Here is a 55,770-nt window from a genome sequence, read left to right as displayed (position 1 = left end):
ACGATCGCCGGGTCGGCGCCTCGCATCGCCGGTGAATCGGGGGCCGCGTGCCGCTCGTAGTACGCCAGGTACTCCTCGCGGTAGTCGGCGTGCAGCTCCGCCAGCCGCTCCTTCATCCGCTCCAGCGGTGCGCCGGCCAGCAGATCGAGGACCAGGGGCCGGACCTTGGTGCGCAGGAAGTGGTCGGGACAGGAGGTGCCCAGGGCCGCCAGCCGCGGGTGTCCGGCGCGGGAGAGGAAGTCGAGGACGGGACCGGCGTCGGTGTAGTGGCCGACCTGCCGCCGGTCGGTGGAGGCGAGACCGCGGATCAGCGGGGCGAGCGCCGCGGCCCTGGCCCGCCGCTCGCCCTCGGGCAGCGGCTCGTACCCGGGAAGGACCGGACCGAAGGGCTCCGCCCTGCCCCGCTCGGTCAGGAAGGCCTCTGCGGTACGGATGATGTGCAGGGAATTACGCTCGCACTCCTGCGAGGTGGCGCCCCAGGCGGTGATGCCGTGGCCGCCGAGCACACAGCCGATGGCCCGCGGATTGGCTTCCTTGACCGCGGCGATGTCCAGGCCGAGCTGGAAGCCGGGCCGGCGCCAGGGCACCCAGACCACGGTGTCGCCGAAGCACTCGGCGGTCAGCTTCTCCCCGTCGGCCGCGCAGGCCAGCGCGATACCCGAGTCCGGGTGGAGATGGTCCACATGAGGGGCGTCGACCAGTCCGTGCATGGCGGTGTCGATGGACGGGGCAGCGCCGCCCTTGCCGTGCAGGCAGTAGTCGAACGCGGCGACCATCTCGTCCTCGCGCGCCACCCCCGGATAGACCCCCGTCAGCGCACGCAGCCGGTCGACCCGCAGCGCCGCCAGCCCGCCGGCGGTGAGGGTGCCGAGATCGCCGCCGGACCCCTTGACCCACATCAGTTCGACATCGTCGCCGGTCACGGGGTCCGGAGCGGAGCCCTTCGCGGAGGTGTTGCCGCCGGCGTAGTTGGTGTTGCGCGGATCGGCGCCGAGCCGGTGCGAGCGGTCGAGCAACTGCGCTGCCACCGGATGGACGTGGGGCTGGTCGGTCATCATGTCCCTCTGGGATGTGGTGCCTTGGGCGAGGCGGGCGAGCGGGGGCCGCGAACGGTCGGTGGGCGGTCGGTGGACGGCTCAGGCTCCCCAGCCCGCCGGGGTGCCGCCGACCCGATCGGCGATGATCTTCTTGCCGTAGCCGGAGGCGTGGTACGCGGCCACGGGGTCCGCGTCCGCGCCGAGTTCGGTACGGACCTCCGCCACCAGCGGGCGTACGTCGGTGCTGAACGCGTCCATCAGCACCGCGTTGGCCGCCAGCACATCGCCGCTCCGCTGCGCCGCGTCGAGCGCGTCCGCGTCCACCAGCAGCGCCTTGGCCGTGGCCTCCTGCACATTCATCACCGACCGGATGATCGCGGGGATCTTCTCCTCGATGTTGTGGCACTGGTCGAGCATGAAGGCCGTCTCCGCCGTGAACCCGCCGCCCCTGATCACCTCGTACATGATCCGGAACAGCTGGAAGGGGTCCGCGGCCCCGGCCATCAGGTCGTCGTCCGCGTAGAAGCGGGAGTTGAAGTCGAATCCGCCGAGCTTCTTCTCGCGCAGCAGTACCGCGACGATGAACTCGATGTTGGTGCCGGGCGCGTGGTGTCCGGTGTCGACGACGACCCGCGCCTTCGGCCCCAGCCGCAGACAGTGCGCGTACGCCGTCCCCCAGTCCGGCACATCCGTGGCGTAGAAGGCGGGCTCGAACAGCTTGTACTCCAGCAGCATCCGCTGCCCCTCGCCGAGCCGCTCGTACACCGAGGACAGGGCCTCGGCGAGCCGGCCCTGACGCGCCGAGATGTCGTCCTGCCCCGGGTAGTTGATCCCGTCCGAGAACCACAGCTTCAGATCGCGCGAGCCCGTGGCGTCCATGACGTCCACGCACTCCAGCAGATGTCCCAGCGCCTTGCGGCGCACCGCGGCGTCCGGGTGGGTGACGGACCCCAGCTTGTAGTCGTCGTCCTGGAACACGTTCGAGTTGATCGCCCCGACGCGCAGCCCCAGCTCGCGCGCGTCGGCGGCGAGCGCGCCGTAGTCGTCCACCCGGTCCCACGGGATGTGCAGCGCCACCGTCGGAGCGACGCCCGTGTGCGCGTGCACCCGCGCCGCGTCCGCCAGCTTCTCCCGCGGTGTCCGCGGCACCCCCGGCTGCGCGAACACCTTGAAGCGCGTGCCCGAATTCCCGAACGCCCACGACGGCGTCTCGACGGACTGTGACTTCAGCGCCGCCTTCACAGCGGACACGGCGGATCGACCCGTCATCTCTCAGCGCTCCCGTGGTGCGGACCCGCGGTGCGAGTCAGTGATGCAATCCTTTGTGAATCGTTTCATCGCGGTGAAGCTATGGGAGTCGTGAAGACGTGTCAACCCTCCGTGCAGCACCTGTGGTTGCCGGATCCGCGCCCTGCGGATTCACCGGAAAATGTGGCGCGCGGGCCATTGACGCCGTCGGCAATCGCCGTTTAGCTTCCGAGCAACCTCATTGAAACCTTTCACGGCGGGTGGTGTCACCAGTTCACCGCTGCTGAGGAGCCCTCATGAACCAGCCCGCCACGGGCCCCGCCCCGGACAGCACGGGGCCCGCCCCGGTCCTTGCCCTGAAGGATGTGAGCAAGTCCTTCGGCGCCGTACGGGCGTTGCGTGACGTCTCCCTGCACCTGTTCCCCGGTGAGGCGCACGCCCTCGCCGGGGAGAACGGCGCGGGCAAGTCCACCCTGATCAAGACGCTCGCCGGGGTGCACAGGCCCGACACGGGCGAGGTGCTGCTCGACGGCAGGACCGTCGTCTTCCACGGCCCGGCCGACGCCCGGGACGCGGGCATCGCCGTCATCTACCAGGAGCCGACGCTCTTCCCCGATCTGTCGATCGCCGAGAACATCTTCATGGGACGTCAGCCGAGGCGCTCCCTGGGCCGGATCGACCGGAAGGCCGTACGGGAGACGACCGCCGCGCTCATGAGACGGCTCGGCGTGGAGCTCGACCAGGACCGGCCCGCCCGTGGCCTCTCCATTGCCGACCAGCAGATCGTCGAGATCGCCAAGGCGCTCTCGTTCGACGCGCGCGTCCTCATCATGGACGAGCCCACGGCGGCCCTGACGGGCAGTGAGACCGCCCGGCTGTTCTCCGTCGTACGGACCCTGCGCGCCGAGGGCGCCGCCGTCCTGTTCATCTCCCACCGGCTGGAGGAGATCTTCTCGCTCTGCCAGCGGGTCACCATCCTGCGCGACGGCCGCTGGATCTCCTCGCAGCCGCTGACCGGACTCACCGAGGACGACCTGGTCCGCGGAATGGTCGGCCGCGACCTCGGCGAGCTGTATCCCAAACAGCGGGCAGCCGTGGGAGAGACGGCCCTGTCGGTGCGCCGGCTGACCCGCGAGGGCGTGTTCCGGGACATCTCGTTCGACGTACGGCGGGGCGAGATCGTCGCCCTGGCCGGGCTCGTCGGCGCGGGACGCAGCGAGGTGGCGCAGGCCGTCTTCGGCGTCGACCGGGCCGACGCCGGCGAGGTCGAGGTCAACGGGCGCAAGCTGCCCGCCGGTTCACCGACCGCGGCCATGGACGCCGGACTCGCGCTCGTCCCCGAGGACCGCAGGCAGCGCGGTCTGGTGATGGAGATGTCCATCGAGCGGAACATCGCCCTCACCGGCCTCGACCGGCTCGGCAGGGGCGGCCTGGTGCGCCGGGCCCTGGAGCGCGGCCGGGCCGCAGACTGGGCCGTACGCCTCCAGCTCAAGTACAACCGCCTCGCCGACCCCGTCGGGGTGCTCTCCGGCGGCAATCAGCAGAAGGTCGTCCTCGCCAAGTGGCTGGCCACCGAACCGGCCGTGCTCATCGTGGACGAACCCACCCGCGGCATCGACGTCGGCACCAAGGCGGAGGTGCACCGTCTGCTGTCCTCCCTGGCCGCCGAGGGACTCGCCGTCCTGATGATCTCCTCCGACCTCCCCGAGGTGCTGGGCATGGCCGACCGCGTACTCGTCATGCACGAGGGCCGGCTGACGGCCGAGATCCCCCGCGCCGAGGCCACCGAGGAATCGGTGATGGCGGCCGCCACCGGACGCGGCGAAAGGGCGGCGGCATGACCAGCCTGCTGGACAAGCCCACCACGACCACGAAGGACGAAGGATCGGCCCGCTCGCTCGTCGACGCCGTGTTCCGGGCCAGGGAGATCAGCATCGCCGGAGCGCTGGCGCTGCTCATCCTCGGCACCTGGATCTCCAACCCGCGCTTCCTCGACGACCAGGGCGTCAAGGACCTCCTCCTCAACGCCTCCATCCTGGTCCTGCTCGCCGTTGGCCAGTCCGTGGTCGTCATCACCCGCAACATCGACCTCTCGGTCGGCTCCGTCGTCGGGCTCTCCGCCTTCGCCTGCGGCAAGTTCGTCGCGGGGACCGACCACGGAGTCCTCACCGTCATGCTGCTGGGCATCGCCCTCGGCGTGCTCTGCGGGCTGGTCAGCGGCGCCCTTGTCAGCTTCGGCAGGGTACCGGCGCTCGTGGTGACCCTCGGCATGCTCTACATCATCCAGGGCCTGGACTACTGGTGGGCGCAGGGCGACCAGATCGGCGCCGCCGACGTCCCCGACCCGATCCTCGACCTGGGCAGCGGCAGTCTCCTCGGCATCCCCTATCTCCCGCTCATCGCCGTGGTCCTGCTCGCCGCCACCGCCTACTACCTGCGCGGCTACCGGTCGGGACGTGAGCTCTACGCCATCGGCTCCAACCCCGAGGCCGCCCGGCTCGCGGGCGTGCCGATCCGCCGTCGGATCCTCGGCGCCTACGCCTTCTCCGGCGCCGTGGCCGGGTTCGCCGGCGCGCTGTGGCTCGCCCGCTTCGGCACCGTCGTCGCGGACAACGCCCACGGCTGGGAACTCACCGTCGTCAGCGCGGTGGTCGTCGGCGGCGTCGCCATCACCGGCGGCACCGGCACGGTGTGGGGCGCGGCGCTCGGCGCGCTGCTGCTCACCACCATCGGCAGCGCGCTGGTCGTCCTGAAGGTCGACGCGTTCTGGCAGGGCGCCATCACCGGCGCGCTGCTCCTCGCGGCCATCAGCGTCGACCGGATCGTGACCCTGCGGATGACAGCCGCACTGAGGAAGAGGAGCGCCCGACATGGGAATGGCGCCTGACACACAGACCGCGCCGCGGCCCCAGGACAAGGCGCCGGCGCCCCGCGCGGCGACGGCCGGCGAACTCGTCAGGGCCGTGGGCCTGCGCTGGGACACGGCGGTCGGCGCCCTGCTGGTGGCGGTCTTCGTCGTCGGTCTGGGCAGCACCGACGGCTTCGCGTCCGGCGAGAACCTCGCCTTCGCCTTCAACGACATCGCCGAAGTCGCCCTGATCGCCCTGCCCATGACCCTGCTGGTGGTGGCCGGCCAGGTCGATCTGTCCGTCGCCTCCATGCTGGGCCTCGGCAGCGCCCTGACCGGGGCGCTGTGGGAGGCCGGCTGGGCCTTCGAGATGATCGTGCCCGTGGTGCTGCTGGCCGGCGTCGCCGGCGGGCTCCTCAACGGCTGGCTGGTCACCCGCGTGGGCCTGCCCTCGCTCGCCGTCACCATCGGCACCCTCGCCCTCTACCGGGGCCTCGCCTCGGTCGCCCTCGGCAGCGACGCCGTCACCGACTTCCCCCAGACGTACGCCGACTGGGCCGTGGACACCACCACCATCCCGGGCACGTTCGTCACCTACCCCATCGCCCTGTTCCTCGTGCTGGCCGTGGCCACGGCCGTACTGCTGCACTCCACCGCCTTCGGACGGTCGCTGTTCGCCATCGGCGCGCAGGAGGAGGCCGCCTACTTCGCCGGGATCAGGGTCAAGCGCTTCAAACAGATCCTCTTCGTGGTCACCGGGCTGTTCTCCGCCTTCGCCGGCATCGTCTTCACCCTCCGGTACGGCAGCGCACGCGCCGACAACGGCCTCGGCTTCGAAATGCTCGTCATCGCCTCCGTACTGCTCGGCGGCGTGGACTTCGACGGCGGCAAGGGCACGCTCTTCGGCGCGGTCGCCGGTGTGCTGCTCATCGGAGTCCTCAAGAACCTGCTCACGCTGAACGACGTGCCGAACGAGGTCCAGGTCATCGTGACCGGGCTGCTGCTCGTCGCCTCCGTCCTCACCCCGCGGGTCATCACCACCGTGGCCGAACGCCGCCACGGGCGCGCCGCGAACACGTCCCCGCCGTCCGACGCGTCCTGAGTTCCCCGAGCACCCGCTCCTGAGCACCCGCCCCCGAGCCTCGCGAAAGGTCCACCCCCCATGACGATCCTCAGCCCTGCCCGGCGCCGCGCGGCAGCCACCGCCGCCACCGCCTGCGCCCTCGCCGTCGCACTCACCGCCTGCTCCGGCACCACCAAGGACAGCGCGAAGAAGGACACCTCGAAGGCGGGCACCGCCGCCAAAGCAGACCCGGGCGCGCCCCTCAAGAAGGGCCTCAAGCTCGCCTTCCTGCCCAAGCAGATCAACAATCCGTACGAGAAGATCGTCGACGAGGCCGGCATCGCCGCCGCCAAGGAGTACGGCGGAACCGGCAAGGAGGTCGGCCCCTCCGACGCGAGCGCGTCCTCCCAGGTCTCGTACATCAACACCCTCATCCAGCAGCGCCAGGACGCGATCCTGATCGCGGCCAACGACCCGAACGCGGTGTGCGGCCCGCTCAAGCAAGCCATGAAGAAGGACATCAAGGTCGTCGCGTACGACTCCGACACCGCCAAGGACTGCCGGCAGCTGTTCATCAACCAGGCCAGCTCCGAGGAGATCGGCCGCAGCCTCGTCCAGCACCTGGGCGAACAGATCGGCTACCAGGGCAAGATCGCCATTCTCTCCGCCACCCAGAACGCCACGAACCAGAACACCTGGATCGAGTTCATGAAGGACGAGCTGAAGCAGCCCGCGTACAAGAACATGCAGCTCGTGAAGGTCGCGTACGGGGACGACGCCGACCAGAAGTCCTTCCAGCAGACCCAGGGCCTGCTGCAGGCGTACCCCGACCTCAAGGGCATCATCTCGCCCACCACCGTCGGTATCGCGGCTGCCGCCCGCTACCTCAGTGACTCCTCGTACCAGGGCAAGGTCGTCCTCAACGGCCTGGGCACCCCGAACCAGATGCGCAAGTACGTCAAGGACGGCACCGTCGAGCAGTTCTCCCTGTGGAACCCCGAGGAGCTGGGCTACCTGGGCTCGTACGCGGCCGCGGCCCTGGCCTCCGGCCAGATCACCGGCGCCGAGGGCGAGAAGTTCAAGGCGGGCAAGCTCGGTGAGTACACCGTCGGCAAGGACGGCGAGGTCATCCTCGGCGAGCCGACCGTCTTCGACAAGAAGAACATCGACACCTTCGACTTCTGAGCGGGGCCCCTGCGCAACGCGTCCGCCTCCCGTGGGCGCTGTCGGAGTCCGGCTCCCGTGCCGCCTCACCCCTTACGGAGCCGCCATGACCGCCCGTACCCCCGCTGTCGCCCGCAAGCCCAGGATCGGCCTCGTCGCCGGGGGACTGGGTGCCTACTGGCCCCAGTTCCCCGACCTCCTCCCACAGCTCAGGCGGTCCGCCGCCCGGGTCACCGAGCGCATGCGGGAGTTCGACGCCGAGGTGGTCGACGTCGGCTTCATCTCCGACGCCCAGGAGGGCGCCGAGGCCGCCGAGAGGCTGCGCGCCGCCGACTGCGATCTGATCGTCGGCTTCCTCACCACCTATATGACGGCCACGATGCTCGTGCCCGTCGCGCGGCGCAGCGGCGCCCCCGTGCTGCTGATCAACCTTCAGCCGACCCCGGCGATGGACCACGCGTCCTTCGACACCGGACAGTGGCTGGCGTACTGCGGCGCCTGTCCGCTGCCGGAGATGGCCAACGCCTTCGAACGCGTCGGCGTGCCCTTCCGCTCCGTCTCCGGACATCTGGAGGACGAGCGCGCCTGGGAGCGCATCGGCCGCTGGATCCGCGCCGCCGGGGTCCGCGCGGTGCTGCGCGGTGGCCGGCACGGCCTGATGGGGCATCTCTACCCCGGTATGTACGACGTCTCCACCGACCTCACCATGGTCCCCGGCAACCTCGGCGGCCATGTGGAGGTCCTCGAATTCGACGATCTCCGGGTACGGGTCGACCAGGTCGGGGAGAGCGAACTCACGGCGAAACTCGACGAGACACGCGAGGTCTTCGAACTCGCCGATTCCGTGGTCGAGGACGACCTCCGGTGGGCCGCGCGCGTCGCCGTCGGCCTCGACCGGCTCGTCTCCGACTTCGACCTCGACTCCCTCGCGTACTACCACCGCGGGCTGGACGGCGAGATCCATGAACGGCTCGGCGCGGGCATGATCCTCGGCTCCTCGCTGCTGACCGCCCGGGGGATCCCGGCCTGTGGTGAGTACGAACTCCGTACGTCACTGGCCATGCTCATCGCCGACCGTCTCGGCGCCGGCGGCTCGTTCACCGAACTGCAGGCACTGGACTTCACGGCCGGCGTCGTCGAGATGGGCCACGACGGCCCGGGCCACCTCGCCATCAGCGAACGCAAGCCCCTGCTGCGCGGACTCGGCGTCTACCACGGCAAGCGCGGCTGGGGGGTCTCCGTCGAGTTCGACGTACGGCACGGACCCGTCACCCTCGTCGGACTCGGGCAGAGCCGCGACGGCCGGTACCGTCTGGTCGCCGCCGAGGGCGAGGTCGTGGCAGGACCGCTGCTGAGGATCGGCAACACCACCTCCCGCGTCGACTTCGGCTGCGACCCGGGGGAGTGGACCGACGCCTGGAGCGCCAGCGGTGTCGGCCATCACTGGGCCCTGGCCACCGGCGCGCTGCTCCCGGAGCTGCGCGCCCTGGCCGGCCTCACCGGCCTGGATCTCGTGGAAGTCGCCGTCTGATGCGTCGCCCGGTGGGGATCAAGGACGTGGCGGGCGCGGCCGGTGTCTCGGTGGGCACCGTCTCGAATGTGATCAACCGCCCCGAGTCCGTCACCGAAGAGACCCGCCGGCGCGTCCTGTCCACCATCGAACGGCTCGGCTATGTGCGCAGCGAGTCCGCGCGTCAGCTGCGCGGGGGCCGCAGCCGCATTCTGGCCATGCTCGTCCTCGACATGGCCAACCCCTTCTTCGTGGACGTGGCCTCGGGCGCGGAACGCTCCGCGCGCGCCGCCGGGCTCGGCGTGATGCTGTGCAACAGCGCGGAGAGCCCGGCGGAGGAGGCCACGTACCTCACGATGTTCTCCGAGCAGCAGGTACGGGGCGTGCTCGTCACCCCGGCGGACATGAGCGGCCGCAATCTCGACGCGTTCCGGCGCCACGGCATCCCCTTTGTCTTCGTCGACCGCATCGTGCCCAGCGCGGACGGCTGTTCGGTCTCCGTCGACGATGTGGCGGGCGGCTCCCTGGCCGTGCGCCATCTGCTGCGGCGCGGGTGCCACGACATCGTGTACGTCAGCGGTCCGATGCATCTGGCGCAGTGCCAGGACCGCCGCGCGGGCGCGCTTCTCGCCCTCGCGGAAGCGGGCCTGCCGCCGCAGGCGTTGCGGCAGGTCGAGGCCGCGCGCCTCGATGTCGTCGCGGGCCGGGACGCCGGGGCACGGCTGCTCGGCATGGCGTCCCGGCCGAGCGCGGTGTTCTGCGCCAACGACCTGCTGGCTCTCGGTGTGCTGCAGACCCTCTACCACGCGGGGATACGGGTGCCCGAGGATGTCGCGCTCGTCGGCTACGACGACATCGAGTTCGCCTCCGCCGCCGCCGTACCCCTGACGTCGGTGCGCCAGCCCGCTTTCCAACTCGGCGCGGCCGCGGCCGATCTGCTCATCGAGGAGACCGGGGACGGAGCCGCCGGGCACGAGCACCGGCGGATCGTGCTGCAGCCCGAACTCGTGGTCCGCGCCTCCACGCTCTCGCGTCCGCACCACTGACGGCCGGAAGCACCCCGATTGATACCCGGAAGCACCCCGATGGCCGGTATGCCGTGGTCCGGGTGGACGCTCAACTCCGCCACTTGGTCTAGACCTTGACAGCTGTGCGGGATTCCGGTTTGGTTCCCTCACCCCCCATGTCGGCCAGCGGCTCTCCGCCGGCCGCGCGAAGGAGTGAGTCGTTTGAGACAGCGCGTCCTGGCACTGCTCACGGCGATGGTTTCGGCCCTCGCCCTCGCGATATTCCTGCCCGCCTCTTCCGCCTCCGCAGCCACCTGCGCCACCGGCTGGAACGCGTCCGCGGTCTACACCGGCGGCAACACCGCCTCGTACAACGGTCACAACTGGTCCGCGAAGTGGTGGACGCAAGGGGAGACCCCCGGCGCCACCGATGTCTGGGCCGACCAGGGAAGCTGTGGCGGCTCCACCCCCGGCGACGGCTCGGGCGCCTGTGACTACCCGGCCTGGGCCGCGGGCCGGTCGTATGTCGCCGGCGACATCGTCAAGTACACCGACGGCAAGTTCTACCAGGCCGAACACGACAACCCGGGTTATGACCCGGTCATCAGCACCTGGTACTGGGAGCCGTACACCTGCAGTGGCACGCCGCCGACCGACCCGCCGCCGCAGGGCGGATTCGTGGTCAGCGAGGGCCAGTTCAACCAGATGTTCCCCGGCCGGAACTCCTTCTACTCCTACAGCGGGCTGACCGCCGCCCTGAGCGCCTACCCGGGCTTCGCGAACACCGGCAGCGACACGGTCAAGCGCCAGGAGGCCGCCGCCTTCCTGGCCAACGTCAGCCATGAGACCGGCGGACTGGTCCACATCGTCGAGCAGAACACGGCCAACTACCCGCACTACTGCGACGCGTCGCAGTCGTACGGCTGCCCCGCGGGCCAGGCCGCGTACTACGGGCGCGGACCGATCCAGCTGAGCTGGAACTTCAACTACAAGGCGGCCGGCGACGCCCTGGGCATCGACCTGCTCCGCAACCCCAACCTCGTGCAGAACGACTCGGCCGTGGCCTGGAAGACGGCTCTCTGGTACTGGAACACCCAGACCGGCCCCGGCACGATGACCCCCCACAACGCCATGGTCAACAGCCGTGGCTTCGGGGAGACCATCCGGAGCATCAACGGCAGTATCGAATGCAACGGTGGCAACCCCGGACAGGTGCAGAGCCGGATCAACAGCTACCAGAGCTTCACGCAGATCCTCGGGACCACTCCCGGGTCCAATCTGAGCTGCTGACCGACCGAGGACGACGTGCCGGGTGCCCGTGCCCGGCACGCGCGGCCGGTCCGACGACCTGCGTGCCGTACGGCGCGGGTCGTCGGACCGGTCCGTACGTGGATCAGCCGGCGTGCCGGCCGGCGGACGCCGGGCGTGCCTGTGCGGCCGAGCGGCCCGCGGGCGGTGGCGGTACGGACACGCGGTCGCCGCTCCGGTCCGCCTTTCCCCTGGCGAGCTCGGCGTTGAACTGGGCCCCGGCCAGGAGCGAGAGGTTGGTGACCCAGAGCCAGACGAGGAACACGATGACACCGGCGAGCGAACCGTAGAGCCGGTTGTACGTGCCGGCGTGCGCCGTGTAGAGCGCGAAGCCGGCGGACGTGAGCAGCCAGAGCGCGACCGCCAGGATCCCACCGGGCAGGGAGCGCCGCAGCCGGCGTGTCCCGGGCGGACCCGTACGGAACACGATGAGCACCAGGACCGCGGCAAGCGCCAGCAGCAGCGGCCACTTCAGCCCGCTCCACACCAGTGTCACCGCGCTGCTCATCCCCAGCATCCGGCCCAGCGAGGCCGCTGCCTCGCCGGTCAGTACGAGAGTGAAGGCGCTGGTCACGAGCAGCGCGAGCAGGGCGCAGGCGGTGATCGCGATACGCGGCGCGGTACGCCACGGCGGCCGGTGGTCGACGGCGCCGTTCATGGTGTGCAGGGCCCGGCGGAACACGCCGAGATAGCTGGAGGCCGACCACAGTGCGCCGACGGCGCCGAACGACGCCAGCAGCCAGGCCGCCGAGCGCTGCTCCGCCATCTCCTGCAGTGCGCTGTGCACCAGGACCTGGGACTGCGCCGGGACGAGGGCCGTGACCTGGTTGGCGAGCTTGCCGCTGGCGTCGGGACCGGCGAGGCCGATGGAACACACCGTGACGAGCAGCGCCGGGAAGATCGCCAGGACCGCGTAGTAGGTGAGAGCGGCGGCCCGGTCCGTGGCGTCGTCCCGCCACAGCGCGATCGGCGTACGGCGCAGCGCGCCGGTCAGCCGCGCGCCCCGGCGCGGGCCGGCCTGCCCGCTCCGCCCCTCGGGGTTCCGTCCTTCGGGGTCCGCGCCGCGCTGCGGCGAGCCTGTGGGTCCGGGGTCCTCGGCGGACACGGTGCCTCCTGCGTTCTGTGTGGTCAGCGGTCTGTGCTCCGCCGGCCCGGCCCTACCTTGCCTCATCGCATCGGCGGACCCGACCCGCACCGCCGCGCTACAGACCCTGTACCCCGTCCTGGCGTCCGCAGGGCCCCGGAGCCCCACGAGCCGAAGCCCTAAGAGCCGGAGCCCTGCGCGAGAGAACCCGCGGTCACCTGCGCCTGCGCTCCTGCGGCCACAGATAGTCACGCAGCCTGCCGTGGTCGGCGAGCAGGCCCACGACAAAACCCACCGCGCCGAGCGCGGCCACCAGCAGGAACGCCCCGAACCCGCCGAACCAGCCCGCGAAGCCCAGCGCCATACCGGCGATCAGGCCCACCACAGCTGTGTTCATCACTCACCTCACATCGCCTCATATCGATCGGAGTCATTCGACGCGTCCCTCGCCACCGCTCGACTCGTCGTCGTCCTCCGGTACGTGTACGTCGTCGATGCTGACGTTCACCTCCACGACCTCCAGGCCCGTGGTCCGCTCGACCGCGGCGATGACGTTCTCCCGTACGTCACGGGACGCCTCGGTGATCGGTACGCCGTACTCCACCACCAGATCCAGGTCGATGGCGGTCTGGCGCTCGCCGACCTCGACCTTGACGCCGCGTCCGGCATTGGAGCGCCCGCCGGGCACCCGGTCCCGAACGGCGCCCATGGTGCGGGACAGCCCGCCGCCCATGTCGTACACACCGGGGATGTCCCGCGCCGCCATGCCCGCGATCTTCACGACCACGACATCCGCGATGGAGGTCCTGCCGCGCGTGGCGGCCGGTTCGTCGGCGCCGACGGATCCGGCGCCGAGGGTGGTGGAATGCGCGGCGGCGTCGCGCTGCCCGCTCCCGGCCTTCTTCGCGCCGGTACGCATCTCCTGGGTCGCTGTCATGGCACAGCCTCCTGACTTCTCCGTCCGGTCGCCCTGCTCTCGGGGGACTCTCACCTTCTTGGACCCGGTATCCAGTGATTTATCACGCGGAGTCCGGCACCTTTCTCCGCTCGCGCGCCGGAACGGGCACCGGAGGGTTCATACGTGACGATGGACCGTCCCGGGTGTCCAAGGGGCAGGGACGGCAGACGCAGCAAAGCGTGTCGGGGGTGTCACGGAGGGGGTGTCGAAAGGAGTCGGTGAGTGCCCGGCCACGGGAAACAGCTGTCAGCACCCCCACCGGACCGGGGCTTGAACCCGGACCGGGACCGGCGCGGCCATGACCTGTACCAGGACGTGGACCGGTACCAGGACTGGTCCGACGACGGGCTGCTGGCCGTACGCGCGGGCGAGGGCGACGAGGAAGCGTTCGAGACGCTGGTGCGCCGGCACGGCCCGGTCATGCTCCGGCTGGCGACGCGCCTGCTCGGCAGCCGTACCGAGGCCGAGGACGCGGTGCAGGAAGCCTTTGTGAAGGCCTGGCGCAAACTGCCCGAATTCCGTGGCGAATCCGCCTTCAGGACGTGGATGTACCGGATCGTCACCAACCGGTGCCTCAACCAGCTGCGCGCCCGCCACCCGGCGACCGATCTCGAATCGGTGCCGGAACCGGCCGCGCCCGACCCCGAGTCCTCACCCGCACGCGTGGCCGAGTCCCATGCGGCCGGCCGTGAGCTGGCCGCGGCGATGGGCGGACTCTCCCCCGAACAGCGTGTCTGCTGGGTCCTGCGGGAGCTGCACGGAATGTCGTACGAGAACATCGCGGAGACGGTCGGAATCAGCCTGCAGGCGGTCCGCGGCCGGGTTTTCCGAGCACGCCGCTACCTGACGGAGGCGATGAGCGCATGGCGCTGAACGCGCGGTCCGGCCGCCCCGGGCAGACGCCCGGGGCCGAAGTGACGGCCGACGAGGAACTGCTGCCCTGCGGCCGTGAACTGAGCGCCGTCTGGGAGGCAGGGGACACCGGACGGGCCGCCGACGACCCGCACATGTCCGACTGCCCGCACTGCACCGCCGCGCTGGCCGACCTGGCGGCCCTGGACGAGGCCGTACGCCAGGCGCGCGACGCCGCCGACCCCGATCCGGCCGGACTGACCGATCTGACCGGTCGCATCATGGACATCGTCCGCCTGGAGCTGCGCCCCGGCAGGACCCTGCCGCTCGGCGACCCGGACGAGGACGCGTGGATCGTGGAGGCGGCGGTGGCCCGTACCTTCCGCGCCGTAGCCGAGTCCCTGCCGGGGGTACGGGCGGGCAGCTGCCGGATCGGTCCGCCGGACCCGCCCGGTGGCCGGGACACGGCCATGACTCCGGCGGGGCCGGGAATCCGGGGCCCGGTCCACGTCCGGCTGGACGTCGCCGCCGCGCCCCACCGCTCACTCCCTGAGCTTGCCGAGACGGTCCGCGCCCGCGTGGCCGAGGCGGCGCGGAACGCCATCGGTATCGAGGTGGAATCCATCGATGTGACCGTCGTCGACCTACTCGACGAGGAGTACGCCGAGTACACCGTGTACGACGGGTACGCCGACGACGGCCACGACGGCCAGGACCGGAGGTACCGGTGAGAGGGAACGGAATCCAGGAAGAACTGGCCCTGGCGGCCGCCGACGCCGTCCAGCAGGTCCCGGGGGTGGCCTTCCTGCGGCCGGGACTCGCCGATCTGCTCCGCGCCTCCGCCGGCTCGCGCGCCGGACGCCTCCGTACCGGGTCCGCCACCCCGACCGCCCGCGCCGGCCACGGCAGCCGGCCCCCGGGCGTACACGTCTCACCGACGGCCGGCCCGGCGCGGTGGTACATCGACATCCAGCTGGTCGCGCGGACGGCCTACCGCAGCGTCGAGGTGACCCGGGCCGTCCGGGAGGCGGTCGAGGCCGCGGCCGCCGGCGTCCTGCCGGAACCGGACCACCCGGTACGGATCACGGTGACCGTCACCGGCATCGTCTGAATCGCCCATCAGGGCCTCGACTGTTCGCCTGTCGGAGAACTGTTTGGCCGGCGTCTCGTTGTCCCGGTCGGGGGCAGCGGCCGGTCTCTTGTGTCCTCATCGCACAGCCGGATCCCCTGCCCCGTCCAGCACCGACGAGCGGAGGTCCTTCATGCGAGGCGGAACCCCGGTGGAACCGAGACGCCATTTCCTGCGTGCGGTGTTCACCTTCGGTGTGGTCGCGGGCACCGCGACCACACTGGCCCCCATCCTCGGTGCCCGCCGGGCGGCGCCCGAGGCCGGGGGAGCGGTACCCGGCGCGGACGACAAGCCGGGCGGCGGCGCCGTCGACGAGATGTACCGCGGACGCCATATCCAGGTCGCGGGACCGGACACCGCCGCCGCGTCCCGTGCGGCCACCTCGTCCGCCCCGTCCGCCTCGGCCGTCCCCCCGCTGTCGCCCGCGTCCGCCGTCGACATCCGGATCGACGGCCGCCCCCTACAGGTGATGCGGCGGGCCGACGGCAGCTATCTCAGCGTGGTCAACCACTACGAGTCGTTCCCGACCCCGCTCGAAGTGGCCCGCGCGGCGGTCGACGACCTCGACGGCGCTCAGCTGTCGCTCTCCGGACCGAACCACCACATCTGACCGAGGGAGGAGCTTCACCGGTGTACACCAGAAAGAACCAGCGCGATCTCAGCGGCGCCGAGAGGAAGAGGTTCGTCAGCGCCGTCCTGGAGCTCAAACGCCGGGGCGAGTACGAGGACTTCGTCCGGCTGCACATCCAGTACTACGTCTCCGACGCGAAGGGCGGAGCGCGTGCCGGGCACATGGCCCCGTCGTTCCTGCCCTGGCACCGGCGGTTCCTGCTGGAGTTCGAGGGGGCTCTTCAGCGGGTGGACCCGGGGGTGAGCGTGCCGTACTGGGACTGGACGACCGACAACACGCCCGCCGCCGCGCTGTGGTCCGACGACTTCCTCGGCGGGAACGGCCGCTCGCGCGACCAGCAGGTCACGACGGGGCCTTTCGCCTATCAGACGGGGAACTGGACGATCACGAGCAGTGTCACGGAGGACAGATACCTCGCCCGCAACTTCGGCCGCCCGGCCGCGCCGATCTCGCTGCCCAGCAAGGCCGAGCTGGCCGCGGCGATGAAGCAGAAGGTGTACGACGCGGCTCCGTGGGACTCGACCGTCACCACCGGCTTCCGTAACCGGCTCGAGGGCTGGACGTCCGGCGGACAGGCCCGCTGGCGCAATCACAACCGCGTGCACCGCTGGGTCGGCGGCCACATGCTGGGCGCGGCGTCTCCCAACGACCCGGTCTTCTGGCTCCATCACGCCTTTGTCGACCTGCTCTGGGACCGCTGGCAGCGCAGGCACCCGAAGGCGGCGGGCTATCTGCCGCGGAGAAAGCTGCGCTCCGGTGATCCGCAGCGTGGCCGGGCGATCAGCCTGGAGGAACCGATGCCGCCGTGGAACGTCAAGCCGTCCCAGCTCCTTGATCACCGGGGGCTGTATCGGTACGTCTGACCTGCCGTGCCGGGCGAGCTGCCGGCGCCCCCGGCACATATCGGCTCGGCACGCGCGACGGCCTCCCGCGCGGAAACGCGGGAGGCCGTCACTCAGCGGAATCGCGCGGCCCCCGAGGCCGCGCATCTCACTCCCGCGATCAGCCGCCGTAGCCGCCCTGGTGCGCGCCCTGCTGTCCCCCGGCCTGCTCCTGGACCGAGATGTTGGCGCACTTGCTGCCGAACGCCGGGTTGAGCAGACCGGTCACGTTGACGGTGTTGCCACAGAGGTTGACCGGGGTGCTCACCGGGGACTGGTGCAGGTTGCCGGACAGGACACCGGGCGAGCCGATGGCCGCACCCTCGGCGCCGGCGTCAGCGGCAGCCATACCGGCGCCACCGGCCAGCACGGCGCCCGTGCCGACGAGAACGGCAGCTGCCTTCGCGATACGCAACATCAAGTTTCTCCTTGAACGTTTTGAGCACGGCCGCACGATGTGCGGCCTTCATGCACGTTCAACGCCGTGACTCACGCTCGGTAACGGACAACCTGGCAATGGATCTCGGATCGCCCGGATCTCCACCCGCGGAAAGCCCGCTGACGGTCAGGGCTCATGAGCGCCGCCGTGTTAGCTTTAAATGAGAGGCTGCCTATCGCTTGGCCCGGCCGTGGTCAGGCGGACCCGGGGAGGCCGGACATGACACAGACATGGCTTATCACCGGCAGCTCGCGCGGATTCGGACGTGAGCTGGCCGAGGCCGTACTCGAATCCGGGGACAACGTCGTCGCGACGGCCCGCCGTCCGGAACAGCTCGGCCCCCTGGTGGAGAAATACGGAGAGCGTGTCCGCGCGGCCGCGCTCGATGTCACCGACGCAGCGGCCGCCCACGCCGCCGTGCGACTGGCGCTCGACGCGTTCGGCGGGCTCGACGTCGTCGTCAACAACGCCGGTTACGCCAACTCCGCCCCCATCGAGGAGATGCCGGACGACGACTTCCGCGCCCAGATCGAGACGAATCTGTTCGGCGTCGTGAATGTCACCAGGGCGGCCCTGCCCGTGCTGCGCAAGCAGCGGTCGGGCCGCTTCATCCAGTTCTCGTCGGTCGGCGGACGTGTCGGCGGCACCCCGGGGATGGGCGCCTACCAGACCGCGAAATTCGCGGTCGAGGGCTTCTCGGAGGTCCTCAACAACGAGGTGAAACCGCTCGGGATCAAGGTCACCATCGTGGAGCCCGGCGCGTTCCGCACCGACTGGCAGGGATCGTCCATGCACCGCGCCGAGGTGGGCGAGGACTACGACGGGACCGTCGGTGTGATCAACCGCTTCCGTGACTCCACGGACGGCGCCCAGCCCGGAGACCCGGCCCGCGCGGCCCGCGTCATCACCGAGGTCGCCCGCCTCGACGCACCGCCCCTGCGGCTGCTGCTCGGCTCCGACGCGGTCGAGTTCGCCGAGACGTCGTCCGAGGGCCGGGCCCGGGAAACCCACGCGTGGGCCGAGGTGAGCCGGTCCACGGACTTCCCCGGCGACGAGCAGCGGTGACGTAAGGTCCCCACGAACGAGTGAACGAGCGAGGTTCGAGGGATGGTCACCGACGACAGCGACCGGGTGCGGCAGCCGCGCGAGCGCCCGGCCCTTCGGCGGGACGCCGCCGAGAACCGTACGCGGATGCTCGCGGCGGCGGGCCGGGCCTTCGCCGAACACGGCCTCGCCGCCGGCATGGAGGACATCGCGCGGCTCGCGGGCGTCGGACCCGCGACGCTCTACCGCCGCTTCCCCACCAAGGACCTGCTGGTCTCCGAACTGGTCGCCGCCTTCTACGACAAGCTCGTCGTGCTGGCCGACGAGGCGTCAGAACAGCTGCCCGGCACGGGACTTGAGCTGTTTCTGCGCGCCGTCGGCCAACACATCGCCAATAGCCGCGGATTCCTTCCGCGCACCTGGGGCGAGTTCGCCCGGCCGGAACAGGAGCGGCGGCTGCGCGAGCTGACCACCGGCCTGCTCGTCGAGGCCCAGCAGGCCGGTCTGGTCAATGATCAGCTCACCCTCACCGATGTCGGGATGATCGTCTGGGGGATGCGCGGCGTCATAGAGACGACGGGCTCGATCGCCCCCGACGCCTGGCAGCGCCATCTCGACCTCGTGATGGCGGGGCTGCGCGCCGAACGCGTCGCCTTCTCCCAGCCACCCCTGAACACACGGCAGATGGACCGCGTGGTGACCCGCGGATAGCCGTCCCCGACCGTCATCCCAGCCGCCGCGGCTGGAGCGTCGTGGCGTACGCGCCGCCCCGTGCCAGCAGCTCATGATGGCTGCCCGCCTCGATGACGCGGCCCTGCTCCATCACGATGATGCGGTCCGCGCTCTGGATGGTGGACAGCCGGTGTGCGACCACGAACACCGTCCGGCCCTGGACGAGACGGGACAGCGCGTCCTGGATCAGCCCCTCCGATCTGTTGTCGAGCGCGGAGGTCGCCTCGTCGAGCACCAGAATGCGGGGATCCCTGATCAGCGCCCTGGCGATGGCCAGCCGCTGCCGCTGGCCGCCCGACAGCCGGGCGCCGCGCTGTCCCACCACCGTGTCGAGCCCGTCGGGCAGACGCTCCACGAACTCCATCGCGTTGGCCGCGTGCAGCGCGTCCCGCAGCGCGGTCTCGTCGGCGCCGCCCTCCAGGCCGTACGTGACGTTCTCCCGGATCGTCCCCTCGAAGAGGATCGACTCCTGCGGTACGACGGACAGGAAGCGCCGGTAGGTGCGCAAGTCCAGCGACGCCATGTCCGCGCCGTCGAGCAGAATGCGCCCCTCGGTGGGCCGGATGAAACCGATCAGCAGATTCAGGATCGTGGACTTGCCCGCGCCCGACGCGCCGACCAGGGCCACGGTCTCGCCCGGCCGTACGGACAGATCGAACCCACGCACCGAGTGCTCCGTCGCGTCGGGGTAACGGAAGCCCATCTCCTCGAAGTCGATGCGCCCCTCGATACGGTCGACGGAGGTCTTGCCCTCGTTGCTCTCCAGGTCGGGCGCCTGGAGCACCTCACCGATCGAACGAACCGACTCCAGGCCCTTGGAGATGATCGGGGTGAGATTCATCAGCGTCATCACCGAGGCGGTCAGTGCGGTGAAGAACGTACTGATCATGACGACGTCGCCCGCCGAGATGCCCAGCCAGCCGTAGTACGCGACGATCGCCGAGCCCGACAGACAGCCCACCGCCATGGTGTTGAGCAGAATCCAGGAGAGCGATCCGAACCGGCCGTTGAGCACGTCGAGCCGGAATCCGGCGGTGAGCACCCGCTCCAGCGTGCCGTCGACGCGATGCAGCGCGGTCCGCTCCAGACCGTGGGCGCGGGTGATCGGGATGAGCGTGGTCATCTCGCCGACCCGTGAGGAGAGCCGCTCGATCTCCATCCGGAACTCCTCGTTGTTGGTCCGGATACGGGAGCGCAGCCGGCGTACCAGCAGCGCCGCCAGCGGGACGACGACCAGGAACACCGGCAGCACCACGGGGGTCCGGAAGCCGATCACCGCCAGACCGCCGAGCAGCGTCATGATGGCGCCCAGACCCATGTCGGCGCTCTGCTGGGTCATCTGCTCCACCGCCTCGACGTCCCGTACGACCTTGGTCTGCAGGACGCCCGCACTGACCCGGGCGTGATAGCCGATGGACAGGTACTGCATCCGGCGGCAGAGCGCGGACCGCAGCTCCCGGCCCATGCGGCGGATGCTGGAGCTCATCAGGCGCGCGTACAGCAGCGCCAGCGGGAAATTGAGGATCAGGACGAACACCACGGCCCCGGTGTTGTACCAGAGCTCGGCGACCGGTCTGTGATCCACGACCACATCGATGATGTTGGCCGTGATCAGCGGGAGCAGCCAGACCGGAATGTGCTTCACGGCGAATACCGCGACGGCGAGCGCCAGCCTGCGGCGGTCGGGACGGAAGAGGTAGGCGAGGGTGCGGAGCGGGTGCTCCCCGGAGTAGTGGTGATCCAGCGGACTGGGACGCGGGACGGATTCGGGTTTCTGCATGGAGAGCGAAGTCCTCTTTCGGCAGCGATCACACGCTCGATGTGCAGACACGCAGTCTCCTCCGCGCCGTCCGCCACCGGAAGCGCTTTCCACAGCGCGAGACGGCGGGCTCCGGCGCCGCCGGAAGTTCCTCCGAGGAGTGGACCGGGCCGATCGGTGAGATGGTGGCTGCATGGCTGATCGGGGTGGACCTCCGGCTGCCGTACCGCTGCCGGACGACTGGCCCGCCCATCCGGACCTGAGCCTCGCGCTCAACCGCATGGGCAGCTTCGACTGGGACATCGACAGCGGGCTGTTGTATCTGGACCCGCCCGCTCTGGACGTCCTCGACCTGCGCCCCGAGGAGTACGACGGCGATCCGCTCGCCCTCGCCCACCGGCTGCCGCGATGCGAGGCGGCGCGGCTGAAGACCCTGGTGGCGCGGGCGCTCAAGGACGGCACGACCGCCCTCGGCGCGTACTTCCGCGTCAGCCGCCGGGACGGATCACCGCACTGGACCCACGCCCAGGCACACATCCGGCACGACGGAGCGGGACGGCCCCACCGGATCATCGGCATCGTACGGAGCGCCGAGCTGGAGCTGACGGAGGTCGCCGGCAGGAGCGGGCTGGCCGAGGGGCGGCGCAGGCTGACCGGCGTGGTGCAGCGGACCACCGCCCTGCTGGCCCACGCCGAGTCCGTCGAGGACGTCACCAATGTCCTGAAGGACGAGCAGGCGCTCGGGCATCTCGGAGCGGTGAGCGTGATGCTGGGCGTGGTCGAGGGCGGGCGGATCCGGCTGGTCACCGAGGGACGCTCCGCGGCGTACGTACCCGAGCTGCGCTACACGAGGATCGACGCGCAGTTCCCGATGAGCGAGGCGATACGCACCCAGCGGCCCCGCTTCATCACCTCGCGGGAGGAGTTCCGATCCGCCTACCCGCTGCTCTGGCCCCATGTCGAACCGCTGTCCGTCGCCTCCGGCGCCTATCTGCCACTGATCGTCCAGTCCCGGCCGATCGGCGTACTCGGTCTGCTCTATCCACGGCACGGCGACTTCTCCGGCGAGGAGCGCGATCTGCTGGTCACGCTCGGCACCAGCATCGCGCAGAGCCTGCAACGGGCCATGCTCTACGAGCAGGAGCACGATCTCGCCGAGGGACTCCAGCAGGCGATGCTCCCGCGGCACATCCCCGACATCCCCGGCGCGCGGACCGCCGTCCGCTACCGCTCGGCGCGTTTCGGCCGGAGCGTCGGCGGCGACTGGTACGACGTGCTCCCGCTGCCCGGCGGCCGGGTCGGACTGACGATCGGTGATGTCCAGGGCCATGACACCGACGCGGCCGTGGTCATGGGGCAGTTGCGCATGGCGCTCTGGGCGTACACGGCCGAGGAGCACCCGCCCGCGACCGCGCTGGCCCGCGCCTCGGTCCTGCTGCACGAGCTGGACACCGACCGCTTCGCGACCTGTACGTACGTGGAGGCGGACCTGACGACCGGGGAGCTGCGGATCGTACGCGCCGGGCATCTCGACCCGCTGCTACGCCATACCGACGGGACCTGCGACTGGCTCCCGGTGGCCGGCGGGCTGCCGCTCGGACTCTCCGCGGAGTTCGCGGGCCCCGGCGGGATCAGCTATCCGGTGACCACCGCGACGCTCGGTCCCGGCGAGACCCTGCTGCTGTGCACCGACGGACTGGTGGAGCAGCCCGGTACTGATCTGGGCGACCGGCTCCAGGTGCTCAAGGAGGCCGTACGGTCGGGCCCGGCAGGACTGGGAGAACTCGCGGACCGGCTCTTCGACGTGCTGGGGGAGCAGGTCGGCGAGGACGACATGGCCCTGCTGCTCCTGGGCCGGGACTGACCCCAGCCACGCGTGCTCCTGGGCCGGGACTGACCCACGCGTGCTCCTGGGCCGGGACTGACCCGCGCGCCGACACGGCGGCCGGTGCCCGGGCACGGTTGGCACACCGGGGGCTCCGACCGTGTCACCGCGTGTTCTCCCCGGCGTTTCCCCCGCCCCCTGGTTCATTGGTGTGTGCACGGCGATGCTGACGGCTCACCATGCGTATCCACCGTCTTCCAGGAGAAGTTGTGGGCCCAGGTATCACCGGGCGGTCCGTCGTGCTGTTCGCGGCGGTGACCGCTCTGACCGCGGGGGCGGTATCCCCGTCCTTCGCCGACTCCACCCCCGACCCCCGTCCCCGTACCTCCGCGGAGGTACTCCGGCCGGTCGCGCCACCACCCGCGAGCGCGCCCGGCGGGACATCCAGAACCATCGCCGACGCCGATGGCATCGAGACGGCGCACGGCTCCCGTCCGGTCGCCCCCGGCATCACACTGACGTCGTACGACCGTCTCGAATCCGACAAGTGGCTGCGCGTCGACGCCCTCTCCGTCGCACTCGACGGCAGCGGAGCCCGGGCCGACCATCTCTCCTCGGGCAAGGTCTCCGACCGCCGCACGGTCTCCGAACTCGCCGCACGGCACGACCCGGGGCCTGGCCGCCGTACCGTCGCCGCGATCAACGCGGACTTCTTCGACATCAACGAGACCGGCGCGCCCCAGGGCCCCGGCCTCGCGGACGGCCGGGTCGTCAACTCCCCGGCGGCCGGGGCCGAGCAGGCCGTCGGCTTAGGCCCGGGGAACGCCGGCCGCATCCTGCGGCTGTACTTCGACGGCACCCTGACACTTCCCTCGGGCGCGCGGCCACTGGCCGCGTACAACGCCGCGAATGTGCCGGCCGGCGGCATCGGCGCCTACACGGCGGGCTGGGGCGAGGCCGACCGTAAGCTCACCGTGGACCGGGCGACTCCCGTCGCCGAGGCGGCCGTCAGGGACGACAGGGTCGTCTCCGTGACGGACGGGGCCGGTACGGGACCGATCGCCGAGGGCACCACGGTCCTGGTCGGCCGGGAGGCGGGCGCCGAGGCGCTGGCGGCGCTGCGGCCCGGCGATCCGGTGACCCTCGCCTACCGGCCGCGCACCGACAGCGGACCCGTACCGCGGACGGCCGTCGGCGGACGTGAACTGCTCGTGGTCGACGGTGCGGCGCGCAGCCACGAGGGCGAGGGCAACAACACCGCGGCGCCGCGCACCGCCGTCGGCTTCTCCCGCGACGGCGGCACGATGCAGGTGGTCACCGTCGACGGCCGGCAGGCCGACAGCGGCGGTGTCACCCTCACCGAACTCGGCCTCATGATGAAGCGGGCGGGGTCGTACAGCGCGATCAACCTCGACGGCGGCGGCTCCTCCACCCTGGTCGCGCGGGTACCGGGCAGCGACGCCCTGCGCGTGGAGAACAGCCCCTCCGACGGCAGCGAGCGTACGGTGCCCAACGGCCTCGCCCTCACCGCGCCGGACGGCAACGGCCGGCTCAAGGGCTTCTGGGTGGAGACCCGTACGCCCGCGAGCGGCGCCCCGACCGTCGACCCGGTCAAGGGAGGCCACCCCGAGCGCGTCTTTCCCGGCCTGACCCGCCGGCTCACCGCCGCCGGATACGACGAGACGTACGGCCCCGCGGCCGGCGATCCGCACTGGCGGGCCGTACGGTCCTCGGTGGGCCGGGTCGACGACCACGGCGTGTTCACCGCGCGCGCGAGCGGCACCACCGAGGTACGGGCGGAGCGCGGCCGGGCCCACGGCGGCACGGAGCTGACGGTGCTCGGCCCACTCGCCCGCATCCGGCCGACCACTCAGCGCGTCGGACTCGCGGACGCGGCGGCGGCCGGCACCTTCGGCATCGTCGGACTCGACGCCCACGGGACCAGCGCGCCGGTCGAACCCCGGGATGTGCGACTGGACTACGACCGCTCGCTGTTCGCCGTCACCGACGACGGCCGGGGCTCCTTCGCCGTCACGTCCCTCAAGGGCAGCGGCGCCGGACGGATCACGGCGGAGGCCGGCGGCGTCACGACCGTACTCGCCGTCAGCGTCGGACTGGACGAACAGCAGGTCTCCGGCTTCGACGACGCCGCGTCCTGGACCTTCAGCCAGGCGCGCGCGAGCGGCTCCGTGGCGGCGGCCCCGGACGGCCACACCGGCACCGGACTCGCGCTCTCGTACGACTTCACGCAGTCGACCGCCACCCGCGCCGCCTACGTCAGTCCGCCGCGGCAGATCCCGGTCCCCGGCCAGCCGCAGTCCTTCACACTCTGGATCAAGGGCGACGGCAACGGTGCCTGGCCCACGCTGCACCTCAAGGACGCGGCAGGCTCCGACCAGCTGCTGCGCGGCCCGTACCTCACCTGGATCGGCTGGCGGCAGGTGACCTTCTCCGTGCCGGCCGGGGCCGCGATGCCGCTCGCTGTGCACCGCTTCTATCTCGCCGAGACCGCCGCCACGAAGCAGTACACGGGCGAGATCCTGATCGACGACCTGACGGCGCAGGTGCCGCCCACCGTGGAGCTGCCAGAACAGCCCCGCGCGGTCGACCCGTTGATCGACTCCGCGGCCGGAACCGAAGGCAGGGACTGGCGGTTCGCCGTGATGTCCGACGCCCAGTTCGTCGCCCGCGACCCGGACAGCTCGATCGTGGCGCAGGCCCGCCGTACCCTCCGCGAGATCAAGGCGGCGAAGCCGGACTTCCTGGTCGTCAACGGCGACCTGGTCGACGAGGGCTCGCCCGCGGATCTCGCCTTCGCCCGGAGTGTCCTGACCGAGGAGCTGGGGGACGCGCTGCCCTGGTACTACGTGCCGGGCAACCACGAGGTGATGGGCGGCACCATCAACAACTTCGTCGCCGAATTCGGCCCCGCCCGGCGGACCTTCGACCATGAGGGCACCCGGGTCATCACGCTCGACACGTCGAGTCTGACGCTCCGCGGCGGTGGCTTCGCGCAGATCAAGGCGGTACGCGAGCAGCTGGACGCGGCGGCCAAGGACGACCGGGTCCGCTCGGTGATGCTGATCGAGCACGTACCGCCGCGCGACCCGACCGTCCAGAAGGCGAGCGAGCTCGGCGACCGCAAGGAGGCGGCCCTGATCGAGCAGTGGCTCACGGACTTCCGCCGTACGACCGGCAAGGGCGCGGCCCTCATCGGCAGCCATGTCGGTGTCTTCGACGCCTCACATGTGGACGGCGTGCCCTATCTGGTCAACGGCAACTCGGGCAAGGCACCTTCGGCTCCGGCCGGCGAGGGCGGATTCACCGGCTGGTCGCTCATCGGCGTGGACCAGGTCTCCCGGGGCGAGCAGTCGGCCGCGCGGGCGAAGCCGTGGGAGGGCGGCCCCGACTGGCTCTCCGTACAGACCCGCGCGCACACCGACGCGCTGGCGCTGGACGCGCCGGGCGTGCTGACCCCCGGTCGGAGCGCCCAGGCCACCGCGACGGTCACCCAGGGGAGCAGACTGGTCCCGGTCGGCTTCCCGCTGAGCGCCGACTGGACCGGATCCCCGAACCTCCGCATCGGAGACCGGGACGGCGTCCGCCCGCGCCACACGGCGGTCTTCGACCCGGCCACCGGCACCCTCACCGCGCTGCGGCCGGGGACGGCCACGCTCGCGGTGACGGTGAACGGTGTGACGCGGCAGGCGGACATCCGGATCGCGGCCGCGCTCCGCTCCGACTTCGGTATGCCGGACCGGCGGCCGGTCCGCGACTTTGGTCAGTTGGCCGCTCCCGATGGCCAATGGCGGCTGAGAGCCGCCGTTTCTAGCCTTGAGGGGTGAAGACATTTTTCGGAATCCTGTGTTTCGTCCTGCTGTCCCAGGGCGTCGGCGGCCTGCTCCACGAGTGGACCGGCGGTTGGTTCGAGGTCTGGACCCTGGTGGCCAGGATCGACTTCTTCGACGGCTACGAGATCTACGTATGCGTCGTACTGATCGTGGCGGGCCTCGCGATGGGCGCCGCGTCGGAGGCGGCGAAGGCCCGCGAGGCCTGACCGGACAGGGCCTAGGCCCTGTCCGGGCTCAACTCCGGCTGAGGCTCTGTCTGTTCACCGGGTGCGGCATCGCGTCAGGCGGCCGGTTTCAGCGTGGCTCGTACGGGGCGTGCGGGCTGGAGTGTGAGGCCGGTCCTCGGCGGGATGTCGCCCGAGTCGATGTCGACATGGAAGCGCTGCGCGAGGGTGGCCAGTACGAGGACGGCCTCGACCATCGCGAACCGGGCGCCGAGGCACGCGCGCGAGCCGCCGCCGAACGGGAACCACGCGTGGTCCGGCACGGCGGCGGCCGCGTCGGCGTCCCACCGCTCGGGACGGAAGGCGTCGGGGTCGGGGAACCAGCGGGCGTCCCGGTGAGCGCTCCACTGGCTGGACCACAGCACGGTTCCTTCGGCGACCGGACGTCCGCCCAGCGTCGAATGCTCCTTGGCGATACCGGTCATCAGCCACACCGGGGGATAGAGCCGCAGGGTCTCCTTGATGATCTGCTCGGTCCAGGGCAGCTGTCCGAGGTCGTCGTGGCCGGGGGCGCGGCCGCCGAGGACGTCGGTCAGTTCCCTGGTGAGGCGGGAGCGCGCGCTGGGATTGCGGGAGAGTAAGTACCAGGCCCAGGTGAGCGTGGTACCGGTCGTCTCGTGGCCGCCGATGTAGAGGGTGACCGCCTCGTCGCGTATCTCCTTGTCGGTGAGCGGCTGACCCTGCTCGTCCCTGGCCGCCAGCAGCCGGCTCAGCAGATCGTCCCGGTCCTCGTCGGCGCGCCTGCGCTGCTCGGTGACCCGGGCGACCTCGCGGTCGATGACGGCGACGGCCCGCTTGAGCCGCTGCCGGCCGGGCGTCGAAACCCACGGCGGCAGAAAGAACGTGACGCCCCGGAACTCGTCGCCGATCGCCCGCTGGGCGATGTCCATGGCCGGCCCGATCGTGCTCTCGCGCCCGGCGGTGTCGGCTCCGAACAGGGTCCGTACGGCGATGCGCTGGGTGAGGCCCAGCATCTCGTCGCGGACGTCGACGCGTTGGCCGGGCCGCCACCCCCGCGCGACGGTGGCGGCGCAGTCGGTCATCGTCTCCGCGTAGCCGCGGACCTGGCGGGGCCGCACCGCCGGCTGGACCAGGGCGCGTTTGCGGCGCCAGGCCGGTCCCTCCGAGGTGACGACCCCTTCGCCGAGCACGAGCTTGAACGCCCAGCCGAGTTCGGGGTGGCGGTACTCGCTCTCGATCCCGGTGAGCAGCTCGCCGATGTGTTCCGGCCGGGAGAGGAACAGGGCCCGCTGCGGCCCGAACTTCCATTCGACGAGATCACCGTGTCCGCGCAGCCGGGTGAAGAAGCCGAGCGGGTCACGGGCGAAGGCCGGCAGATTCCCGAGGAGCGGGAACTGACGGGGGCCTGGCACGGGAACAGTCGTCATGGCGGGGCTCCTCGGCGGTCGGAGGCTGCGGGGGGACGCGCCCAGCGAGGCGTCCCGGGGGGACGTACCAAGCAAAGCGTCCCGTCGTGTCTCGTGCCAGAGGGCGTCCGCCGGGGCTCAGGGAAGTTCGAGACTCAGCCCCGTGAACCGGGCCGTGAAGCCCTTCCCGTCGGGTGAGGCGCACATCGGACCGGCCTGCGCCGTCAGGTCCGGCGGAAAGTACGCGAGCCGCAGCATCGTCTCCGGGTCGCCGCCGAGACCGTAGAGGATCGTGACGGTGTCGCCCTCGCGCCGTATCTCGACGGTCACCGGCGCCGGGGTGTCCGTGAGGTGAGCGAGCGGTACGACGTTCCAGTCGGACACCTCGCGGGTGACGACGGCGCTGAGCTGCTGCCGGCCGTCGACGTACTCGATGCCGGTCTTGATCCAGTTCTTCTCGTCGAGCCGCAGCAACAGCCCCGCCTGGTCGTACTGTTCGCGATAGTCGCCGGCGAAGGTGGCACGCAGCCGGAAGCCGCCGGGCACGGGCCGCAGCAGGGCGTGTCCCGTGTCCCGTACGAAGCCGTAGTGCGTGGTCACCCAGAAATCGGTGTCCGGCTCCGTCGTGACCTCCAGCGCGGCGTCGGACGCGGCCCAGCGGGTGGGCGGATTGAGCCAGGTCCAGTCGGTGAAGCCAAGACATGACTCCGTGCCGGCGGCGCTCTCGCCCATGCTGTCTCCTCGTGTCGGCGGTCTCCGCCCAGACTGCCATGACCTGCGCCCACGCATGAGGTGACGGATGAACAGCCTCCGTATCGTCCCCGGCATCCCCTACAACCCTTGAGCCCCGTCCCGGGTCCAACCCTGCACCGGAAAGAACGGGCGCTTTCCCCTCACCCCCGCACCAGCCCGGCATTCCTCGTCAAAGGAGCCGTTTTCGTGCGCAAGAACCGTATCGCCGCTGTCGCGGCGGCCTCGTTCCTGCTGGCAGGCGTGGCCGTCACCGCGGCGCCCGCGGCCCAGGCGGGCACCCCGGGCGGCACCCATGCCGACGACCGCAACACCGACTTCAACGGCGACGGCTACGAGGACGTCCTCACCGGCGCCCCGGGCGCGACGGTCGCGGGCCGGCGCGGCGCCGGATATGTGACCGTGCAGTACGGCTCGGCCAAGGGCATCACCACCAGCAGCCGGGCGGTCATCCATCAGGACTCCCCGGGCGTCTCCGGCGCAGCGGAGGCCGGTGACGGGTTCGGCAAGGCGCTGGCCTCCGGTGACCTCGACAGTGACGGCTACGACGACGCCGTCGTGGGCATCCCCGGCGAGGACATCGGTACGGTCGCCGACGCGGGCGGCATCGTGATCCTCTGGGGCTCGCCCAAGGGCCTCGCGGGGGCGTCCAGCCAGTGGCTGGAAGCCGGCCGGCCCACTGCCGGAAAGAAATTCGGCGCCGGGCTCGCCGCCGCCCGCTTCACCGCCGACACGCCGGGCGACCTGCTGGCCGTACTCGACCGGAACGATCTGGGGCTGTATCTGTTCGGGTCGGCCGGGGCCGCCGGGAAGGGCGGGACGGCCCGTACGGATGGCTTCCGGCCGCGGACCGTCCGTACGGACGTCGGCGCGTTCGCGGGCTCCGGCCGTTCCACCGCGGCAGCGGCCGGCGAGGACATCCTGCCCACCTCCCTCACCACCGGGGACTACGACAACAACGGCTACGCCGACCTCGTCGTCTCCGGTCTCAGCACCGGCGAGGAGCCCGGCCACGGCTGGTCGGTCCACTGGGCCGGCGGCGCCGAAGGACTGCGCCTCGGCCGGGAGCTGCGCGGCGGTCCGGTCGCCGCCTCCGGCGATCTGAACGGCGACGGGTACGACGACCTGGTCACGGGCGAGCCGAAGAGCCCGGACGACGGCGGCGAGACGCTCACCGGCGGTCTCGTCGGCGTCTACTACGGCGGTGGGGAGGGCCCTGCGGGGACCGAGGGCCCCGGCACCCCGCCGCAGTACTGGACCCAGGACTCGCCGGGCGTGGCCGGAGCCTCCGAGCGCGGCGACGGCTGGGGCTCGGATCTCTCGCTCGGTGACACGGACGGCGACGGATACGCCGATCTGGCCGTCGGAGCCCCGGGCGAGGACATCGGCCCGGTCGTGGACGCGGGCGCCGTATGGGTGCTGCGCGGTTCGCCGGGCGGTCTGACCACGGTCAGGGCCAAGGACTTCAACCAGGACACGGCGGATGTCCCCGGCACGGCCGAGAAGGGTGACCGGTTCGGTGGCCAGGTCCGGCTGGTGGACCCGAACCGCGACGGGAAGTTCGGCCTGCTGGCCGCGGCGCCCGGCGAGAACACCGATGACGGCGTGGTGTGGGTCCTCTCGGCGGGCTCCGGCGGAGTCACCGCCACCGGCTCATGGTCGTACGGCGGCGGTTCGCTCGGCGCCCCGTTCACGGACGCGCTCTACGGCGCGGTGATCGACGACTGACGCCGCGCGTTTCCCTGCCCGGACCGGCGGGCCCGCTCGGGGGCGGCCCGCCGGTCCGCGGTGTCTTTTGCGACCCGCGCCGTGTCCGTCTGCCCTGGAGCGCGCTCCAGGGTGGAGGCTGGACACATGAGCTCAGTGAAAACCGTGACACTCGGATCTCAGGGCCTCTCCGTCTCCGCCGAGGGCCTGGGCGCCATGGGCATGAGCGTCTGGTACGGCCCGCGGAACGAAGCGGAAGCCATCGCCACGCTCAACCGGGCCGTCGACATCGGGGTCACCCATATCGACACGGCCGAGGCGTACGGCCCGTTCGAGAACGAGAAACTGATCGGACGCGCCCTCGGAAAGCGCCGCGCCGAGATCACGATCGCGACCAAGTTCGCCATCGAGTTCGACGACGACGGAACGGCTCACGGGCACAACGGCAGCGCCGCGTACGCGCACCGGGCGGTGGACCGCTCCCTGAAGCACCTCGGCACGGACGTCATCGACCTCTACTATCTGCACCGCGTGGATCCGCAGGTGCCGATCGAGGAGAGCATCGGCGCCATGAGCGAGATGGTCCGGGCGGGCAAGGTCCGCTACCTCGGAGTCTCGGAAGCGAGCCCCGAGCTCATCCGCCGGGCCCACGCGGTCCATCCGCTGACGGCGCTGCAGTCGGAGTACTCCCTCTTCACCCGGGACGTGGAGCACAACGGCGTACTGGAGACCGTGCGGGAACTGGGCATCGGATTCGTCGCGTTCTCCCCGCTGGGCCGCGGCTTCCTGTCCGGGAAGATCACCCGCACCGACGATCTGGCCCCGGACGACGCCCGCCGAGGTCTGCCCCGGTTCTCCGAGGAGAACATCGCCGCGAACCTGGCCGTCGTGCACAAGGTCACCGAGCTCGCCGATACCAAGGGCATCACCCCCACGCAGCTGACGCTGGCCTGGCTGATGGCCCAGCGGGTCGTGCCCATCCCCGGCACCAAGCGGCGCACCTACCTCGAACACAACGCCGAGGCCGCCGCCATCGAACTGACCGCCGAGGACCTGGCGGCGATCGACGCCGCCGCGCCGCACGGCATCGCGGCGGGGGACCGGGACGTCGCGCCGCCGCCTCCGCCCGCACCCTGACGGGCGGTCACCCGGGCCCCGGGCCGGGCGCCGGTCCTTCCGGTGTCACTCCGGCGGGAGACGGATCCTGCCCCCGTCCTCCCGTACGTCGCGGATCATCCGGAACTCCCCGATCGGGTTGCCCTTCGGGTCGGTCGTCACCGCGACCGCGTGGTCGCCCAGGCAGGGCCGTTCCCCGCCCGGGTGGTCGCAGAAGAGGACGTAACCCCGGAACCGGTCGACCGTGCCCGTTTCGAGCCGCCAGAACCCCTGGTATGTACGGACCTCGGCCCGGGGATCCGAGGCGTGCAGCCACCCGCCGACGGCATCCTGGACGGTCGTGGCGAACGCCCGCTGATACGCCCAGGGCCGGAAGACCGAGGCCGTGCCGGAGGCCGCGTCGACCGTGCCGTCCCGCACCGTGTACGTCGCGGAGTAGTACGGGCGCTCCGAGAGGGCCGCCAGCAGTTTGCCGTCCGTCATCCGCATCGCCGTGGGCCAGGACGGCTTCCCGGCGGGGCGGCCGCGGGCGAGGTCGGGGGCGACGATATTCACCGTCACCGAACGCGCGGCCGTTGGCGTCCCCGTCTCGTCGCGGGCCGGTGACCACCGCCGTACACACGCGCCGACCTCGGCGAGCAGCCGTGTGATCGTGGCGTTGGTGGGCGCCGCCGCGATCCAGGGGGTGGCGAGGTCCTGGCTCAGGGCGATGGCCTCGTATCCGCAGGCCGTGAACGCGGACCGCATCCGGCGCAGCGCGCCGGCCTGGGACCTGCCCCGGGTGACGGCCTCGTCGAGCGCGCGGTCGCAGGCCCGCTGCCCGCAGGTGCCCGCCGCGGCGTCGATGCGCAGCCGGACCACGGCGTCGGCGTCGTCGGCCACCGAGAAGGAGACCTCGGATCCGCCGGTCTGCGGGAACAGGGTGCGGGCGGACACGACGTCGAGGACGCCGGGGTACTGCCGCTCGGCCAGTTCCGCCGCACGCTTGCGGTCGTTCTTCGTGCTCAGCACGCCGCATCCGCCGAGCAGCAGGGCGAGCGAGCACACCATCGCCCCCGTCAGCCCGCCCCGGAGCCGTCTTCCGCGTGCACCCGCCATGGTCCGTTCCCCCTCACTGCCCGGCCTTCGCCTGCCGTGACGACCTGCCGTGACGATAGGAGGTGGCCGGGGCGGGGGGATGAGTACGGCTACTCAACCGTGGTGGAGCGCCCGAGGTAGGTAATCGGACCGGGGTCCGGCACCGGAATCTCGTGGAAGCCGAGGCGGTCGTAGAAGACACGGGCGGGCGTGTTGGCGGTGACCATGGAGAGATGGACCGCGTCGACTCCCTCGGCCCGCAGGGCGCGGAGAAACGTGTGCATCAGCGCACGGCCGTACCCCTTGCGCTGCCAGTCGGGGAGCAGATCGATATGCAGATGCGCGGGATAGCCGGCCAGTTCGGGCAGGACCATCCGCTCGGGCCGGTGCAGCAGAGCGATCATTTCCTCGCTCGGCGTACGGGCGGGCCCGGCCGGATCCGGATAGCGGACGGCCAGCGGCGGGAGCCAGACATCGCGGAACGCCTTGACGAAGGCGGAGGTGTCGGCGGTGCCGAGGACATAGCCGACGGCCCGCCCCCGGCCGTCGTCGAGAACGAACGTCAGCTCGGGCTCCAGCGCGGCATAGGGCGCGGCGAAGATGCTCGGCATCAGCTCAGGGTCCGGGTAGAGGTGCCGGGAGTCCTGGCCCTGGTCCGCGGTGCGTACGCAGATGTCGTAGAGGGCGGGGCGGTCTTCGGGGCGGTAGGCGCGGACGGTGGCGGGTGTGGGCGGCATGCCAGGAATGCTGCCTGTCGCGTGCGTGCTCCCACAAGCCGGTCCGCCGGGATCTCGCGGAGCGGCTGGTCACCGAGGTACACCGGGCCGACGGACCGCCGGCGGATCGCGGTCCCAGCGCAGGGCGGCGATCGTGGCCGGGAGCGCTATGAGTGCCCAGAGGGCGACGGTCATCACCACTGCCGTCCAGGCGTCCCAGACGAGGCCGGAGAAGAAGGCCGCGGCGAGCGGTGCGGCCACCACGCCCACGCACTTCATCGGGCCGAACGGAACCCGGGGTGCGAAGGGGCGGCCGGTGGCGGAGCGGCGGGCCCGCCGGGCGCTGCCGAACGCGGCCATGAAGGCCAGGATCGCCGCCCAGACACCGGCCAGCGTGAGCCCGGCCAGCATGGTGGCCTTCTCGTCCGGGAGCCCGGGGAGCGTCTCGCTGATCCCGTCGTGGCTGACGGCGACCTGGACATTCCGCCAGGTGGTGACCTCCACCTCGTCGCCCGGCTTGATGAGCTCCGACAACTCGCCGTACGAATCGAGGTGCAGGGGCCGATCGGCGGGGGCCGGAACAGGGGCCCGCAGCCGTACGCGGAAGACCGTCGCTTTGCCACGCTTGACGTGCTCGGCGGAGAGAGCCGTCCCACGGACCGTGCGCACGCAGTCCGCCGTGCCCCGTGCCGCCTCCTCTCCGCCGCACGGCCGGGCGGCCAGGAAGGCCTTCTCATCGGCGATCCGCTCGGGGACCGGAATGCCCGGGGCCGCGGAGAGCGCCAGCAACACCAGTCCGAGCAGCGCCCAGGCCACCGTACGCAGCCGCGCCTTCCCGGGCCTGACCGATCCCACCTGCTTCGCCGTCCGCACAGCCATCCCCGTACCCCCCTTGGCTCCGGGAGCATTGAGCCACACACCGCTGATCAGGCGACAGGCCGGAGTGCGGCAGCGTCGGGCCTGCGGCTGGTTGCCGGGATCCGGCAATCCCGGAAGCGGCTTGTACGCTGCCTCCGCCTGTCCGCGTCCCGCAGTCCTGCCGCAGGAGCCGTTTCATGACGACACCACCCCGCCTGGCCCCGTTGCTCCAGCAGTTCGACTTCGCGCGCAAACGCCTCGTCGACCGTATGACCGGCCCGGTCATGGACAGCGGCAACGGGACGGACATCCAGGTCGGCGCTATGACCGACGAGGAGCACCGCTGGGAGCCCGTGCCCGACTGCTGGTCGGTCCGACGGCGCTCGGACGGGCCGGGGCCGCGCGCGACACTCCTGGCAGGACGGGGCGACTGGGGGCGCGACGCCGCCCCCGCCCCGCACCCCTCGCCGCCGCCCTTCACCACCATCGCGTGGCGCTTGAGCCACCTCGGCGAACTGCTGACACTGCGCGCCGACCACACGGCCGGCAGCCACACGCTGACCCGGGACGACTACGCCAGCAGCGGAGCCGCCGCGGAGGCGGTCACGGCCTTCGACGCCGGCGCCACAGCATGGCGGAACGCCCTGCTCGGCGCCGACGACGTCGCGCTCGACACGGTGGGACACAGCACCTACCCGCACGGCAGCGACCCGGACGACCCGTTCATCGACACGGTCTGGTGGGTCAATCAGGAACTGCTGCACCACGGGGCCGAGATCGCCCTGATACGCGACCTGTACCGCGCACGACAAGGCTGACGACCCGCACGGCGGGCGTGCCGTCCTCGGCTCACGAGCCGGCGGGCACCCGGTCCAGGAAGCCCTGCACGCTGCTGATGCGGCCGTCCTTGGCCAGGGTGATGACGTCGGAGCCCGCGACGGGCGCCGAGCCGTCGGTGACGGAGACCAGTTCCCAGCTGAAGCGGGCGGTGTCGTGATGCCCGTCGACCGGACCCGCGGGCCTGAACTCGAAACCGGGGAACTGCTCCTGGGCTCCCGCGATGACGGCCGCGAGCGCCTCATGGCCGGTGACGTCCGCCAGCGGGTCGGTGTAGCTGCCGTTTTCGGTCCACGCGGCGGCGACGGCCTTGGCCCGCTGCTCGGCGGATGCCGCGTTCCACGCCTCGAAGTAGCGGGTGACGGCGGTCTCGTAGCGGTGTGCGGACATGGTGATCAGCCTCCATCGAGGGTCGGGTGCATCGGTGCGGTGCCGGGGCTCGGCCGGAGTGCGCCGCCCGAGTCCCGGTCACCGCAACGATGCCGCGCATCCGGGAGGGGGTCGATTACCCGCGAGGTAAGGGAGGCCGCCGGGAACCCGCCGGGAGCCCGCCGGGGATCTTCAGACGGGGCGGAAGGCCTGGATGTGGTCGTGTGCCCAGGCACGGTACGTACCGGCCGCCCGGCCCAGGAGCGCCTCCACCGTCGGTTCCACCCCGGCCTTGGCGCCGGACCGCTGGCGTACGGCGCTCTCCATGAGGGCGTCGGCCACGGGAGACGGATGGCGGGCGAGCAGCCCCCGGTACGCCTGGTCCCGCGTCATGTCCTCGCACCTCAGGGGCCGTTCCAGCAAGCCGGCCAGCACGGCGACCTGGTCGGCGGAGCTGATCGCGGCGGGGCCGGTGAGCGGGTAGGCCCGGCCCGCGTGACCGGTGCCGGTGAGGGACAGTACGGCGGTGTCGGCGATGTCGCGGGGATCGACGGTGGCGTTGGGCGAGGCGCCGTTGACCGTACGCACCACGCCCTCGTCGCGGACGGCCCGGGCCCAGCCCAGGGTGTTGGACATGAAGGCCCGGGGGCGCAGGAAGGTCCATTCGATGCCCGAGGCGCGGAGGAGTTCCTCGTTGTCCCGCTGCCAGCGGGTGATCAGATCGGTGGCGTCCGGCTCGGCCACCGCCCGCGCGGAGAGCTTCACCACGTGGCGTACGCCGGCCGAGCGCGCGGCGGCGACGAAATGCTCGTCATGGGCGGGGGAGAGCGGGTCGGACGTGACGAGGAAGGCCGCTCTGACCCCGGCCAGCGCGGCGGCCAGGCTCGACGGATCGGCGAAGTCGCCGCCCACGGCCTCGGTCCTGGGTCCTGTGAGGGCGGCGATACGGCGAGGGTCACGGGAGAGAAGGCGGACGGGCTCGTCGGTGGCCAGACGCTCGGCGACCAGCCGTCCGACGGTGCCGGTGACTCCGGTCAGCAGGATCATCGCTCAGACTGTAGAGCTCGCCGCCGTCACGCGCGCCCCTCGGTCCGGCGCGGTGTCGATGCTGGGGATCAGACCGGGGACGGCGATGCTGGGCAGTATGTGCCCCCACAGCAGGGAGACCCGGCGCCCGAGATCCTCCCGACGGGTGAGCGCCCGGGACATCAGCTGGATGCCGGCGAACGCGCCGACCAACAGCTCCGCCGTGTCACGCGGCTGCACACTCGGCAGCAACTCACCCTGCTCGCGTGCCTGTTCCATCAACAGGACCAGATGATCCGGCCATTGGCGGAAGGGGCCGCTGTGGTCGACGCCCGGCGGAGCGCCCTGGTCCACCGTGAGCCGGACGCTTCCCCTGAGCAGGGCGTTCTCCAGGAGCCGATGGGCGACGGCGAAGGTCATGTCGATGACCTCCTGCAGCTTGCAGGCCTGCGGCGGTACGGCGCCCAGCTGCACCTGCTCGTCCAGGACGGCCTGGGCCAGGGCCTCCTTCGACTGGAAGTGGAAGTAGAGGGCGCCCTTGGTGACCTGAGCGCGTTCCAGAACCATCGTGAGGGTGGTCGACGCGTAGCCGTATTCGTCGAAGACCGCGCCCGCCGCCTCCAGGATCGCCAGGCGCGTCCTGATGGCGCGCTCCTGTGTTGCCATGAAAAGCCTTTCTACGGACCCGGGTTGGCCGAATCGCCCCCCGCCGCAGCCCCGGGGGAGAGCCCTTGGGCCGGGCGCCGGGCACAGCGAAAAAACAAACCGCCCACCCCGTACTATAGTGGTCAACGAAGCGCAGAATAGCCCTCGCGCGCATAGTAATCAGGGCGGACGAGATGTTAGATACACCGCCGCTTGCCGGGACAGTCGGCGCGCTGACGTTCTCCGGACGGCGCCGACCGGGGCGAGTGGTCGGCGGATACGGGGCGGCCGGTCTCCTTCGTACGGGTCCGGGTCAGACGAGATCCCTGCGGAAGGCGAGACTCCAGTTGCGGGAGAACACCCGCCGGGATCCCTCGTACGCGTCCAGGGTGGCATGCAGCAGGAACTCGTCCTCGGTGGAGGTGAGTTCGGTGCTGGTCACCGTACGTGTCTGCCAGCCGTCGCGGCTGAAGGTCATCGTCCAGGTGGACTCACCCCGTACCGACGAGAAGTCGTCGGCCACCGACGTATAGCGCTCGAAGGCCCGGCGGCCCACATCGAGATTGATGTCCTCGTAGTGAGTGACTCCGCTGTCCTTGACGATTTCCAGAGCGGAGTTGTACCCGACCAGATCACGGGAGACCGTCCAGCGCTGCTCGGGCGGCTGCTTCTGGTCGGTCGCGATCGGCGGAGCGCCTTCCGGTTCGCCGAACGGCCGGACGTCCTCGTGGTCGGCTCCGTCCAGCGGGCGGACCGGCAGCTTCAGGGAGCTGAGGCCCGTGTGGACATGCATCAGGACCGGCTTCGGCGGCGGCCATGCGAGCGGCCAGTACGAGGTCGACAACGACAGCCGGACCCGGTGTCCCGGCGGGAAAGCCTGTGCCACCCCGTTGAGCTGGACCTCGACGCGATAGCGCCGGCCCGGTTCGAGCGGCTCGGGCTCCTCCTGACTGTCCCGGCGGGTGAGATTGAGCAGCCCGTAACTGACCCGGGTGGCCCGCCCGTCGGGGGCCACGTCCGACAGGCGTACGGCGACCATCGCGACGGGTTCGCTCACGGAGAGTTCGAGCTCCACCGACGGCGCGCCGAGAATCTCCAGCCGCTCGGCGAGTTCGTCACTGTCGAAGACCAGGGAGCCGCCGTCCTCTTCACGCTGGTCGTAGGGGAGGTCGGGCGGCGCGTTGTACGAGGCCCACTTCCCGGCGAACTGCCCCACGGACAGGGGCGACTGGACCGACATGACGGCGTCGTCGGCGGACTTTCCCGGTGGCTCATCCACTACCGTGCCCAGTGGCTCGGCCACCGGCTCACCCGGCCGTTCGTCCGCCGCGGCGATCCGGTGGTGCTCCAGCGGATAGCTGACCCGCTCGATTCGCGGTGAGGGCCACTGCGGCTCGCCCACCCAGCGGCCCGGCCGTTCCTCGTACGAGGTCGACGGCGGCACGCTCTCCTGCATCCAGGTCTGGAGCATGGGGCCGTCCAGCGCGCCGTTGTCGGCGTCCTTGAGCCAGTGGTCCCACCAGCGCACGACCTCCTGCAGATACCCGATCGCGGGACCGGGTTCCCCCAGATGGGGGAACTTGTGGGACCACGGGCCGATCAGCCCCTTGCGCGGTACGTCCAGATGTTCCAGCAGCCGGGTCACCGCGTTGGAGTAGCCGTCCGCCCAGCCGCTGGAGGCCAGCACCGCGCACTCCACGGCCGCGTAGTCCTCACAGACGGAGGCATGCCGCCAGTAGTCGTCGCGGCGCTGGTGGCGCAGCCACTCGGCCACCCAGGGCCCGCTGCTCTCCAGCCGCTCGAACCACATGTCCCGCCACCGGCCGCCGACCAGCGCCGGGTCGGGCGGGCAGGTGGCGTACGCGAACATCGTGCCGGCCTCGGCCAGATTGTCGGACAGCATGCAGCCGCCCATGTAGTGCATGTCGTCGGCGTAGCGGTCGTCCGTGAAGGAGGCGATGACGATCGCCTCCAGACCGGGCGGCCGCCGCGCCGCGACCTGGAGCGCCCCGAAGGCGCCCCAGGACAGCCCCATCATGCCCAGCCGCCCGTTGCACCACGGCTGTTCGGCGAGCCAGGTGAGGACGTCCTCGGCGTCGCGCTGCTCGATGTCGAGATACTCGTCGAGAAGCACGCCCTCGGATTCCCCGGAGCCGCGGAGATCGAGCCGTACGCAGGCATAGCCGTGTCCGGCCATGTACGGGTGATGAATGGAATCACGGACGGAGGTCAGATCCCGTTTGCGGTAGGGGATGGACTCCAGGACCGCGGGCACGGGTTCGTCGTCGGACGAGACCGGCCGCCATATGCGGGCGGAAAGCCGCGTGCCGTCGGAGACCGGGATCCAGACATGCTGCTCTTCCTTGACCGGATGGGGCAGGTCGGTCACAGAACGCATTACCGTACGTCATCTCCTTCTGTCGTGCTGTCGGTGATCGCGTCGGTGATCTCGAAGTTCATTGAGGCCACACAGCGTTCGTACTTCGCGCAGAGTTCCTCCTCGCTCTGTGCGCCGATGAAGAGGTGGGCGAGTTCATAGCTGTAGCTGTCCTGATCGGTCATGTCCGAAAGCCGCTGGCCTTCGCGCGGGACGATATCAATCTTCAGACCGGGGATGTCCGCCTGTAGCCGCTCGATCTCCTCGGCGCTCGGTACGCGCCGCACGACGCCGTCCTCGAACCGACGGTAATACCATTTGGCGGCTACTTCGTACGATCCCTTCCCCGTCGGCATTCTGGGGTCACGCCCGAGCGCGAGGCTCAGCATGCAGTGATGGTTCGGCACACCGTCGACGTACTCGAACATCTCCGCGTGCGACTGCGAGTGCCGTGGGTTGATTTCCAGGATATTGATGTCCCCGGTCTCCGGGTCGTAGAAGTATTCAATGCTGAATGTCACCGAATCCAGCCCGATCTGCCGGATCACCCGCTCGGAGATGTCCGTCAGCCGCCGGACGGCCTCGTCCGGCAGGCTCGCCGGGTACTGGTGGCGCAGGAAGCAGGCGCTGTCGGGGTACGTGATGGAGTCCAGCACCCCGTACAGGGTCACTTCGCCGTTGAACGCGTATCCCTCGACGGCCACCTGGACACCGGCCAGCGCCTCTTCCGCCAGACAGGCCTGTCCACCCACATCGGCTATCTCCGCGGGGATGTCCAGATGTCCGAGAACGTCCTCGAAGGGCTCGCCGATGCGGCCGATTCCCGCCCGGATCTCCTTCACGGCCTGCTGGAATTCCTCCTCGTCATTCACTCCGAACGCCAGATCGGAGGAGAAGGACTTGACCGGCTTCAGCCACAGCGGGAAGCGAAGCCCCTCCGGAACCTCCGGTGTGCCGTCCAGATCGACGATTCCGAAGCCGGGAAGTTCGCTGACGACCTTCCGCTGCTCAAGCCGGCTCCAGTATTTGTGCTCGCACTTGACGATGGACTCCAGGCTGGTGCTGCGCACGCCGTACCGCTCGCACAGAATGGGGACCAGAGAACTCACCGGGAAATCCCAGTAACCCACAATGGCGTCGACGGTGCCGTCGAAACCATCCAGCTGGCTCTCCGCCTTGGCGAGCAGACCAGGGATATCGATGTCACCGTTCTGGAGCTCTTCGATCGTCAGCAGGGCGTGAAACCGGTACTGTTCCGCTCCCGGTACGTGTTCCAGCGTTTCCCTGTTGAGATCGTCCAGTCCCATGACGAATATGTTGACCGAGTCCCTTGATTCCATTGAGTGCAGTGCTCCTTACGCAGTGGTCGGGGGTCCTTAAAAATATCGAGTGCCCGTGCGGCGCGTTCTCACACCAGCCCCCGGACAGGGCCTAGGTCCTGTCCGCCGGACAGGGCCTGGGCGGCCGCCACCCGAATGAGTCGCTGACACTGCGTGGGGGCGGTCCCTGACCGACCGTGGGGGAATGGACTCCCCATCGGTCACCCGGCGCTCACCCCGGCGAACGCCCCGGCCGGCCCGGCGGACCCGGCGGGCGGCCGGTGGCGTACTGCTGCTGATGGCCGCCCTGACGGTCGGCTGGCCGCTGATCGACCGGTCCCTGGACGACGGAGAGAGCGTGCGGGACGGCGCGCTCCTGGTGCTGGGGCCCGGCGACGACGTCGCCGCGCTGCGGGTGGTGGGGGCCGGGTGGGTGCTGAGCAAGTCCGTGAGCAACCCGAATTCCCAGTACGCGCTGTCCCGCGACGGCGTCGATCTGGTCGCCGGCTTCGTCGATCTCCCCGGCACCGCCGACGCCGGGCAGCTGTGGACCGGCCTGCGCAAGGTCCAGTCCGTCGCGGACAGCGGCAGCCGGCTGGGCAGTGCGCGACCGGTCACCGGCACCGCGGGAGCGAAGGGCCTGACCGGGGCGCTGTCCCGGGACGGCCGCACCGGAACGGCCGACGTGTGGCTGCCGCCCGTCGGGAGTTACGCGGTGGAGGTCACCGTACTGGCCGAACCGGGCACCGGTCCGCGCGCACTGGCGGACGCCATGGCCGTGGCCCGCAGTGTCTCCTTTCCGCCGGCGGCGTCATGACGACGGCCGTCGCGTCCTCGGCGTCCTCGGCGGCGCGCGGATTTCTGAGACGGCGGTCGGTCGCCCGGCTGTGCGCCGCCCTGTGCGTGCTGGGCGCCGCGCTGATCATCTTCGAGTTCGCCGGGCTCATCCGTGTCTTCCCCGGCCTCGCGCTGCTGGCCCTTGTGCTGCTTCTGATCACCGTCGGGATCGGGGTGGGCGTTCTGGCACGCCTGCGGCCCTTCCGGTCACCGCCGCGCGCCTGGGCCTGGAGCGGCGTCGCCTGGGGGGCCTCCGCGGCGACCGGCTGCGCCATCGTGGCCAACACCGGGCTGCAGGGCATCTGGTTCAAGACCGCCGGCATCTCTTTCGCTTCACGGTGGGCCGCCGCGCTCACCGCGCCGCTCAACGAGGAACTCCTCAAGGCGTCCGGCGTCGCGCTGATCGCCCTCGGCGCCCGCCGGCTGGTCCGCGGCCCGCTCGACGGGTTCTTCCTCGGCGCGTTCACCGGCCTGGGTTTCCAGGTCGTGGAGAACTGGACGTACGCGATGAACTCCATCCTGGTCAGTGGGGGAGTGAACGGGGGTACCGATGTCACGCAGTCCTTCACCACCCGGGTCGTGCTGACGGGCCTGGGCTCGCACTGGGCGATGACTGCCGTGGCCGGAACCGGGATCGGCTTCCTGTTCGCCCACGACGACCGCCCGACGCGCCGACGGATCGTCCCGGCCGTCCTCTGTGTCCTGACCGCCATGGGCATGCACTGGCTCTTCGACGCGCCCCTGCTGAACTCGGTCACGGGCATCCTCGGCAAAGTGGCCGTCAACTTCCTTGTCGCCGCGGGCTTCTACCTCACCCTGCGGCGCGGCGCGCGGCGGCGGGCTCGCGCCTTTCTGCTGTCACCGCGGACCGCCCTGTCGACCGATCTGCTCACCCGCCGCTCCCGGCGGCAGGCTCTGCGGCGGATCCCGCCACCGCGGCGTCCCGCCGCCGAAGCGCGGGCCTCCGAATATCTCGACCTGGTCGAGGAGCAGGCGGCCAACAGCACTGGTCACGCCTATTAATCGGTTGTTCAGCTTGGAAAAACCTCAAGAAGGCTCCGCACACGGCGGCTCACTGGCACAATCCGGCCATGTCGACCAACTCACTGATGCTCACTGGCAAGACCGCCCTCATCACCGGGGCGAGCAGCGGTATCGGCGCCGCCGCCGCGCGGGTGTTCGCCCGCGAGGGGGCCTCGGTGGTGCTCCTGGCGCGACGGGAAGAGCGTCTCGCCGCCGTCGCCGAGGACGTCAGACAGGCGGGCGGGCGGGCCGAGTACGTGGTGGGTGATATCACCAGATCGAGCGATGTAGCCCGCGCCGTGAAGGCGGCGGTGGACCACTTCGGCGGACTGGACGCCGCCTTCAACAGCGCGGGACTGGGGGCCGACCAGACCCCGCTGCACCGGACGGAGGACGACGAGTACGACGCGATCATGGATACCAACGTCCGGGGGGTCTGGAACGGTTTACGCCACCAGATCGCGGCGATGCTCGCGAGCGGCAGAGGCGGTTCGATCGTGAACAGCAGCAGTGTTGCCGGGCTGGTGGCCACCCCGGTCTCCGCCGCCTATGTCGCGGCGATGCATGCCGTGGTCGGTCTGAGCAGGGCGGCTGCCGCGGAGTACGGGGCCCGGCGGATACGCGTCAATGCCCTCGCGCCCGGGATGACGCGCAGTGAGGTCGGCCAGGAGTGGTTCGCCAGGCACCCCGAGGCGGAGAAGATGCTGCACCGGTCGACCCCGCAGCCCCGCACGGGAGAACCGGCGGAAGTGGCGGAGGCCGCGGCCTGGCTGTGCAGTGACCGGGCCTCTTTCGTCACCGGCGCGGTCCTGCCGGTGGACGGCGGCTACACCGTGCTCTGAGAGCCCGTCACCCGATTGGCTCCGAGCCGCGCACGCGCCGGTGCGGGCCGTCGCCCGCACCGGCGGAGCGCCCCCGGAACCGGCGGTGCTCAGGAGCCGAGCAGCGGCGCCCCCACGACACAGCTGAAGACCGGTTCGCCCTCCTGATGGCCGGTCACCCGGACCGAGGAGAGCCCGGCGAAGTCCCCGGGCAGGTGCTGGAGCTCGATACGGCACGGAAGGTCCAGCTCGGCGAAGCGAGGGAACTCGCCGGTGAAACTGGTCGGTACGCACGCGTCCGTGCGCAGAACCGAGGTGGCCGCCTGGCGTGCCGCTTCTAGCAGGACCATGCCCGGGATATGGTCGACCGGATGGTCGAAGAGTATGGGATGCCCCGTGTCGACGCGCAGCTGCCAGGTCTGGGCGTCCCCGGTCGGGGACAGCACGACGTCGAACGGTGTGGAGCGCCCGACGCTCCGCGGCGGGACCGGCGCCGCCAGGGGTGGCGGCGGCTGTACGTCGGAACGCGAGGCGCGCTCTCCGCGCAGCCGGCGGTACACCGCCGGGGTGGCGCAGACGTAGGACGCGCCGCCGGTCGCGACGATCTGCCCGTCGCGGTGGATGACGGCCTCGTAGCGCAGCCCGGCGAGTTCGCTGCCACGCCTTCGTATCTGCGAGCAGGTGACGTCGAGTTCGAGACCGGCGGGGACACCGCCGATCGCGAGATGCCGCGGCTCCACGGTGAAGGACAGGTCCCGCATCAGGAAGTGGTGTCCCAGAGGCGTACCGAACTCGGCGTGCGCCAGCAGGGAACCGACCTGGCGGATTGTTTCCGCGGTCAGCAGCGGATCATGACTGCCCCGGACCGGAGTGAAGAAGCTGTGCAGCCTTGGCCACTGGGCCGTCACAGCGAAGCGTGTATCGTCCGTCCGGCGCCACCCCGTGAGCAGGACCTCCGCCACGGCCGCACGGTGCACGAACTCTCGGGGAACCGTGGTGGTGAGTCGTGGCCCCGGCGGAATGGGAGCGCTGACACCGGGTGCCCTGGCCGGTGTCTGGGTGCGCGAAGTGCCGTCCATCCGGAATGTCATCTCGGACATAGCTGTCTCCCCGTGGAGCACGGATGTGGGACGGGAGCTGTCGAGCTCTCCCGGAGCGGGGAATATACAGACCACCCGGTTTACTCGATAGGGTTGACGGCGCACGGCGGGGGAGTCGCAGCAAGGACAGCGCGGATACCCCGCGAACAGCACGACAGGAGCCACACCGCATGGCACAGCAACAGCGTGCGATCAGAACGCGCGCTGCGATCCTGGAGGCGGCGGCCTCGGTCTTCGACCAATATGGCTACGACGCCGCCACGATCGCGGAGATCCTGGCCCGCTCCGAGGTGACCAAGGGTGCCCTCTACTTCCACTTCCCGTCCAAGGAGGATCTGGCGCGGGGTGTGCTGAGCGACCAGACCAGGGACCTTGTCGTGGGGCCGACGGACTGGAAGGTCCAGGAGCTGATCGATGTGACGATGGTCGTCGCGCACCGTTCGCTGCACGACATGATCCTCAGGGCCGGCACCCGGCTCGCCGTGGAGCAGGGATCGGTCGACTTCTCCGATGTCGGTCCCTTCCCGGTGTGGTCGTGTCTGAGCGAGGACCTGCTGGTCCAGGCCAAGGAGCGGGGCGAGCTCCTGCCGTACGTCAATCCGAGGGAGACGGCCGAGCTGCTGGTCGGCGCCTGGACGGGGATCCACGTCTACTCGCGTGTGGTGGCCGGCCGCCGGGACGTGGAGCACCGGGTGTCGGTGATGTGGGAGCACCTCCTGCCCAGCATGGTGATGCCGCGCCTGCTGCTGGGGCTGGACGTGGCGCACGACCGGGGCGCACGCGTCGAGGCCGCCAGGAAGCTGGCCGCCGCCGCGGACGGACAGGAACCGGCGGACGACTGAGGGCCGGCGGACGACCGAGCACCGGCGGCGCCGGTATTTCTCTGACGGGTCGTGACCAACGGGATGACGGACCGTGACCGAATGGCTCCTTCCGCTCGGGCGCTCCGCGGTCCGGTAGCCGTCGCGCCACCGCTCCGGAGCGGTTCATTTGATCGAGCGGCTCTCCATCCGCTCTCCAGCGCGCCTTGAGTGGTTCTTGAGTCCTGAGGTCCCGACGGCGGGTTCCCGCCGCTGGGAGTGACGTATTCCTTATACAAACCGCGTCGACGGTTTGTTAATGTCGCAGCGCATACCGCGCATCGCTTCCGGTCTTCCCGACATCTGGAGACGCTGATGGTCAAGCAGGAGCGCGCCGCCCGTACGAGACGATCGTTGATCCGGGCCGCCGCGGAGGTCTTCGCCCGCGAAGGATTCGTTCCGGCGTCGCTCACCATGATCAGCCGGCGGGCCGGGGTGAGTAACGGTGCGCTGCACTTCCACTTCGAGAGCAAGGATGCCCTGGCCAGGGCTGTTGAGACAGAGGCGGCACAGGAGGTGCGGCTCATCACCGAGCGCTGCCGCGCCGAAGGGGCCGGGGCCCTGCAGCTCCTGGTGGACGCCACGCACGCGTTGATGCGCGCCCTCGACGAGGACGTCATCGTACGGGCGGGCTTCGAGCTCAGCGGCGACATCTCGCGTGCCGACGGTCTCAACCTGAGGTTTCAGTGGCGGCGCTGGGTCGAGGGGGTGCTGCAAAGCGCCGCGTCCGAGGGCGGACTTGCGGACGGTGTGTCACCGGACGACGTGGCGAGTGCGGTCGTGGCGGCGACGGTCGGTTTCGAGGTACTTGGCGCGAGGGATGACAAAGAGTGGATCTCGCGGCGTACGCTGACCAGGTTCTGGGAGCTGATGCTACCCAGACTGGCCGCCCGGCAGGCCCTGGACGCCCTGGTGACCTGCGGAACCTGCTGCGCGGTAGCCGGGCCTGAGACATGTGTCGAGGAGCCCGTTTGACGGGTGAGCCTGCCCGCATCGAGCCCGATTCATGATCGAAGAGTGACCTCGATGTACGGAGCGTTAACAAAAAACAGTCTAGACGGTTTGGTATTGACAAACCGTCTGTCCTGTTTTTGAATCCATGCGCAGCAATCGCACCCCGTGAGCGGCCTCAAACGGTACTGACTTCACCTGCAGGATTGGGGAGACGCGTGGACATCGACGTACTGGGCGCATTGGCTGTGAGACAGGACGGGAGGTCGATCACGCCGACGGCGCCCAAGCCCCGGCAGGTGCTCGCGTTACTCGCACTCCACGCAGACCAGGTGGTGCCCGTGACCGCGCTGATCGAGGAGCTGTGGGCGGGAGAACCCCCACGCAGCGCCCGGACCACGCTCCAGACCTATGTGCTGCAGCTGCGGTCCCTCATCGCCGCGGCTCTGAAACACGGAGCCCAGGAAGGCGAGGAGCGGACCGCCAAGGATGTGCTGGTCACGCTGCCGGGCGGCTATCGCCTCGACAGCGGGGGCGGGAGCAGTGACGTCCGGGAGTTCGACCGGCTCGCCGGTCTCGGCTACCGGGCCATGGACGCCGGTGACCACCCGCGCGCGGCCCGGCAGTTGAGGGAGGCGCTCGACCTGTGGAGCGGGCCCGCCTTCGCCGACGTGCACGGCGGGGCGCAGCTCGACATGGAGATCAAGCGGCTGGAGGAGAGCCGGCTGTGCGCGCTCGATCAGCGCATCGAGGCCGATCTGCGGCTGGGCCGCCATCGCGAGCTGCTCGCCGAACTGACCGTGCTCGTCAGCCGGTACCGCACCCATGAGAATCTGCACGGCCAGTTCATGCTGGCGCTGCACCGTTCCGGGCGCCGTGGCGAGGCCCTGAACGTGTACCAACGGCTGCGTGGCACGCTCGTGCGGGAGTTGGGCCTTGAGCCGTCCGCGGGGCTGCGCAGGCTCCAGCGCTCGATCCTCATGGCGGGACCGGAGAGCGCGGCCCCGGCGCCGGAGACTCCCCGTGAGCCTCTCGTGCGTGTGAGCTGACCGCACCGACGCATTCCCCTCGGTTCAGGCCGGGGTAATTACGCGATGATTCACCGTGTTTTCCGGCAGGCCTTTTCTGTGGTGTCAGGACCGTTTGGGGAAATGGAAATGATATTCCATCAGAACTTCCTGTCCGTGTTCCAACGTCTCCGTCATGTTGGAGAAATCAAGACGTTGGAGACGCGCTCGACAGGTACTCAAGAATTCAAGAAGTAAAGTCAGCGCACGGCTACCGTACCAAGCGTCGAAGAGTTGCTATTTCGACGGGGATTCGACGAGGTACGGAGGAAGACCGTGGAGATTCAGGATCTGGGTCAGCTGAGTGCCGGAGAAAACCGATGACGGCGCCGAGAAACCCGGTGGCCCTCATCACGGGCGGGACGCGGGGAATCGGTCTCGGGGTCGCACGGGAGCTGGGCCGCAGAGGACATCGGGTGTTCATCTGCTCGCGCACGGCCCAAGAGGTCAAGCAGACCGTCGAGGATCTGCGCGCGGAGGGCATCGAGGCCGAGGGAACGGTCGCCGACGTACGGGACCGTGCGTCGGTCGCGGCTCTGGTGGCCGCCGTCGTCGGGCAGTTCGGCCCGGTCAACATCCTGGTGAACAACGCGGGCCGGGGCGGCGGCGGGCCCACCGCCGAGATAGCCGACGAGCTCTGGTACGACGTCATCGACACGAACCTCAACGGGGTGTTCCTGCTGACCCGCGAGGTTCTGCTCAACGGCGGCCTGACGGAGGCCGGTTACGGCCGGATCATCAACATCGCCTCGACCGCCGGGAAGCAGGGCGTCCTGATGGGCGCCCCGTACTCCGCGTCCAAGCACGGCGTGGTCGGCTTCACCAAGGCGCTCGGCAAGGAGCTGGCGCCGGCCGGCATCACCGTGAACGCGGTCTGCCCCGGCTATGTGGAGACCCCGATGGCCGAGCAGGTCCGGCAGGGGTACGCGGCGGCGTGGAACACCACCGAGGACTTCGTCCAGGAGCAGTTCGAGGCGAAGATCCCGCTCGGCCGCTACTCCACCCCCGAGGAGGTGGCGGGCCTGGTCGGCTATCTGACGACGGAGAGCGCCGCCTCCATCACCGCGCAGGCGATCAATGTCTGCGGCGGCATGGGCAACTTCTGAGCTAGGGCGTACTCCGGTGCGGGCGCCGGTGCCTCCCCGGCGCCTCCACAGGACGACCGTAGACGCACGCGTATGGAACTGAGCTTTGCAGCTATGTCGCGTCTCACCGGAGTGGACTTGACTGTACTCATGACTCAGACCACGCAGAACGCCCAGACAGAGACGAAGACGACGCTTGTCATCGGTGGCACCGGAAAGACCGGCCGCCGGGTCGCCGAGCGCCTCGCAGCCCAGGGACTTCCCGTGCGGATCGGCTCGCGCAACGCGGACCGGCCGTTCGTGTGGGAAGACCCGGCCACCTGGGAGGGCGCGCTGGAGGGTGTCGGAGCCGTCTACGTCACCTACTACCCCGACCTCGCCTTCCCCGGCGCCGCCGAGTCCGTCGGTGAGTTCTCCAAGTTCGCCGTCGCCCGGGGCGCCCGCCGCCTGGTGCTGCTCTCCGGCCGCGGCGAGGAGGGCGCGCAGATCAGCGAGAACAAGCTGAAGGAGTCCGGCGCCGACTGGACCGTCGTACGGTCCAGCTGGTTCAACCAGAACTTCAGCGAGAGCTTCTTCCTGGAGCCCGTACTCGCCGGAGTCCTGGCGCTGCCGACCGGTCACGCCGTCGAGCCCTTCGTGGACGTCGACGACATCGCCGACGTGGTCGTCGCCGCGCTCACCGACCCGAAGCACATCGGCAAGACCTACGAGCTGTCCGGTCCCCGGCTGCTCAGCTACCAGGACGTGGCCGACGAGCTGTCCAAGGCCACCGGCCGGGAGATCAAGTACATCCCGGTCACCGGCGACGAGTACCGTGCCTTCCTGAAGGAGAACGACCTGCCGGAGGAGTTCGCCGACCTGTTCGCGATGACCCTCGACGGCCGCAACGCCTTCCTGGTGCACGGTGTGGAGGAGGCCCTGGGCCGCAAGCCCCGGGACTTCGCCGACTTCGCCAGGGACGCGGCCGCCACCGGCGTCTGGAACGTCTGATCCCGTACCCCGCCGGCGGGCCGGCCGCGGACGACCTCCGCGGCCGGCCCGCCGGCCGGGGGAGCGGCGCACCGAGAGATCCGCCGGCGCGACCGGGTGAGCGATACAGGAACGAGGACGCGTGAGCGACGACGCGTCAGTCACGAGGAGGCGGCCATGAGTACCCCGATGTCGAGCGAGTTCGGACTCGCTTCCCTGCCCGCTCACTTCCACGGGTTCGCGCTGATGCACATCGCGATGCGCCGTGACGCCCAGCGGCTGCTCGCCGCCGCGCCCCGGCTGACCCAGGCCGGACTCGACGCGGCCGGCGTGTGGTGGCAGCAGCTCCGCGACATCATCGACTGGCACCACCGCAGCGAGGACGACGTCCTGTGGCCCGGACTGCTGCGCCGGGCACCGGAGTTCTCGGCGGAGGCGCGGCAGCTCGGTGACGACCATGTGGTGCTCGACCGGGCCATGGACGCGGTCACGGCCGCGCTGCGGCCGCGCGGCGACCTGCCCGCCATCGGTCTGGCGGCCACCCGCTTCGACTCCGTCCTGCGGGCTCATCTGCGCGACGAGGAGGCGGTGTCCTTCCCCGTCTTCGCCCGGCTCGCGCCGCAGGAGTATCTGGCGGTCGAGCGGAAGGTGATCGCCAGCGCCCCCATGAAGGTCATGACCCAGCTCCAGCCCTGGATGTTCGACGGCGCGGACAAGCGGTCGGTGGCACACGTCGCCGCCACGATTCCGCCACCGGTACGGCTGATCGGCAATACGGTGTTGCGCAGGCGGTACGAGAGGACCCTCGCCGGAGTGACCCGGCCCTCCTGACCGCCGCGGCCCCGCGCCGCACCCGATACCGGCCAGATCCACCACGAACGGATGAGGAAGCCCCATGGAGACCCTTCCCGCAGCCGCCGGCCCCGTGCTCACCGCCGCCACCATCGGCACGGGGCTCATGGCGGGGCTGTATCTCACCTTCGACGTGGGTGTCATGCCCGCCCTCGCCCGTCGTGACGACCGTACGTATGTGAGTGTGATGCGGCGGATCAACGAAGTCCTCGACAACAGCGCGCTGTTCGGTCTGCTCTTCGTCGGGGTGTTCCTCGCCACGGGCGTCGCCGCGGCCCTCCAGCGCCGTCTGGGACAGCCGGACGCCGCACGCTGGATCCGGACCGCGTTCGTGCTCTACGGCGTCTCCATCGCCGTCACGATGTGTGTCAACATCCCGCTCAACAGGATGCTGGCCCGCGCCGGTTCGGCGGCCGCGAGCCCCGACTTCGCCGCCGTGCGCGGCCGGTTCGAGCGGCCGTGGACCTCGGCCAACATCGCGCGCACGGTCGCCTGTACGGCGGCGCTGGGCGCACTCGGCCGGGCCCTCGTCCTGCACAACAAGGCGGCCGCCGCACGGTCTTGACCGTGGCCCCGCACCGCGGGCCAATCGGCCCGCCCCTGAACTGCGCCCGTCCTTCTTTTCGTTCCCCCGCGGGGAGGGCGGGCGCACACCTCCTTCCGACCGGCCTGAGACGGATCCGGCGAAACCAGTGACCATTCATACGGGGTCGTCTAAGGTAATGTCATGGACACACTGACAGGTCTGCTCGAAGGTCCGAAGGCCCGAGGCGCGTTCCTGCTGAAGTCGGTCTTCAATCCGCCGTGGTCCCTCCGGGTCGAGGACCGGGCACCGATCTCCGTGGTGACCATGGTGCGCGGTGATGCCTGGGTGCTCCCCGACAAGGGACATCCCGTGCGGCTGTGTCCCGGCGATGTCGCCGTGATACGCGGCCCCGACGCGTACACCATCTCCGACCGGCCGGAGACGGACGTCCAGATCGTCGTCGGACCCGAACAGCGCTGCAACACCACCGACGGTGAGGACGTCACCGAGACGATGGCGCTGGGCGTACGCACCTGGGGCGACGCCGGCCGGGCCGGCGCCTCGGTGATGCTCAGCGGCACCTACCAGGCGCCCAGCGAGATCGGCCGCCGGCTGCTGGCCGCCCTGCCCGTGCTGCTGGTGCGGCCCGCCGAGGCGGGCGACAACCCGCTCGTCCACATCCTCGCCGAGGAGATCAGCAAGGACGACATCGGCCAGGAACTGGTCCTCGACCGGCTGCTGGACCTGCTGCTCGTCAGCGTGCTGCGCACCTGGCTCGCGGTGCCCGAGTCGGGCGCCCCCGCCTGGTACCGCGCCCAGAGCGACCCGGTCGTGGGCCCCGCGCTGCGGCTGCTCCACGAACAGCCGGGCAAGGCGTGGACGGTGGCCTCGCTGGCGGACACCGTGGGAGTCTCCCGCGCGGGTCTCGCCCGCCACTTCACCACGCTGGTCGGCGAGCCGCCGATGGCGTATCTGACGGGCTGGCGGCTCACCCTCGCCGCGGACCTGCTGCGCGAGCCGGACGCCACGGTGGCCACGGTGGCCCGCCGCGTCGGCTACAGCGGAGCGTTCGCGCTGAGCGCGGCCTTCAAGCGGGTACGGGGCGTGAGCCCCCAGGAGTTCCGCAAGGGCAGCCAGGTCCAGTCGGTGCACCGGCTCAGCGCGCCGACCCAGACGGTGGTACTGGACCGCTGATTTCGCGGACCGCTCACTCGCCGCCGGCCGCCGACAGGAGCGGGGCGTCGTCGTGGCCCGCGGGCGCGGTCGTGGTCGCGACCACCGTCAGCAGCAGCCCGTTCCGTACCAGCCAGCGGCCCTCGAAGTGCGTGGGGGCGTCCGGTGGGAGTTCCGAGGGGTGCAGCCGGGCCGTGAAGGTGCCTGAGGGGGCGAACCGTACGTCGGCGTCCGCGAAGCCCAGCCAGCGCTCGGCCGACGGGTACCACGCCTTGTAGACCGCTTCCTTCGCCGAGAACAGCAGCCGGTCCCAGCACAGCTCCGGGCCCCCGGCCGAAAGCCGCTCCAGCGCCGCGCGCTCACTGTCCGAGGCGACCAGGCCGAGGACACCCCGCGGCAGCGGCTCCGCGGGCTCCGCGTCGATACCGAGCGCGGCCACCTCCGCCGACCTGGCCACCACCGCGGCCCGGTAGCCGTCGCAGTGGGTGATGCTGCCCACGACCCCCGCGGGCCACCGCGGTGCGCCGCCGGCGCCCGGCAGCAGGGGGGCGGGCGGCAGGCCCAGTTCGGCGAGGGAGCGGCGCGCGCAGGCGCGAGCGGTGGCGAACTGCGCCTGACGGCGCGGACGCCGGCCGGCCATCAGCGCGGCCTCCTCCGGAAACAGCGGAGCGGGCGCCAGGTCGTCGAAGGCTTCCGACGACCTGACGCCCGGGGGCAGGATCTCCTCGATCACGGCGGGGCTACGCGCGCGGACGGGCGACCAGCCCGGCCACGGCACGCACGATCTCGTCCGGCCGCTCCAGCGGCAGCATATGACCGGCGCCGGGGAGCCGTTCGTACCGCGCGTCCGGCAGGGCGTCGGCCACCGCGCTGCCCAGCTCCGGCTTGACGACCCGGTCGTTCTCACCCGCGAGCACCACGGCGGGCACCTCCACCGCCGCCAGCCCCTTGCGCAGATCCATCCCGCGCGACGAGGCGAAGCAGTCGGAGCGCACCTGCGGCGAAGCCGCCGCGAACATCTGCCGATTGACTTCCAGGAGGTACGGGTCGACGCCCTTGCCCATCGTCTGGGCCAGCAGCTTCCGGCCGAGCGCCGGCCGCCGCAGGGCCCGCGAGAACAGCGCGCTGCCCATCATGCGCACCTCGCTGTCGGGGGTCTCCTGGTCGTGCGCGGCCGTGCCCAGCAGCACCAGACCGCGCAGCCGGCGCGCGGCGGCCGGATCGGCCGTGACGTACGCCATCGCGGCGAAGCCGCCGCCGGAGTGCCCGACCAGGACCGCGTCCCGGGAGCCGGTCTCGCCCAGCACGGCGGCCAGGTCCGCCCCGAACCGCTTGATGGCGACGGGCTCCTTGCCCAGGCTCGACGCACCGTGCCCGCGCTGGTCGTACAGCACCACCCGGTGGCCGGCCCTGATCAGCCGGTCCGCGACCGTACCCCAGACCCGGCGGCCCGCCGCCCAGCCGTGCGCGAGCACGACCGTCGTACCGCTGCCGGGTCCGGCCGTCAGCGGGGCGAGGACGGTGACCGCGAGCGCGGCACCGTCGTCCGTCCGTACGGTCGTCTCGTCGGTACGGGCGAGCGCGTCGGTCCTCGCCGTGACGGGGCTCATCGCGCCCCTCCGGCGGGCGCCGCGGCGAGCTGCCCGTTCAGCGCGACGAAGGCCCCCAGCGTCGCCTTCGAGTGCTCGGCGCCGATGTCGGCGACCTTCGCCAGCAGCTTCAGCTTGCCGTGCGGACGGCCCCGGAAGTGCATGGTGATACGGGTACGGCGGCCGTCGTCGAGCGGTTCGAGGATGAAGTCGGCAGGACCGCGGAAGACCCCGTCGACATACTCGACGGTCAGCCGGCGGCCCGGGACGACGGACTCGGTGCGCTGGGTGAAGCGGAGCTTGGGGCCCCCGTTGTCGACGCCCTTCGTGTGGACGGTCACGGCGACCGTGCTGCCCACTTTGTCGGGCGCGCCGGAGACCGTCTCGAAGGTGTTGTACGGCACCCACCAGCGGGCGGCACCGCGGAACTCGGCGACGAGCGCGTCCCAGACGACGTCCGCGGGGGCGTCGACCACCGCCTCGTCGATGATGTCGTAGCCGTTCATGCCAGTCTCCCTGTGTGGGGCGGCGGATGGGACAGAAGGAGGAGCGGGGCCCACGGTGGGGCCCCGCTCCCTTACCGGTGTGCCGGCCCGGCCGGCAGCGGGCCGGACCGGCCGGCACACCAGATCAGGCGAAGAAGCCCTGACCGGGGGTGAGGATGCCGGCCGGGTCGTAGCGGCGCTTCGCGTTGCAGAAGTCGGTGTAGCGGTTGCCGAAGTGCTTCTTCCAGTCCGCCGGGGTCATCCGGGGGACGGCGCCGACGAGGTAGCGCTTGGCGCCCAGGGCGACGGCCTTGTCGTACAGCCGCCGGTTCTGCTCCACCATGCCCGCGATGTCGGGCTCACCCGGGTGGGGGAAGCGCAGCAGGTCGAAGAGGTAGGCCACCGACTCGTTGGGCTGTACCACCGTCCCGCGCTTCAGCTTCGACGTGGGGTACGGGTAGGTGAGCACGAAGCCGGCACCCAGGTCGTTGGCGGTGAGATCGGCCTCCGCGATCTCGAGGAACTGCTTGATCTTGGAACCAGGCAGGAACAGGCTCAGCCAGGGCTTGGGCTGCTCCCAGTAGCCCCCCAGCTTGTATTCGTCCACGTAGGCGTCGAAGCGGTACAGGTAATCGCGGAAGGACATGTCCTCGACGGTGACCTCGGCGCGGTTGTCCCGCAGCCCCGCGAGGAGCGGTGCCGAGGCCGGGGCGGTGCCCGTGTAGGCGGCCCCGAGTTCCATCCCGTAGTGCCAGCCCGAGTCGTCCAGCTTGCGTCGCATGTCGCCGGCCTGGACCAGGAACCGCGAGTCGGCCATCATCCTCTCCGCGTCCGCGAGATACGTCGACACGTCGTCGTAGACCAGGCCGAGGACGAGCACCCGCTGCTTGGCCGGGACGATCTTGATCGTGACGCGGACGATGATGCCCACCTGGCCGCCGCCGGCCAGCGCGGCGTGGAACAGGTCGGGGCGGACGGTGGGAGAGGCCGTGAGCAACTGACCGGCACCCGTGACGATGTCGAGCGACTCGACGGTGTCGACCGCCAGGCCGTACTTGCCGACGGTTCCGCCGATGCCGCCGACGCTCAGCGTGCCGCCGATCGACAGGTGCATGTAGTCGGGCATGGCCGGCGGGACCTTGCCCTTGGCCAGGGCCGCGTCGGTCAACTGGCCCCAGGTGACGCCCATCTCCACCACGGCGGAGGTGGAACCGATGCTGACGATCTTCGACAGACCACGGGAGTCGATCGAGATACCGCCCGGAACCGCCGCCTGGCCGTAGTTGGAGTGCGACTCGAGGTCGGGATCGGTGCCGCTGCGCCCGTTCGCCGCGATCTTCAGATTGTTGGACCGGGCGAAGTTGATCATCTTGACGATGTCATTGACCGAGCCGGGCACCAGCGCGGCCCACGGCGTCATGTTCGGCACCAGGCCGCCGAAGTCCTTGCTGAAGTGCGCAAGGTCGGCCGCGGAGGTCTTCAGCGACCCGTCGAGCGGCGGCACGGGCGACACATGACCGCCGCCGCCATGACCGTGGCCCGCCTCGGCGGCGGTGGCCCACGTCTGCGTGGCCACGTTCCAGCCCACGACGGTCGCGGCGGTGGCGGCCATTCCGCCGAGGACTCTGCGCCGAGAAGGGGTATTGGTGGTCATCTGGTCCGTTCTCCCGTTCG

The 55,770-nt window shown here is 70.7% G+C and carries 53 protein-coding genes (1 of these 53 only partly in view); 31 read left to right on the top strand and 22 right to left on the bottom strand.

Annotated features, from left to right (window positions below):
• On the bottom strand, window positions 1-1,055 hold the 5' portion of the coding sequence (locus ACZ6MZ_RS17685; protein ID WP_469352782.1) for a bifunctional aldolase/short-chain dehydrogenase. Its footprint begins 997 nt before the window's first position; the window shows 1,055 of its 2,052 coding nt (coding positions 1-1,055); it begins with the start codon at window positions 1,053-1,055; the stop codon falls past the left edge of the window.
• A gap of 81 nt (window positions 1,056-1,136) precedes the next feature.
• Complete coding sequence (gene rhaI / locus ACZ6MZ_RS17680; RefSeq protein ID WP_469352780.1) at window positions 1,137-2,306, bottom strand: L-rhamnose isomerase; 1,170 nt, start codon at window positions 2,304-2,306, stop codon at window positions 1,137-1,139.
• Between the two features lie 275 nt (window positions 2,307-2,581).
• Between rhaI and ACZ6MZ_RS17675 the strand changes: the two genes are divergently transcribed.
• The 7 genes from ACZ6MZ_RS17675 (at window position 2,582) to ACZ6MZ_RS17645 (ending at window position 11,167) form a co-directional block, all read left to right on the top strand.
• Window positions 2,582-4,126, top strand: coding sequence for a sugar ABC transporter ATP-binding protein (locus ACZ6MZ_RS17675; RefSeq protein WP_469352778.1), 1,545 nt, complete (start codon window positions 2,582-2,584; stop codon window positions 4,124-4,126).
• Window positions 4,123-5,172 (top strand): ABC transporter permease, encoded by a 1,050-nt coding sequence (locus ACZ6MZ_RS17670; protein WP_389672705.1) that lies wholly within the window; start codon window positions 4,123-4,125, stop codon window positions 5,170-5,172. Before ACZ6MZ_RS17675 ends, ACZ6MZ_RS17670 begins: the two co-directional genes overlap by 4 nt.
• Window positions 5,156-6,235 carry an ABC transporter permease gene (locus tag ACZ6MZ_RS17665; protein ID WP_469352776.1) on the top strand — a complete coding sequence of 360 codons (1,080 nt, stop codon included), beginning with the start codon at window positions 5,156-5,158 and terminating at the stop codon, window positions 6,233-6,235. Before ACZ6MZ_RS17670 ends, ACZ6MZ_RS17665 begins: the two co-directional genes overlap by 17 nt.
• Window positions 6,236-6,295: 60 nt before the next feature.
• The gene (rhaS, locus tag ACZ6MZ_RS17660) at window positions 6,296-7,381 is read left to right on the top strand and encodes a rhamnose ABC transporter substrate-binding protein (protein WP_469352774.1); all 1,086 of its coding nucleotides are present in this window, start codon (window positions 6,296-6,298) and stop codon (window positions 7,379-7,381) included.
• A gap of 85 nt (window positions 7,382-7,466) precedes the next feature.
• Complete coding sequence (locus ACZ6MZ_RS17655; protein WP_389786297.1) at window positions 7,467-8,891, top strand: arabinose isomerase; 1,425 nt, start codon at window positions 7,467-7,469, stop codon at window positions 8,889-8,891.
• Window positions 8,891-9,916, top strand: a complete 1,026-nt coding sequence (locus ACZ6MZ_RS17650) for a LacI family DNA-binding transcriptional regulator (RefSeq protein WP_389786294.1) — start codon at window positions 8,891-8,893, stop codon at window positions 9,914-9,916. The genes ACZ6MZ_RS17655 and ACZ6MZ_RS17650 overlap by 1 nt, the downstream gene beginning before the upstream one ends.
• Before the next feature lie 183 nt (window positions 9,917-10,099).
• Window positions 10,100-11,167, top strand: a complete 1,068-nt coding sequence (locus ACZ6MZ_RS17645; RefSeq protein WP_469352771.1) for a glycoside hydrolase family 19 protein — start codon at window positions 10,100-10,102, stop codon at window positions 11,165-11,167.
• A 103-nt stretch (window positions 11,168-11,270) separates the two neighbouring features.
• Here the strand turns inward: ACZ6MZ_RS17645 and ACZ6MZ_RS17640 are convergent, their stop codons facing one another.
• From ACZ6MZ_RS17640 to ACZ6MZ_RS17630, 3 genes are all read right to left on the bottom strand, one after another.
• Window positions 11,271-12,290, bottom strand: coding sequence for a YihY/virulence factor BrkB family protein (locus ACZ6MZ_RS17640; RefSeq protein ID WP_389793186.1), 1,020 nt, complete (start codon window positions 12,288-12,290; stop codon window positions 11,271-11,273).
• A gap of 193 nt (window positions 12,291-12,483) precedes the next feature.
• On the bottom strand, window positions 12,484-12,666 hold the full coding sequence (locus ACZ6MZ_RS17635; RefSeq protein WP_389793188.1) for a hypothetical protein: 183 nt from the start codon (window positions 12,664-12,666) through the stop codon (window positions 12,484-12,486).
• A 33-nt stretch (window positions 12,667-12,699) separates the two neighbouring features.
• Entirely contained in the window at window positions 12,700-13,206 is a 507-nt protein-coding gene (locus ACZ6MZ_RS17630) for an Asp23/Gls24 family envelope stress response protein (RefSeq protein WP_384181847.1), read from the bottom strand.
• Window positions 13,207-13,542: 336 nt separating this feature from the next.
• Here ACZ6MZ_RS17630 and ACZ6MZ_RS17625 point away from each other — a divergent pair, with 336 nt between their 5' ends.
• The 5 genes from ACZ6MZ_RS17625 (at window position 13,543) to ACZ6MZ_RS17605 (ending at window position 16,702) form a co-directional block, all read left to right on the top strand.
• The gene (locus tag ACZ6MZ_RS17625; RefSeq protein WP_469352937.1) at window positions 13,543-14,100 is read left to right on the top strand and encodes an RNA polymerase sigma factor; all 558 of its coding nucleotides are present in this window, start codon (window positions 13,543-13,545) and stop codon (window positions 14,098-14,100) included.
• Window positions 14,091-14,810 (top strand): Asp23/Gls24 family envelope stress response protein, encoded by a 720-nt coding sequence (locus tag ACZ6MZ_RS17620; protein WP_469352768.1) that lies wholly within the window; start codon window positions 14,091-14,093, stop codon window positions 14,808-14,810. The genes ACZ6MZ_RS17625 and ACZ6MZ_RS17620 overlap by 10 nt, the downstream gene beginning before the upstream one ends.
• The gene (locus tag ACZ6MZ_RS17615; protein WP_469352766.1) at window positions 14,807-15,190 is read left to right on the top strand and encodes an Asp23/Gls24 family envelope stress response protein; all 384 of its coding nucleotides are present in this window, start codon (window positions 14,807-14,809) and stop codon (window positions 15,188-15,190) included. The genes ACZ6MZ_RS17620 and ACZ6MZ_RS17615 overlap by 4 nt, the downstream gene beginning before the upstream one ends.
• A 169-nt stretch (window positions 15,191-15,359) precedes the next feature.
• Window positions 15,360-15,818, top strand: coding sequence for a tyrosinase family oxidase copper chaperone (locus ACZ6MZ_RS17610; protein ID WP_469352765.1), 459 nt, complete (start codon window positions 15,360-15,362; stop codon window positions 15,816-15,818).
• A gap of 20 nt (window positions 15,819-15,838) precedes the next feature.
• Window positions 15,839-16,702 (top strand): tyrosinase family protein, encoded by an 864-nt coding sequence (locus ACZ6MZ_RS17605; RefSeq protein WP_389793196.1) that lies wholly within the window; start codon window positions 15,839-15,841, stop codon window positions 16,700-16,702.
• A 139-nt stretch (window positions 16,703-16,841) separates the two neighbouring features.
• On the opposite strand, the gene ACZ6MZ_RS17600 is transcribed toward ACZ6MZ_RS17605, so the two are convergent.
• Window positions 16,842-17,138 (bottom strand): chaplin, encoded by a 297-nt coding sequence (locus tag ACZ6MZ_RS17600; RefSeq protein WP_469352763.1) that lies wholly within the window; start codon window positions 17,136-17,138, stop codon window positions 16,842-16,844.
• Window positions 17,139-17,378: 240 nt separating this feature from the next.
• Here ACZ6MZ_RS17600 and ACZ6MZ_RS17595 point away from each other — a divergent pair, with 240 nt between their 5' ends.
• Window positions 17,379-18,224 (top strand): oxidoreductase, encoded by an 846-nt coding sequence (locus ACZ6MZ_RS17595; protein WP_469352762.1) that lies wholly within the window; start codon window positions 17,379-17,381, stop codon window positions 18,222-18,224.
• Window positions 18,225-18,266: 42 nt separating this feature from the next.
• Window positions 18,267-18,914 (top strand): TetR/AcrR family transcriptional regulator, encoded by a 648-nt coding sequence (locus ACZ6MZ_RS17590; RefSeq protein WP_469352760.1) that lies wholly within the window; start codon window positions 18,267-18,269, stop codon window positions 18,912-18,914.
• 13 nt (window positions 18,915-18,927) lie between these two features.
• Here ACZ6MZ_RS17590 and ACZ6MZ_RS17585 read toward each other — a convergent pair whose 3' ends face one another.
• A complete protein-coding gene (locus ACZ6MZ_RS17585) occupies window positions 18,928-20,715 on the bottom strand; it encodes an ABC transporter ATP-binding protein (RefSeq protein ID WP_469352758.1) in 1,788 nt (595 codons plus the stop codon).
• Between the two features lie 172 nt (window positions 20,716-20,887).
• Between ACZ6MZ_RS17585 and ACZ6MZ_RS17580 the strand changes: the two genes are divergently transcribed.
• From ACZ6MZ_RS17580 to ACZ6MZ_RS17570, 3 genes are all read left to right on the top strand, one after another.
• A complete protein-coding gene (locus tag ACZ6MZ_RS17580) occupies window positions 20,888-22,558 on the top strand; it encodes a SpoIIE family protein phosphatase (RefSeq protein WP_389791934.1) in 1,671 nt (556 codons plus the stop codon).
• 230 nt (window positions 22,559-22,788) lie between these two features.
• A complete protein-coding gene (locus ACZ6MZ_RS17575; RefSeq protein WP_469352755.1) occupies window positions 22,789-26,364 on the top strand; it encodes a phosphodiester glycosidase family protein in 3,576 nt (1,191 codons plus the stop codon).
• Window positions 26,361-26,576, top strand: coding sequence for a hypothetical protein (locus ACZ6MZ_RS17570; RefSeq protein WP_469352753.1), 216 nt, complete (start codon window positions 26,361-26,363; stop codon window positions 26,574-26,576). Before ACZ6MZ_RS17575 ends, ACZ6MZ_RS17570 begins: the two co-directional genes overlap by 4 nt.
• A 74-nt stretch (window positions 26,577-26,650) precedes the next feature.
• Here the strand turns inward: ACZ6MZ_RS17570 and ACZ6MZ_RS17565 are convergent, their stop codons facing one another.
• Window positions 26,651-27,982 (bottom strand): cytochrome P450, encoded by a 1,332-nt coding sequence (locus ACZ6MZ_RS17565; RefSeq protein ID WP_469352751.1) that lies wholly within the window; start codon window positions 27,980-27,982, stop codon window positions 26,651-26,653.
• 117 nt (window positions 27,983-28,099) lie between these two features.
• Window positions 28,100-28,693 (bottom strand): DUF1349 domain-containing protein, encoded by a 594-nt coding sequence (locus ACZ6MZ_RS17560; RefSeq protein WP_469352750.1) that lies wholly within the window; start codon window positions 28,691-28,693, stop codon window positions 28,100-28,102.
• 207 nt (window positions 28,694-28,900) lie between these two features.
• Here ACZ6MZ_RS17560 and ACZ6MZ_RS17555 point away from each other — a divergent pair, with 207 nt between their 5' ends.
• Both ACZ6MZ_RS17555 and ACZ6MZ_RS17550 read left to right on the top strand, forming a co-directional pair.
• Window positions 28,901-30,439 carry an FG-GAP repeat protein gene (locus tag ACZ6MZ_RS17555; protein WP_469352747.1) on the top strand — a complete coding sequence of 513 codons (1,539 nt, stop codon included), beginning with the start codon at window positions 28,901-28,903 and terminating at the stop codon, window positions 30,437-30,439.
• 135 nt (window positions 30,440-30,574) lie between these two features.
• Window positions 30,575-31,555, top strand: a complete 981-nt coding sequence (locus ACZ6MZ_RS17550; protein WP_469352935.1) for an aldo/keto reductase — start codon at window positions 30,575-30,577, stop codon at window positions 31,553-31,555.
• Between the two features lie 45 nt (window positions 31,556-31,600).
• Here ACZ6MZ_RS17550 and ACZ6MZ_RS17545 read toward each other — a convergent pair whose 3' ends face one another.
• The 3 genes from ACZ6MZ_RS17545 to ACZ6MZ_RS17535 all read right to left on the bottom strand — a co-directional run bounded on the left by ACZ6MZ_RS17545 (window position 31,601) and on the right by ACZ6MZ_RS17535 (window position 34,206).
• Window positions 31,601-32,632, bottom strand: coding sequence for an SCO7460 family lipoprotein (locus ACZ6MZ_RS17545; protein WP_469352745.1), 1,032 nt, complete (start codon window positions 32,630-32,632; stop codon window positions 31,601-31,603).
• 89 nt (window positions 32,633-32,721) lie between these two features.
• The gene (locus ACZ6MZ_RS17540; protein WP_469352743.1) at window positions 32,722-33,348 is read right to left on the bottom strand and encodes a GNAT family N-acetyltransferase; all 627 of its coding nucleotides are present in this window, start codon (window positions 33,346-33,348) and stop codon (window positions 32,722-32,724) included.
• 69 nt (window positions 33,349-33,417) lie between these two features.
• Window positions 33,418-34,206, bottom strand: a complete 789-nt coding sequence (locus ACZ6MZ_RS17535; protein WP_469352741.1) for a hypothetical protein — start codon at window positions 34,204-34,206, stop codon at window positions 33,418-33,420.
• A gap of 176 nt (window positions 34,207-34,382) precedes the next feature.
• Between ACZ6MZ_RS17535 and ACZ6MZ_RS17530 the strand changes: the two genes are divergently transcribed.
• Window positions 34,383-35,003 carry a DinB family protein gene (locus ACZ6MZ_RS17530; protein WP_469352740.1) on the top strand — a complete coding sequence of 207 codons (621 nt, stop codon included), beginning with the start codon at window positions 34,383-34,385 and terminating at the stop codon, window positions 35,001-35,003.
• Between the two features lie 31 nt (window positions 35,004-35,034).
• Here the strand turns inward: ACZ6MZ_RS17530 and ACZ6MZ_RS17525 are convergent, their stop codons facing one another.
• From ACZ6MZ_RS17525 to ACZ6MZ_RS17505, 5 genes are all read right to left on the bottom strand, one after another.
• Complete coding sequence (locus ACZ6MZ_RS17525) at window positions 35,035-35,412, bottom strand: nuclear transport factor 2 family protein (RefSeq protein WP_469352739.1); 378 nt, start codon at window positions 35,410-35,412, stop codon at window positions 35,035-35,037.
• A 171-nt stretch (window positions 35,413-35,583) separates the two neighbouring features.
• Window positions 35,584-36,438, bottom strand: coding sequence for an NAD(P)H-binding protein (locus ACZ6MZ_RS17520; RefSeq protein WP_469352737.1), 855 nt, complete (start codon window positions 36,436-36,438; stop codon window positions 35,584-35,586).
• Between the two features lie 3 nt (window positions 36,439-36,441).
• Entirely contained in the window at window positions 36,442-37,083 is a 642-nt protein-coding gene (locus tag ACZ6MZ_RS17515) for a ScbR family autoregulator-binding transcription factor (protein WP_469352735.1), read from the bottom strand.
• 292 nt (window positions 37,084-37,375) lie between these two features.
• Entirely contained in the window at window positions 37,376-39,460 is a 2,085-nt protein-coding gene (locus ACZ6MZ_RS17510) for a CocE/NonD family hydrolase (RefSeq protein ID WP_469352734.1), read from the bottom strand.
• Entirely contained in the window at window positions 39,460-40,779 is a 1,320-nt protein-coding gene (locus ACZ6MZ_RS17505; RefSeq protein WP_389791907.1) for an ATP-grasp domain-containing protein, read from the bottom strand. The genes ACZ6MZ_RS17510 and ACZ6MZ_RS17505 overlap by 1 nt, the downstream gene beginning before the upstream one ends.
• A gap of 184 nt (window positions 40,780-40,963) precedes the next feature.
• Between ACZ6MZ_RS17505 and ACZ6MZ_RS17500 the strand changes: the two genes are divergently transcribed.
• The 3 genes from ACZ6MZ_RS17500 to ACZ6MZ_RS17490 all read left to right on the top strand — a co-directional run bounded on the left by ACZ6MZ_RS17500 (window position 40,964) and on the right by ACZ6MZ_RS17490 (window position 43,460).
• Window positions 40,964-41,575 carry a hypothetical protein gene (locus ACZ6MZ_RS17500; RefSeq protein WP_469352732.1) on the top strand — a complete coding sequence of 204 codons (612 nt, stop codon included), beginning with the start codon at window positions 40,964-40,966 and terminating at the stop codon, window positions 41,573-41,575.
• Window positions 41,572-42,618, top strand: a complete 1,047-nt coding sequence (locus tag ACZ6MZ_RS17495; protein WP_469352731.1) for a PrsW family intramembrane metalloprotease — start codon at window positions 41,572-41,574, stop codon at window positions 42,616-42,618. The genes ACZ6MZ_RS17500 and ACZ6MZ_RS17495 overlap by 4 nt, the downstream gene beginning before the upstream one ends.
• A 68-nt stretch (window positions 42,619-42,686) precedes the next feature.
• On the top strand, window positions 42,687-43,460 hold the full coding sequence (locus tag ACZ6MZ_RS17490; protein WP_389791901.1) for an SDR family NAD(P)-dependent oxidoreductase: 774 nt from the start codon (window positions 42,687-42,689) through the stop codon (window positions 43,458-43,460).
• An 89-nt stretch (window positions 43,461-43,549) separates the two neighbouring features.
• Here ACZ6MZ_RS17490 and ACZ6MZ_RS17485 read toward each other — a convergent pair whose 3' ends face one another.
• Window positions 43,550-44,539, bottom strand: a complete 990-nt coding sequence (locus ACZ6MZ_RS17485; RefSeq protein ID WP_389791899.1) for a ScbA/BarX family gamma-butyrolactone biosynthesis protein — start codon at window positions 44,537-44,539, stop codon at window positions 43,550-43,552.
• Between the two features lie 170 nt (window positions 44,540-44,709).
• Between ACZ6MZ_RS17485 and ACZ6MZ_RS17480 the strand changes: the two genes are divergently transcribed.
• From ACZ6MZ_RS17480 to ACZ6MZ_RS17445, 8 genes are all read left to right on the top strand, one after another.
• Window positions 44,710-45,381, top strand: coding sequence for a ScbR family autoregulator-binding transcription factor (locus ACZ6MZ_RS17480; protein WP_384181793.1), 672 nt, complete (start codon window positions 44,710-44,712; stop codon window positions 45,379-45,381).
• Between the two features lie 333 nt (window positions 45,382-45,714).
• Window positions 45,715-46,374: a ScbR family autoregulator-binding transcription factor gene (locus ACZ6MZ_RS17475; protein WP_469352727.1), complete on the top strand. Its 660-nt coding sequence runs from the start codon at window positions 45,715-45,717 to the stop codon at window positions 46,372-46,374.
• A gap of 194 nt (window positions 46,375-46,568) precedes the next feature.
• The gene (locus ACZ6MZ_RS17470; RefSeq protein ID WP_389791895.1) at window positions 46,569-47,399 is read left to right on the top strand and encodes an AfsR/SARP family transcriptional regulator; all 831 of its coding nucleotides are present in this window, start codon (window positions 46,569-46,571) and stop codon (window positions 47,397-47,399) included.
• Between the two features lie 338 nt (window positions 47,400-47,737).
• Window positions 47,738-48,523, top strand: coding sequence for a 3-oxoacyl-ACP reductase FabG (fabG, locus tag ACZ6MZ_RS17465; protein ID WP_384327684.1), 786 nt, complete (start codon window positions 47,738-47,740; stop codon window positions 48,521-48,523).
• 129 nt (window positions 48,524-48,652) lie between these two features.
• Window positions 48,653-49,492: an NmrA family NAD(P)-binding protein gene (locus ACZ6MZ_RS17460; protein WP_384181786.1), complete on the top strand. Its 840-nt coding sequence runs from the start codon at window positions 48,653-48,655 to the stop codon at window positions 49,490-49,492.
• A 156-nt stretch (window positions 49,493-49,648) separates the two neighbouring features.
• Window positions 49,649-50,302, top strand: a complete 654-nt coding sequence (locus tag ACZ6MZ_RS17455) for a hemerythrin domain-containing protein (protein ID WP_469352725.1) — start codon at window positions 49,649-49,651, stop codon at window positions 50,300-50,302.
• Window positions 50,303-50,366: 64 nt separating this feature from the next.
• Complete coding sequence (locus ACZ6MZ_RS17450; RefSeq protein WP_384181783.1) at window positions 50,367-50,888, top strand: anthrone oxygenase family protein; 522 nt, start codon at window positions 50,367-50,369, stop codon at window positions 50,886-50,888.
• A 162-nt stretch (window positions 50,889-51,050) separates the two neighbouring features.
• A complete protein-coding gene (locus ACZ6MZ_RS17445; RefSeq protein ID WP_469352723.1) occupies window positions 51,051-52,043 on the top strand; it encodes an AraC family transcriptional regulator in 993 nt (330 codons plus the stop codon).
• A gap of 13 nt (window positions 52,044-52,056) precedes the next feature.
• Here the strand turns inward: ACZ6MZ_RS17445 and ACZ6MZ_RS17440 are convergent, their stop codons facing one another.
• The 4 genes from ACZ6MZ_RS17440 to ACZ6MZ_RS17425 all read right to left on the bottom strand — a co-directional run bounded on the left by ACZ6MZ_RS17440 (window position 52,057) and on the right by ACZ6MZ_RS17425 (window position 55,750).
• The gene (locus ACZ6MZ_RS17440) at window positions 52,057-52,755 is read right to left on the bottom strand and encodes a 4'-phosphopantetheinyl transferase family protein (RefSeq protein ID WP_469352721.1); all 699 of its coding nucleotides are present in this window, start codon (window positions 52,753-52,755) and stop codon (window positions 52,057-52,059) included.
• A gap of 7 nt (window positions 52,756-52,762) precedes the next feature.
• Window positions 52,763-53,632, bottom strand: coding sequence for an alpha/beta fold hydrolase (locus tag ACZ6MZ_RS17435; protein WP_384181777.1), 870 nt, complete (start codon window positions 53,630-53,632; stop codon window positions 52,763-52,765).
• On the bottom strand, window positions 53,629-54,117 hold the full coding sequence (locus ACZ6MZ_RS17430) for an SRPBCC family protein (protein WP_384181775.1): 489 nt from the start codon (window positions 54,115-54,117) through the stop codon (window positions 53,629-53,631). Before ACZ6MZ_RS17430 ends, ACZ6MZ_RS17435 begins: the two co-directional genes overlap by 4 nt.
• A 124-nt stretch (window positions 54,118-54,241) precedes the next feature.
• Complete coding sequence (locus tag ACZ6MZ_RS17425) at window positions 54,242-55,750, bottom strand: FAD-binding protein (RefSeq protein ID WP_389790686.1); 1,509 nt, start codon at window positions 55,748-55,750, stop codon at window positions 54,242-54,244.
• Window positions 55,751-55,770: the final 20 nt, after the last annotated feature.

This window comes from Streptomyces sp. NPDC042201 (assembly GCF_055582185.1).
The sequence above is the reverse complement of the archived record's forward strand: the minus strand, read 5'-3'. Positions and strand labels throughout refer to the sequence as shown.

Excerpts from the sequence above, each read along its gene's own strand:
- ACZ6MZ_RS17560 (WP_469352750.1), bottom strand. The coding sequence starts at position 28,693 with ATGGGCGAGAGCGCCGCCGGCACGGAGTCATGTCTTGGCTTCACCGAC.
- ACZ6MZ_RS17585 (WP_469352758.1), bottom strand. The coding sequence starts at position 20,715 with ATGCAGAAACCCGAATCCGTCCCGCGTCCCAGTCCGCTGGATCACCAC.
- ACZ6MZ_RS17490 (WP_389791901.1), top strand. The coding sequence starts at position 42,687 with ATGTCGACCAACTCACTGATGCTCACTGGCAAGACCGCCCTCATCACC.
- ACZ6MZ_RS17480 (WP_384181793.1), top strand. The coding sequence starts at position 44,710 with ATGGCACAGCAACAGCGTGCGATCAGAACGCGCGCTGCGATCCTGGAG.
- ACZ6MZ_RS17430 (WP_384181775.1), bottom strand. The coding sequence starts at position 54,117 with ATGAACGGCTACGACATCATCGACGAGGCGGTGGTCGACGCCCCCGCG.
- ACZ6MZ_RS17460 (WP_384181786.1), top strand. The coding sequence starts at position 48,653 with ATGACTCAGACCACGCAGAACGCCCAGACAGAGACGAAGACGACGCTT.
- ACZ6MZ_RS17590 (WP_469352760.1), top strand. The coding sequence starts at position 18,267 with ATGGTCACCGACGACAGCGACCGGGTGCGGCAGCCGCGCGAGCGCCCG.
- ACZ6MZ_RS17620 (WP_469352768.1), top strand. The coding sequence starts at position 14,091 with ATGGCGCTGAACGCGCGGTCCGGCCGCCCCGGGCAGACGCCCGGGGCC.
- ACZ6MZ_RS17495 (WP_469352731.1), top strand. The coding sequence starts at position 41,572 with ATGACGACGGCCGTCGCGTCCTCGGCGTCCTCGGCGGCGCGCGGATTT.
- ACZ6MZ_RS17445 (WP_469352723.1), top strand. The coding sequence starts at position 51,051 with ATGGACACACTGACAGGTCTGCTCGAAGGTCCGAAGGCCCGAGGCGCG.
- ACZ6MZ_RS17515 (WP_469352735.1), bottom strand. The coding sequence starts at position 37,083 with ATGGCAACACAGGAGCGCGCCATCAGGACGCGCCTGGCGATCCTGGAG.
- ACZ6MZ_RS17450 (WP_384181783.1), top strand. The coding sequence starts at position 50,367 with ATGGAGACCCTTCCCGCAGCCGCCGGCCCCGTGCTCACCGCCGCCACC.
- fabG (WP_384327684.1), top strand. The coding sequence starts at position 47,738 with ATGACGGCGCCGAGAAACCCGGTGGCCCTCATCACGGGCGGGACGCGG.
- ACZ6MZ_RS17425 (WP_389790686.1), bottom strand. The coding sequence starts at position 55,750 with ATGACCACCAATACCCCTTCTCGGCGCAGAGTCCTCGGCGGAATGGCC.
- rhaS (WP_469352774.1), top strand. The coding sequence starts at position 6,296 with ATGACGATCCTCAGCCCTGCCCGGCGCCGCGCGGCAGCCACCGCCGCC.
- ACZ6MZ_RS17635 (WP_389793188.1), bottom strand. The coding sequence starts at position 12,666 with ATGAACACAGCTGTGGTGGGCCTGATCGCCGGTATGGCGCTGGGCTTC.
- ACZ6MZ_RS17580 (WP_389791934.1), top strand. The coding sequence starts at position 20,888 with ATGGCTGATCGGGGTGGACCTCCGGCTGCCGTACCGCTGCCGGACGAC.
- ACZ6MZ_RS17455 (WP_469352725.1), top strand. The coding sequence starts at position 49,649 with ATGAGTACCCCGATGTCGAGCGAGTTCGGACTCGCTTCCCTGCCCGCT.
- ACZ6MZ_RS17525 (WP_469352739.1), bottom strand. The coding sequence starts at position 35,412 with ATGTCCGCACACCGCTACGAGACCGCCGTCACCCGCTACTTCGAGGCG.
- ACZ6MZ_RS17540 (WP_469352743.1), bottom strand. The coding sequence starts at position 33,348 with ATGCCGCCCACACCCGCCACCGTCCGCGCCTACCGCCCCGAAGACCGC.
- ACZ6MZ_RS17435 (WP_384181777.1), bottom strand. The coding sequence starts at position 53,632 with ATGAGCCCCGTCACGGCGAGGACCGACGCGCTCGCCCGTACCGACGAG.
- ACZ6MZ_RS17485 (WP_389791899.1), bottom strand. The coding sequence starts at position 44,539 with ATGTCCGAGATGACATTCCGGATGGACGGCACTTCGCGCACCCAGACA.
- rhaI (WP_469352780.1), bottom strand. The coding sequence starts at position 2,306 with ATGACGGGTCGATCCGCCGTGTCCGCTGTGAAGGCGGCGCTGAAGTCA.
- ACZ6MZ_RS17630 (WP_384181847.1), bottom strand. The coding sequence starts at position 13,206 with ATGACAGCGACCCAGGAGATGCGTACCGGCGCGAAGAAGGCCGGGAGC.
- ACZ6MZ_RS17475 (WP_469352727.1), top strand. The coding sequence starts at position 45,715 with ATGGTCAAGCAGGAGCGCGCCGCCCGTACGAGACGATCGTTGATCCGG.
- ACZ6MZ_RS17670 (WP_389672705.1), top strand. The coding sequence starts at position 4,123 with ATGACCAGCCTGCTGGACAAGCCCACCACGACCACGAAGGACGAAGGA.
- ACZ6MZ_RS17500 (WP_469352732.1), top strand. The coding sequence starts at position 40,964 with ATGGACTCCCCATCGGTCACCCGGCGCTCACCCCGGCGAACGCCCCGG.
- ACZ6MZ_RS17530 (WP_469352740.1), top strand. The coding sequence starts at position 34,383 with ATGACGACACCACCCCGCCTGGCCCCGTTGCTCCAGCAGTTCGACTTC.
- ACZ6MZ_RS17675 (WP_469352778.1), top strand. The coding sequence starts at position 2,582 with ATGAACCAGCCCGCCACGGGCCCCGCCCCGGACAGCACGGGGCCCGCC.
- ACZ6MZ_RS17510 (WP_469352734.1), bottom strand. The coding sequence starts at position 39,460 with ATGCGTTCTGTGACCGACCTGCCCCATCCGGTCAAGGAAGAGCAGCAT.
- ACZ6MZ_RS17520 (WP_469352737.1), bottom strand. The coding sequence starts at position 36,438 with ATGATCCTGCTGACCGGAGTCACCGGCACCGTCGGACGGCTGGTCGCC.
- ACZ6MZ_RS17650 (WP_389786294.1), top strand. The coding sequence starts at position 8,891 with ATGCGTCGCCCGGTGGGGATCAAGGACGTGGCGGGCGCGGCCGGTGTC.
- ACZ6MZ_RS17600 (WP_469352763.1), bottom strand. The coding sequence starts at position 17,138 with ATGTTGCGTATCGCGAAGGCAGCTGCCGTTCTCGTCGGCACGGGCGCC.
- ACZ6MZ_RS17665 (WP_469352776.1), top strand. The coding sequence starts at position 5,156 with ATGGGAATGGCGCCTGACACACAGACCGCGCCGCGGCCCCAGGACAAG.
- ACZ6MZ_RS17535 (WP_469352741.1), bottom strand. The coding sequence starts at position 34,206 with ATGGCTGTGCGGACGGCGAAGCAGGTGGGATCGGTCAGGCCCGGGAAG.
- ACZ6MZ_RS17565 (WP_469352751.1), bottom strand. The coding sequence starts at position 27,982 with ATGACGACTGTTCCCGTGCCAGGCCCCCGTCAGTTCCCGCTCCTCGGG.
- ACZ6MZ_RS17655 (WP_389786297.1), top strand. The coding sequence starts at position 7,467 with ATGACCGCCCGTACCCCCGCTGTCGCCCGCAAGCCCAGGATCGGCCTC.
- ACZ6MZ_RS17545 (WP_469352745.1), bottom strand. The coding sequence starts at position 32,632 with ATGGCGGGTGCACGCGGAAGACGGCTCCGGGGCGGGCTGACGGGGGCG.
- ACZ6MZ_RS17595 (WP_469352762.1), top strand. The coding sequence starts at position 17,379 with ATGACACAGACATGGCTTATCACCGGCAGCTCGCGCGGATTCGGACGT.
- ACZ6MZ_RS17505 (WP_389791907.1), bottom strand. The coding sequence starts at position 40,779 with ATGGAATCAAGGGACTCGGTCAACATATTCGTCATGGGACTGGACGAT.